The 57,671-nt window shown below is 44.2% G+C and carries 45 protein-coding genes and 3 pseudogenes; 30 read left to right on the top strand and 18 right to left on the bottom strand.

Annotated elements, in window-relative coordinates; genetic code table 11:
• Positions 1 to 108: 108 nt before the first annotated feature.
• The gene (locus tag AB5706_RS06800) at positions 109 to 720 is read right to left on the bottom strand and encodes an ATP-binding protein (RefSeq protein ID WP_368365953.1); all 612 of its coding nucleotides are present in this window, start codon (positions 718 to 720) and stop codon (positions 109 to 111) included.
• Between the two features lie 13 nt (positions 721 to 733).
• Complete coding sequence (gene hcp / locus AB5706_RS06795; RefSeq protein ID WP_243284048.1) at positions 734 to 2,329, bottom strand: hydroxylamine reductase; 1,596 nt, start codon at positions 2,327 to 2,329, stop codon at positions 734 to 736.
• 242 nt (positions 2,330 to 2,571) lie between these two features.
• Here hcp and AB5706_RS06790 point away from each other — a divergent pair, with 242 nt between their 5' ends.
• Together AB5706_RS06790 and AB5706_RS06785 are read left to right on the top strand one after the other, a co-directional pair.
• Positions 2,572 to 3,234, top strand: coding sequence for a Crp/Fnr family transcriptional regulator (locus AB5706_RS06790; RefSeq protein ID WP_226815677.1), 663 nt, complete (start codon positions 2,572 to 2,574; stop codon positions 3,232 to 3,234).
• Between the two features lie 33 nt (positions 3,235 to 3,267).
• Entirely contained in the window at positions 3,268 to 3,639 is a 372-nt protein-coding gene (locus AB5706_RS06785; RefSeq protein WP_368365952.1) for a PAS domain-containing protein, read from the top strand.
• 122 nt (positions 3,640 to 3,761) lie between these two features.
• On the opposite strand, the pseudogene AB5706_RS06780 reads toward AB5706_RS06785, so the two are convergent.
• Positions 3,762 to 3,884, bottom strand: a pseudogene (locus AB5706_RS06780) (DUF6783 domain-containing protein); the annotation flags it as partial.
• Here AB5706_RS06780 and AB5706_RS06775 point away from each other — a divergent pair.
• Complete coding sequence (locus AB5706_RS06775; RefSeq protein ID WP_313721213.1) at positions 3,834 to 3,986, top strand: DUF6783 domain-containing protein; 153 nt, start codon at positions 3,834 to 3,836, stop codon at positions 3,984 to 3,986. The pseudogene AB5706_RS06780 and the gene AB5706_RS06775 overlap by 51 nt on opposite strands.
• A gap of 78 nt (positions 3,987 to 4,064) precedes the next feature.
• Here the strand turns inward: AB5706_RS06775 and AB5706_RS06770 are convergent, their stop codons facing one another.
• Positions 4,065 to 4,541: a COG2426 family protein gene (locus tag AB5706_RS06770; RefSeq protein ID WP_118579636.1), complete on the bottom strand. Its 477-nt coding sequence runs from the start codon at positions 4,539 to 4,541 to the stop codon at positions 4,065 to 4,067.
• A 253-nt stretch (positions 4,542 to 4,794) separates the two neighbouring features.
• On the opposite strand from AB5706_RS06770, the gene AB5706_RS06765 reads away from it, so the two are divergent.
• Complete coding sequence (locus AB5706_RS06765; protein ID WP_118579549.1) at positions 4,795 to 5,013, top strand: cation transporter; 219 nt, start codon at positions 4,795 to 4,797, stop codon at positions 5,011 to 5,013.
• Here AB5706_RS06765 and AB5706_RS06760 read toward each other — a convergent pair.
• The gene (locus AB5706_RS06760) at positions 5,008 to 5,115 is read right to left on the bottom strand and encodes a DUF6783 domain-containing protein (RefSeq protein ID WP_368361847.1); all 108 of its coding nucleotides are present in this window, start codon (positions 5,113 to 5,115) and stop codon (positions 5,008 to 5,010) included. The genes AB5706_RS06765 and AB5706_RS06760 overlap by 6 nt on opposite strands.
• A gap of 141 nt (positions 5,116 to 5,256) precedes the next feature.
• Here AB5706_RS06760 and AB5706_RS06755 point away from each other — a divergent pair, with 141 nt between their 5' ends.
• Both AB5706_RS06755 and AB5706_RS06750 read left to right on the top strand, forming a co-directional pair.
• Complete coding sequence (locus AB5706_RS06755) at positions 5,257 to 7,125, top strand: heavy metal translocating P-type ATPase (RefSeq protein WP_173774159.1); 1,869 nt, start codon at positions 5,257 to 5,259, stop codon at positions 7,123 to 7,125.
• Positions 7,126 to 7,147: 22 nt separating this feature from the next.
• On the top strand, positions 7,148 to 7,519 hold the full coding sequence (locus tag AB5706_RS06750; RefSeq protein WP_148461875.1) for an ArsR/SmtB family transcription factor: 372 nt from the start codon (positions 7,148 to 7,150) through the stop codon (positions 7,517 to 7,519).
• A gap of 92 nt (positions 7,520 to 7,611) precedes the next feature.
• Here AB5706_RS06750 and AB5706_RS06745 read toward each other — a convergent pair whose 3' ends face one another.
• A complete protein-coding gene (locus tag AB5706_RS06745) occupies positions 7,612 to 9,000 on the bottom strand; it encodes an ISNCY family transposase (protein ID WP_368365951.1) in 1,389 nt (462 codons plus the stop codon).
• A 224-nt stretch (positions 9,001 to 9,224) separates the two neighbouring features.
• On the opposite strand from AB5706_RS06745, the gene AB5706_RS06740 reads away from it, so the two are divergent.
• The 3 genes from AB5706_RS06740 to AB5706_RS06730 all read left to right on the top strand — a co-directional run bounded on the left by AB5706_RS06740 (position 9,225) and on the right by AB5706_RS06730 (position 15,859).
• Positions 9,225 to 11,696, top strand: a complete 2,472-nt coding sequence (locus AB5706_RS06740; RefSeq protein ID WP_368365950.1) for a glycoside hydrolase family 2 protein — start codon at positions 9,225 to 9,227, stop codon at positions 11,694 to 11,696.
• Positions 11,697 to 11,971: 275 nt separating this feature from the next.
• Positions 11,972 to 13,336 (top strand): GH1 family beta-glucosidase, encoded by a 1,365-nt coding sequence (locus AB5706_RS06735; RefSeq protein WP_118581938.1) that lies wholly within the window; start codon positions 11,972 to 11,974, stop codon positions 13,334 to 13,336.
• A 132-nt stretch (positions 13,337 to 13,468) separates the two neighbouring features.
• The gene (locus AB5706_RS06730; protein ID WP_173772806.1) at positions 13,469 to 15,859 is read left to right on the top strand and encodes a glycoside hydrolase family 31 protein; all 2,391 of its coding nucleotides are present in this window, start codon (positions 13,469 to 13,471) and stop codon (positions 15,857 to 15,859) included.
• Between the two features lie 135 nt (positions 15,860 to 15,994).
• Here AB5706_RS06730 and AB5706_RS06725 read toward each other — a convergent pair whose 3' ends face one another.
• Together AB5706_RS06725 and fliB are read right to left on the bottom strand one after the other, a co-directional pair.
• Positions 15,995 to 16,630: a GNAT family N-acetyltransferase gene (locus AB5706_RS06725; protein WP_118581935.1), complete on the bottom strand. Its 636-nt coding sequence runs from the start codon at positions 16,628 to 16,630 to the stop codon at positions 15,995 to 15,997.
• A 43-nt stretch (positions 16,631 to 16,673) separates the two neighbouring features.
• Positions 16,674 to 17,840 carry a flagellin lysine-N-methylase gene (gene fliB / locus AB5706_RS06720; protein ID WP_256144135.1) on the bottom strand — a complete coding sequence of 389 codons (1,167 nt, stop codon included), beginning with the start codon at positions 17,838 to 17,840 and terminating at the stop codon, positions 16,674 to 16,676.
• Between the two features lie 407 nt (positions 17,841 to 18,247).
• Between fliB and AB5706_RS06715 the strand changes: the two genes are divergently transcribed.
• Positions 18,248 to 20,674, top strand: coding sequence for an HD domain-containing phosphohydrolase (locus AB5706_RS06715; RefSeq protein ID WP_173772804.1), 2,427 nt, complete (start codon positions 18,248 to 18,250; stop codon positions 20,672 to 20,674).
• Between the two features lie 89 nt (positions 20,675 to 20,763).
• On the opposite strand, the gene glgD is transcribed toward AB5706_RS06715, so the two are convergent.
• From glgD to AB5706_RS06695, 4 genes and pseudogenes are all read right to left on the bottom strand, one after another.
• Positions 20,764 to 21,879: a glucose-1-phosphate adenylyltransferase subunit GlgD gene (gene glgD / locus AB5706_RS06710; protein ID WP_173716097.1), complete on the bottom strand. Its 1,116-nt coding sequence runs from the start codon at positions 21,877 to 21,879 to the stop codon at positions 20,764 to 20,766.
• 1 nt (position 21,880) lies between these two features.
• Positions 21,881 to 23,023: a glucose-1-phosphate adenylyltransferase gene (locus tag AB5706_RS06705; RefSeq protein WP_173716098.1), complete on the bottom strand. Its 1,143-nt coding sequence runs from the start codon at positions 23,021 to 23,023 to the stop codon at positions 21,881 to 21,883.
• Between the two features lie 155 nt (positions 23,024 to 23,178).
• Positions 23,179 to 23,409 carry a hypothetical protein gene (locus AB5706_RS06700; RefSeq protein ID WP_179962529.1) on the bottom strand — a complete coding sequence of 77 codons (231 nt, stop codon included), beginning with the start codon at positions 23,407 to 23,409 and terminating at the stop codon, positions 23,179 to 23,181.
• Positions 23,410 to 23,425: 16 nt separating this feature from the next.
• Positions 23,426 to 23,485: pseudogene (locus AB5706_RS06695) on the bottom strand (DUF6783 domain-containing protein); the annotation flags it as partial.
• Between the two features lie 296 nt (positions 23,486 to 23,781).
• On the opposite strand from AB5706_RS06695, the gene AB5706_RS06690 reads away from it, so the two are divergent.
• Positions 23,782 to 25,812: a diguanylate cyclase domain-containing protein gene (locus AB5706_RS06690; protein ID WP_173716099.1), complete on the top strand. Its 2,031-nt coding sequence runs from the start codon at positions 23,782 to 23,784 to the stop codon at positions 25,810 to 25,812.
• Positions 25,813 to 25,898: 86 nt separating this feature from the next.
• Here the strand turns inward: AB5706_RS06690 and AB5706_RS06685 are convergent, their stop codons facing one another.
• Together AB5706_RS06685 and AB5706_RS23065 are read right to left on the bottom strand one after the other, a co-directional pair.
• A complete protein-coding gene (locus AB5706_RS06685) occupies positions 25,899 to 27,038 on the bottom strand; it encodes a glycosyltransferase family 2 protein (RefSeq protein ID WP_173773505.1) in 1,140 nt (379 codons plus the stop codon).
• Between the two features lie 90 nt (positions 27,039 to 27,128).
• Positions 27,129 to 30,233 carry a glycosyltransferase family 2 protein gene (locus AB5706_RS23065; protein ID WP_148463590.1) on the bottom strand — a complete coding sequence of 1,035 codons (3,105 nt, stop codon included), beginning with the start codon at positions 30,231 to 30,233 and terminating at the stop codon, positions 27,129 to 27,131.
• A 366-nt stretch (positions 30,234 to 30,599) separates the two neighbouring features.
• Here AB5706_RS23065 and AB5706_RS06665 point away from each other — a divergent pair, with 366 nt between their 5' ends.
• From AB5706_RS06665 to dprA, 3 genes are all read left to right on the top strand, one after another.
• A complete protein-coding gene (locus tag AB5706_RS06665) occupies positions 30,600 to 31,202 on the top strand; it encodes a GTP pyrophosphokinase (protein ID WP_148463591.1) in 603 nt (200 codons plus the stop codon).
• Positions 31,203 to 31,467: 265 nt separating this feature from the next.
• Positions 31,468 to 31,794, top strand: a complete 327-nt coding sequence (locus AB5706_RS06660; protein ID WP_173735418.1) for a phosphoribosyltransferase — start codon at positions 31,468 to 31,470, stop codon at positions 31,792 to 31,794.
• A 13-nt stretch (positions 31,795 to 31,807) separates the two neighbouring features.
• Complete coding sequence (gene dprA, locus AB5706_RS06655; protein WP_173735417.1) at positions 31,808 to 32,533, top strand: DNA-processing protein DprA; 726 nt, start codon at positions 31,808 to 31,810, stop codon at positions 32,531 to 32,533.
• Positions 32,534 to 32,823: 290 nt separating this feature from the next.
• Here dprA and AB5706_RS06645 read toward each other — a convergent pair.
• A pseudogene (locus AB5706_RS06645) lies at positions 32,824 to 34,538 on the bottom strand (IS1634 family transposase).
• A gap of 127 nt (positions 34,539 to 34,665) precedes the next feature.
• On the opposite strand from AB5706_RS06645, the gene AB5706_RS06640 reads away from it, so the two are divergent.
• From AB5706_RS06640 to AB5706_RS23060, 5 genes are all read left to right on the top strand, one after another.
• The gene (locus tag AB5706_RS06640) at positions 34,666 to 35,370 is read left to right on the top strand and encodes a recombinase family protein (protein WP_148463594.1); all 705 of its coding nucleotides are present in this window, start codon (positions 34,666 to 34,668) and stop codon (positions 35,368 to 35,370) included.
• 525 nt (positions 35,371 to 35,895) lie between these two features.
• A complete protein-coding gene (locus AB5706_RS06635; protein WP_148463595.1) occupies positions 35,896 to 36,156 on the top strand; it encodes a hypothetical protein in 261 nt (86 codons plus the stop codon).
• The gene (locus AB5706_RS06630; RefSeq protein WP_173735415.1) at positions 36,153 to 38,255 is read left to right on the top strand and encodes a hypothetical protein; all 2,103 of its coding nucleotides are present in this window, start codon (positions 36,153 to 36,155) and stop codon (positions 38,253 to 38,255) included. Before AB5706_RS06635 ends, AB5706_RS06630 begins: the two co-directional genes overlap by 4 nt.
• A 469-nt stretch (positions 38,256 to 38,724) precedes the next feature.
• On the top strand, positions 38,725 to 39,240 hold the full coding sequence (locus tag AB5706_RS06625) for a hypothetical protein (RefSeq protein ID WP_148463597.1): 516 nt from the start codon (positions 38,725 to 38,727) through the stop codon (positions 39,238 to 39,240).
• A 228-nt stretch (positions 39,241 to 39,468) separates the two neighbouring features.
• On the top strand, positions 39,469 to 40,284 hold the full coding sequence (locus tag AB5706_RS23060; protein ID WP_148463598.1) for a type II secretion system protein: 816 nt from the start codon (positions 39,469 to 39,471) through the stop codon (positions 40,282 to 40,284).
• Positions 40,285 to 40,466: 182 nt separating this feature from the next.
• Here the strand turns inward: AB5706_RS23060 and AB5706_RS06615 are convergent, their stop codons facing one another.
• Positions 40,467 to 41,459, bottom strand: coding sequence for a type IV pilin protein (locus tag AB5706_RS06615; protein WP_269156301.1), 993 nt, complete (start codon positions 41,457 to 41,459; stop codon positions 40,467 to 40,469).
• Positions 41,460 to 42,022: 563 nt separating this feature from the next.
• Here AB5706_RS06615 and AB5706_RS06610 point away from each other — a divergent pair.
• The 3 genes from AB5706_RS06610 (at position 42,023) to AB5706_RS06600 (ending at position 43,981) form a co-directional block, all read left to right on the top strand.
• Positions 42,023 to 42,241, top strand: coding sequence for a hypothetical protein (locus tag AB5706_RS06610; RefSeq protein WP_148463600.1), 219 nt, complete (start codon positions 42,023 to 42,025; stop codon positions 42,239 to 42,241).
• A 219-nt stretch (positions 42,242 to 42,460) separates the two neighbouring features.
• Entirely contained in the window at positions 42,461 to 43,093 is a 633-nt protein-coding gene (locus AB5706_RS06605; RefSeq protein WP_148463601.1) for a DUF5052 family protein, read from the top strand.
• 69 nt (positions 43,094 to 43,162) lie between these two features.
• The gene (locus AB5706_RS06600) at positions 43,163 to 43,981 is read left to right on the top strand and encodes a glycosyltransferase family 2 protein (RefSeq protein ID WP_330602720.1); all 819 of its coding nucleotides are present in this window, start codon (positions 43,163 to 43,165) and stop codon (positions 43,979 to 43,981) included.
• 4 nt (positions 43,982 to 43,985) lie between these two features.
• On the opposite strand, the gene AB5706_RS06595 is transcribed toward AB5706_RS06600, so the two are convergent.
• Positions 43,986 to 44,804 carry a helix-turn-helix transcriptional regulator gene (locus AB5706_RS06595; protein WP_368365949.1) on the bottom strand — a complete coding sequence of 273 codons (819 nt, stop codon included), beginning with the start codon at positions 44,802 to 44,804 and terminating at the stop codon, positions 43,986 to 43,988.
• Between the two features lie 166 nt (positions 44,805 to 44,970).
• On the opposite strand from AB5706_RS06595, the gene arfA reads away from it, so the two are divergent.
• Positions 44,971 to 46,470: an arabinosylfuranosidase ArfA gene (gene arfA / locus AB5706_RS06590; protein ID WP_148463604.1), complete on the top strand. Its 1,500-nt coding sequence runs from the start codon at positions 44,971 to 44,973 to the stop codon at positions 46,468 to 46,470.
• Positions 46,471 to 46,577: 107 nt separating this feature from the next.
• On the opposite strand, the gene tagD is transcribed toward arfA, so the two are convergent.
• On the bottom strand, positions 46,578 to 46,967 hold the full coding sequence (gene tagD, locus AB5706_RS06585; RefSeq protein ID WP_118584161.1) for a glycerol-3-phosphate cytidylyltransferase: 390 nt from the start codon (positions 46,965 to 46,967) through the stop codon (positions 46,578 to 46,580).
• Between the two features lie 331 nt (positions 46,968 to 47,298).
• Between tagD and sdaAB the strand changes: the two genes are divergently transcribed.
• From sdaAB to AB5706_RS06550, 7 genes are all read left to right on the top strand, one after another.
• On the top strand, positions 47,299 to 47,958 hold the full coding sequence (gene sdaAB, locus AB5706_RS06580; protein ID WP_195993112.1) for an L-serine ammonia-lyase, iron-sulfur-dependent subunit beta: 660 nt from the start codon (positions 47,299 to 47,301) through the stop codon (positions 47,956 to 47,958).
• A 273-nt stretch (positions 47,959 to 48,231) separates the two neighbouring features.
• The gene (sdaAA, locus tag AB5706_RS06575; RefSeq protein WP_187566496.1) at positions 48,232 to 49,119 is read left to right on the top strand and encodes an L-serine ammonia-lyase, iron-sulfur-dependent, subunit alpha; all 888 of its coding nucleotides are present in this window, start codon (positions 48,232 to 48,234) and stop codon (positions 49,117 to 49,119) included.
• 162 nt (positions 49,120 to 49,281) lie between these two features.
• Positions 49,282 to 50,451 carry an acyltransferase family protein gene (locus AB5706_RS06570; protein ID WP_204452418.1) on the top strand — a complete coding sequence of 390 codons (1,170 nt, stop codon included), beginning with the start codon at positions 49,282 to 49,284 and terminating at the stop codon, positions 50,449 to 50,451.
• Between the two features lie 284 nt (positions 50,452 to 50,735).
• Positions 50,736 to 52,067 (top strand): adenylyltransferase/cytidyltransferase family protein, encoded by a 1,332-nt coding sequence (locus tag AB5706_RS06565; protein ID WP_368365948.1) that lies wholly within the window; start codon positions 50,736 to 50,738, stop codon positions 52,065 to 52,067.
• A gap of 3 nt (positions 52,068 to 52,070) precedes the next feature.
• Entirely contained in the window at positions 52,071 to 54,350 is a 2,280-nt protein-coding gene (locus AB5706_RS06560; RefSeq protein WP_368365947.1) for a LicD family protein, read from the top strand.
• A gap of 84 nt (positions 54,351 to 54,434) precedes the next feature.
• Positions 54,435 to 55,592 carry a LicD family protein gene (locus tag AB5706_RS06555; RefSeq protein ID WP_195698936.1) on the top strand — a complete coding sequence of 386 codons (1,158 nt, stop codon included), beginning with the start codon at positions 54,435 to 54,437 and terminating at the stop codon, positions 55,590 to 55,592.
• A complete protein-coding gene (locus tag AB5706_RS06550) occupies positions 55,589 to 57,475 on the top strand; it encodes a thiamine pyrophosphate-binding protein (protein ID WP_368365946.1) in 1,887 nt (628 codons plus the stop codon). Before AB5706_RS06555 ends, AB5706_RS06550 begins: the two co-directional genes overlap by 4 nt.
• Positions 57,476 to 57,671 lie beyond the last annotated feature (196 nt).

The following is a 57,671-nucleotide window of genomic DNA, read 5'->3' as shown; positions in this document are numbered from 1 at the left end:
GGAGAAATCTTTGATATTGTAGTGGAAGATATGATTCATCAATCAAAGGGATTACAGGGATAAAAAATCCGGGCTGTGTGGAGCAGTCCGGATTTTTGTGGGGCAAAATCAGGCAAGAATCCTTCCATCTGTGGAGATGGTGTACACCTGCCATGGAAGAAATTTTCCGCTGGCTTTCATGGCATTTATGGCTGCATTCTGGATTCCGCCGCAGCATGGAACTTCCATACGCACGATGGTAACACTCTTGATATTGTTCTGACGGATGATTTCGGTGAGCTTTTCGCTGTAATCTACAGAGTCCAGTTTCGGACAGCCGATAAGAGCAATCTTACCTTTGATAAAATCCTGATGGAAGTTAGCGTAAGCATAGGCTGTGCAGTCTGCAGCAATAAGAAGGTCAGCATCGTCAAAATATGGAGCATTGATAGGAACTAACTTAATCTGTACCGGCCACTGTTGAAGCTGGGAGTGTGCTTCCAGCTTTTTCTTATTTTCCAGAACTGCGGCTTCGTCGTAAGCAGCTGCCTCCTTTTCTACAAAAGAAATGGCATTTGTTGGACAGGCAGGGAGGCAGTCGCCCAGACCGTCGCAGTAATCTTCACGAAGCAGTTTTGCTTTTCCATCTATAATTCCAATTGCACTTTCGTGGCAAGCGCGGGCACAGAGCCCGCAGCCGTTACATTTTTCTTCATCTATATGAATGATTTTTCTGATCATGAGAGTATCCTCCTTATCCCAACAACGTTTTCAAGTCTTCCTCTGGCGTAGTAATCGCAGCGATCCCAAAGTTTTCTACCAGATAATTCAGCACATTCTGTGATAAAAATGCCGGAAGGGTCGGGCCAAGACGGATGTTTTTGATTCCAAGGTGAAGCAAGGTAAGCAGAATGGAAACTGCTTTCTGCTCATACCAGGAGAGCACCATGGAAAGAGGAAGCTCATTTACCCCACATCCAAATGCTTCTGCAAGAGCGCCCGCAACCTTGATCGCGCCGTAAGCATCGTTGCACTGTCCCATATCCATCAGTCTTGGAAGCCCACCGATGGTTCCAAGGTCCAGATCGTTAAATCTGTATTTTCCACATGCAAGTGTAAGAATTACGGAATCAGAAGGAGACTGCTTTACAAAATCGGTATAGTAATTGCGTCCGCTTCTTGCGCCGTCGCAGCCTGCTACCAGGAAAAAGTGACGGATAGCACCTGCTTTTACAGCATCAATTACCTGATCTGCAACGCCAAGAATGGTTCCATGGGAGAAGCCGGTTGTAACGGAAGTTCCGCCGTTGATTCCGGTAAAATGCTGGTCTTCCTGATATCCGCCAAGCTCCAGGGCACGCTGGATAACTGGTGTGAAATCTTTTTCTTCATTAATGTGAACAGTTCCAGGGAAAGTGACAGTTCCTGTAGTAAATACCCGGTCCATGTAGCTTGGTTTCGGCGGCATCAGGCAGTTTGTGGTAAAAAGAACAGGAGCTGGGAGCTCTGCAAATTCTTTTTGCTGGTTCTGCCATGCAGTACCGAAGTTTCCTTTCAGGTGACTGTACTTTTTCAGTTCCGGATAAGCATGACAGGGAAGCATTTCACCGTGGGTGTAAATATTAATGCCTTTTCCTTCTGTTTGTTCCAGAAGAAGTTTCAGGTCATGCAGGTCGTGACCGGTAATGACGATGAATGGGCCTTTTTCCACAGTAAGAGGTACTGTAACAGGAGCTGGTGTGCCGTAAGTGGCAGTGTTAGCGCGGTCAAGAAGCTCCATGCAGGAAAGATTGTATTTACCTGTTTCCATTACAATAGGAAGAAGCAGGTCCATATCCCAGTCCTCGCCCAGTGCAAAAAGTGCTTTTGCGAAAAATTCGTTTACTTCTGTGTCAGTATATCCAAGTGTCATTGCATGGTAGGCATAAGCCGCCATTCCGCGGATTCCAAAGAGAATCAGAGATTTCAGGGAGCGGATGTCTTCCTGGGCGTTCCAGAGAAGCTTCATATCGTAGTCGTCGTTATGTCCGCAAGGGGAAGCGCAGCCGCCACAGTCTGGGCGAAGCCGGGCTTTTTCCTGGTGGATGCGGTCTGTGATTTCTGCGATGGCTTTGTCATCGAAGCTTACGTTGGTAAGGGTAGCAAATAGACCTTCCACCATCAGTTTCCATGTGGTTTCTGCAAGTGGTGTATTCTCATCTGCTGCATGGGCGAGTCCGATGAGAGCTCCGGTAAGTTCATCCTGAAGTCTGGCTGTATCCGCGGTCTTTCCACAGACTCCTTTGGCACCTGTACAGCCGGTACATCCGGCAGTTTGTTCACACTGAAAGCAAAACATGTTCTGTTCCATAAATAGTTTCCTCCTGAATTTGATCATATTGTTCTATAAGGTATAAGTATTTCGTAAAAATAAGTTGATTGGGTTCTGAATGTTTTGTAATTGCAAAAGGAAAAGTAACATGAAATTCTTTTCGTTTCGCATGAGAAAGTCAGAGATGGATAATTTATTTCTGCCTCCGCCCTTGACTTTGTACGCATACTATAATATAATCCAACCAACAAGTATGTTGTTATAACAACAAAAGGAGAAAAATGAATTATGAATTTCTTTCCAGGACTTTTCTCTTTCAGGGAACAAGTCCAGAAGAAACAAAGCACATGCTTTCCTGTCTGAAAGCCACTCCGCAAAGCTTTGCCAAGGGCAGCACGATCTGGCAGGTGGGAGACCAGGTGAAGACGATGGGACTTGTGCTTAACGGCAGTGTTCATATTGAGAACATTGACATGATGGGAAACAAGAGTATTTTGAACCGGATCGCGCCAGGTCAGGTTTTCGGAGAGACATATGCCTGTATTCCAGGGGAAAAGCTGCTCATAGGGGTGACAGCTGCAGAGGACTGCCAGATCCTTTTTCTGGAGGTGGGAAAGATTTTTCGCACCTGTCCGGATACCTGCCCCTGTCACGAGAAACTGATCCGTAACATGCTGATGGTCATGGCGAAGAAGAACCTGGAACTTTCCAGAAGAAGCCTTCATACGGCACCGAAATCCATCCGGGGAAGACTGCTTTCCTATTTTTCCCAGGAGATGGTGCAGCAGGGCAGCAGCCGGTTTACGATTCCCTTTAACCGGCAGGAACTGGCTGATTATCTTGGCGTAGACAGAAGTGCGCTTTCCAATGAGCTTGGAAAAATGCGAAAAGAGGGAATTATTGAAGTAAACAGAAACCAGATCCACTATCTGGAGTGTGTTTGAAAAAGGCTCTAAAGCAGGAGGGAGAAATTTAAAATGAATCTGACACCATATTTTAAGAGTATTATCGATCAGGATGTTGCATCCGTTGTCATCTGCAACCTGAAGCATGAAATTATCTACATGAATCCGAATGCTGTGGAGAGTTATCATAAATGGGGTGGTGAGGCACTGCTTGGAAAAAGTCTTATGAATTGTCACAATCCGAAGTCAAAGGAAATAATTGAAAAAGTGGTTGCCTGGTTTGAAGAAGATAAGGAGCACAACCGGATCCATACTTTTTATAATGAGAAACAGGCGAAGGACGTATATATGGTAGCCCTGCGTGATGAGGATGGAGCTTTGATCGGCTATTATGAGAAGCATGAGTATCGGGCACGGGATGAGGAACCGTATTACAATTTCTGAAGCTAAAAACATGTTGCTGTTTATGACCTGACCGGCAGCACGCTTCGTGATATACAGAAATTATGCATTCGCATGATTTTGCACCGCAATTTTCGGATTTTCTGTGAACAGGAACAAAAACATTAATTAAAAAATGAGTGGGAAAAGAAACTAGAGCGTGTTTGAAAAAGGCTTTCTGCAAGATGTGCGTCACAATTTGTGGGAGATTTTGCCCGGATGAGGGCGTCGTAGCGGGCTACGACAACCGAATTCGGGTGAAATATACCGCAAAGTGGGGCGTGCAGATTGCAGGAATGATTTTTCAAACAGGCTCTAAGACGAGCGAAAACGACAGAGGCTTGTTTTAGTTTCTTTTAAGGCATAAAAAAAGTATATGAGTTTATTCGTAATCAGATAAACTTCATATACTTTTTCTTGTAATCCTGTCAGCTGAATACTGCAAATAATGCCCCAAAAAGTCCTGCACTTGCAGCGCCCATAATAAGACCAGCCAGAATGACACCAAGCATTACAGCCAGAACACTGGACTTAAAGTCCATGTCCAGAAGGCTGGCAGCCAGGGTTCCGGTCCAGGCACCTGTGCCGGGAAGAGGAATTCCTACGAAGAGCAGAAGCGCTACGAATAATCCGCGGCCGGCCTTTGCCTGAAGGGCCTTTCCTCCTTTTTCCCCTTTTTCAAGACAGAAGGTAAAGAAGCGCCCGATCACCGGTTTATCCTTGCCCCACTCCAGAACCTTGCGGGCGAAGAAATAGATAAAAGGTACTGGAAGCATGTTTCCGATAATGGCGATAATGTACGCCGGAACCAGCGGAATTCCGAAGCCTACAGCATATGGGATCGCGCCTCGCAGCTCAATCAGCGGTACCATAGAAATAAGAAAAACGATTAGATAACTTTTCATGTTTAAAATCTCCTCTAATTTCAATCCAATAATATTCGACTTATTATACACGAAAAAAAACGAATTGAACAGGGCAAAAAAAGAAATTACTATATTAATACAGGAAAAAGAAAGCATTTATGCTACATCATAGAAAAAGAAAGATTTTATGCCAAACCTATTGACAGAAGTTATTTAAATGCTATAATAAAAACAAACATATGAATAATTGTTCATATGAAAAAGAGAACATTTTCTAAAGGAGACCACTACCATGAAAAAAACTTACAAGATTGATGTTGACTGCGCAAACTGTGCAAACAAGATGGAGGAAGCTGCTAAGAACACTGCTGGTGTTAAGGATGCGACTGTAAACTTCATGACTCTGAAAATGATCGTTGAGTTTGAAGATGGACAGGAGCCGAAGGCTGTTATGCAGGAAGTCCTGAAGAACTGTAAGAAAGTAGAAGACGACTGCGAGATCTTCTTATAAAAACAATGAGGAAAAGCAGTTACTAGAGCGTGTCTGAAAAATGCTTTCTGCAAGATGTACGTCACAATTTGTGGGAGATTGCGGGAATGATTTTTCAAACAGGCTCTAGGCACAGAGTGAACAGTAAGACAATAACCGGACTGGATGTACTCTGTTCAGTCACGCAAATGAATTAAGCGAATATGTCGCGTGCCAGCGACATCATTATAATGGAGGCCGTGCCCTCAGGGCATGTGAAAGAATATGAACAAGAAGCAGAAAAAAGTATTGACCAGAATTATTATTGCTTTTGTCCTTTTGGTTTTGCTGAACTTTCTTCCGGTAGATGGCTATCTTCGAATGGCACTTTACATGATCCCATATCTGGTGATCGGTTATGATATTCTGAAAAAAGCGTTTAAGGGAATTAGGAACCGTCAGGTATTTGATGAGAATTTTCTGATGGCAGTTGCCACAATTGGTGCCATTGCTCTCGGCGATTATCAGGAAGGCACTGCGGTTATGCTGTTTTACCAGATCGGAGAACTTTTCCAGAGTTATGCCGTTGGAAAGAGCAGAAGAAATATCAGCGAGCTGATGGATATCCGTCCGGATTATGCAAATATTGAGCAGGACGGTAAGCTGGAAAAGGTAGACCCGGACGAGGTAGAGGTTGGAACTATCATTGTGGTTCAGCCAGGAGAGAAGATTCCAATTGACGGAATGATTGAAGACGGAAATTCCACATTAAATACAAGCGCATTGACAGGAGAAAGCCTTCCGCGAGATGCGAAAGTGGGAGATGAGGTCATCAGCGGCTGCATTAACATGACAGGTGTATTGAAAATCCGCACCACGAAGGAATTTGGTGAATCTACGGTTTCCAAGATCCTGGACCTTGTTGAGAACTCAAGCTCCAAGAAATCCAGATCTGAAAACTTTATTTCAAAATTTGCGAAATATTATACCCCGGCAGTCTGCTACAGTGCTCTGGCACTTGCAGTCATTCCGCCTCTTTGTAGAATGCTGTTTATGGGACTTTCTCCGGAATGGGGAGACTGGATCTACCGTGCTCTGACGTTCCTTGTAATCAGCTGTCCATGTGCACTGGTGATCAGTATTCCTCTCAGTTTCTTTGCTGGAATCGGTGGTGCCAGCAATCAAGGCGTTCTGGTAAAAGGCTCTAACTATCTGGAGACACTTTCCCAGACGAAGATTGTTGTTTTTGATAAAACAGGTACTATGACAAAGGGCGTATTCGAGGTCAGCGGAATCCACCATAACGAGATGGAGGATGCAAAGCTTCTGGAATATGCAGCATATGCAGAGTGCTCTTCCTCACACCCCATCAGCAAGAGCCTTCAGAAAGCATATGGCAAGCCAATTGACCGCAGCCGTGTCACAGACATTGAGGAAATCGGTGGAAACGGTGTTATTGCAAAGGTGGACGGTGTGTCTGTAGCTGCCGGCAACGCGAAGCTGATGAACCGTCTTGGTATTGCGTACAAAGAGTGCCATCATGTAGGAACGGTTGTCCATATGGCTGTGGATGGAAAATATGCAGGTCATATCCTGATTTCTGACATTATCAAACCTCATGCCAAAGAGGCAATTGAGAACCTGAAAAAAGCAGGCATTACAAGAACGGTTATGCTCACCGGTGACGGAAAAAAAGTAGCAGAGTCTGTAGCAGCTGACCTTGGAATCGGAGAGGTTCACAGCGAGCTTCTTCCTGCGGATAAGGTTTCCAAGGTGGAAGAGCTTCTTTCAAACAAGTCTGAAAAAGAGAAGCTTGCCTTTGTTGGAGACGGAATCAATGATGCACCGGTTCTTTCAAGAGCGGATATTGGTATTGCAATGGGGGCGCTTGGTTCTGATGCTGCAATCGAGGCGGCTGACGTTGTCCTGATGGACGATGACCCGTTGAAGATTGGGAAAGCCATTCGCATTGCCAAGAAGTGTATGCGAATTGTATATGAAAATATTTATTTTGCAATTGGCGTGAAACTGATCTGCCTGGTACTTGGTGCCCTCGGCATTGCAAACATGTGGATAGCCATTTTTGCAGATGTAGGAGTTATGGTACTGGCAGTGCTCAATGCAATCCGTACTTTGTTTGTGAAAAATCTTTGATGATGATATCGAGGTATTCAGAATGAAAAAAGACATAGATAAAGAAGTGGAAATCTGTGATTGCTGTGAGGTTCATGAAAATCTTCTGCAAATTGTAAACGAGACCATCCCGGAGGAAAACGAGTTGTACGATCTGGCAGAGCTGTTCAAGGTGTTTGGCGATTCTACCAGAATCCGGATCCTGTTTGTACTTTTTGAAGCAGAGGTGTGCGTGTGTGATCTTGCAAAGGCATTGAACATGACTCAGTCAGCTATTTCCCACCAGCTTCGTATTCTGAAACAGAATAAACTGGTAAAAAGCCGCAGGGATGGAAAATCTATATTCTATTCTCTGGCAGATGAGCATGTTCGGACAATCATTGACCAGGGAAGAGAGCATATAGAGGAAGATTAAAGGTGTCAAGCGTTTTTGAAAATGTCCTAAAATAATTGAAGTATTAGCCCCGGCTTTTTGCTGGGGCTTGTTATATTGATGTGCTTCATTCCTCAGGCAATTTTTGTATCTTGATCATTCTGGTGGTGTTCTTGCTGTTTGACAAATTTTCCAAACTGTTGACGACGCCAGGGGTGGTTCATTGGCGGAATGCGGGGCTTCTTTGGTTTTGGCGGAGTATAGTCTATATCTAAGTCTTTTGATTTTGTTTCGTGCTCGGGTATTTCTTCCAGTGCATAGATGTCTTTGTCATTTACACAGCAGTATTGACTGCCATCAAAAGCCTGAATAAACATTACCTTTGTTCCTTTTCGGTAGTGGACCTGATTGCCTCTGCTGTCAATCATACGGTAGTATTTATTGGAATGCCTTAAACAGTGTCCGGTATCTACCGTTCTTTCGCATAAAACTGCAAGAATCAGGTTGATTTTTTCAATTTTGGGTTGCACTTCGAACACAGACTTGATACCATGAAGGGGAAGGGCAAACTTCTCATTGAATTCCTTTATGTAGGAGTTTAGGAATTCATTGGCAGCGTCTATGGTCGTTATGCCTGCAAGTCTCAACTCGACTTGCAGGCGCGACTGTAGCGTCTGGTTCAGGCGTTCTACACGTCCTTTTGCCTGAGGCACACTGCTTGATCCCAGTTCAACCCCAAGCTGTTTACAGGCATAGGCAAACTGTGTATAGGTATCCTCATCGATAGATGGGGAGTTTTTCTTTTTATAGGTGAAAACAGTACGGCGGTCTGTAAAGAACTTGTAGGGGATACCGTAAGTTGTGAGAATCTGATGGAAAACGTGGTAATAGCCATTCAGAGTTTCCTGGGTATCAAACCAACCGCAGGTAATCCTTCCTGTAGCATCATCTATAGCCAGATGCAGATGCCATATCTGAGCGGGGATCCATTCGTAGGGAGTTGCGTCCATTTGCTGCAGTTCACGGAAATAAGCGGCTCTGGGCCGGCGGGAATGGGCGTCCTCAAGAGCAACAAGATTAATCTGTATCTGATCCGCTTCTTTCTGAGATTTCGCCGCTTTTTTATCGGCTTTTAATTGTTCTTTGATTCTCTTTTTCTTAGCTTTTGTAGCCTTGGGAGAGAGAATGTATTCAGCTTCGAGAATAGACATAACCGCTGAAGGGGAGAGGTAGATATCTTCATGTTTTCCTAATAACTCAGTGAAATGTTCAAAATTGGCATCATAGTATTTGTTGCGGTATAAATCGACAACAAGATTACGAGTTTCATTGGGGATGGTATTGGCTGGTTTACGTCCTCTGTTGCCATGGATAAAATAGGCTTTGCCATGTTCTTTGTAGCCTTTAAGCATACGGTTAATGTGACGTACAGTACAACCGAGAGTAAGGGCAGCTCTCTGCTTGTTAGGGGCTGGATGATCTGCCAATGATTTGATCACCTCATATTTCTTTTGTTCATCCATTGATAATTCTACCTTTCTGATAATCGTTACCTCCATCTGTTGATGGAAGCATTATACTACATTGGGACATTTTCCTTTATGGTATATTAGGACATTATCATAAATGGTTCATAACAGTAACAATCTCCACTGGTATATGGTTGACATTGCTTCATAGGACTGTTAAATTATATTTACATATCTTAATATTTTTGAACGGCTTGCTGACAAGAAAGGATAACCATATGATAAAGCGAGACTTAAAAGACAATTTTCAGATATCCATCAGCGGCCAGGACACCTGGTATGACATGAATGTGCCCGGCTCCGCCATGGAGACTTTTTGCAAAGAAGGAATTCTTCCGGATCCATATTATGGAATGAATGAGTACAAATGGACAGAATTCTGGAAAAATGATTTTGATATCAGAAGCACTTTTTCTGTAAGCGCAGAAGAGATTGCCAGCGAAGAGATTCTTCTTACCTTCTACGGAATTGATACTGTAGCAGATGTCTTTTTAAATGGAAAGAAGCTTGGACATACTGAGAACATGCACCGCACCTGGGTCTACCAAGTGAAAGAGCTGGTAAAAGAAGGCGAGAACCTTCTGGAACTCCATATCGCTTCCCCGGTAAAATTTATTGAGGCTTACAAACCGGAGAAAGGAAGAGAGATTCATCTTACCAACACCGGAACTACCCCTGGAAGCCAGTACATCCGTAAAGCACACTCCATGTTTGGCTGGGATTGGGGCCCAAAGCTTCCAGATGCCGGACTTTTCCGCGGTGTGGAGCTTTGCTGCTTTGATACTGCAAGACTGGGCGAATCCCTGATCCGCCAGGAGCATGTGGATGGAGCCGTGACACTTCATATTGGAAGTGAAATTGAGAAAGCAGATGGACAGGTTGTAAAAGCTGGAAATACTGCTATGCAGTCAAATGGAAATTCAGCAGAAAATATTGCCGCAGAGTTGAAAGAAAGTACAGTAGAAAGTGTTGACAGACAGGTTCGGGAAAGCGCAGCTGAAATCTCTGCAGCACAGCCAGAATCTGGCGGAAGCGCACAGCCTTTATACACCCTGACGATCCAGCTGAAAGCCGGCGAGACTGTTCTTGATACCAGGGAATACCCCATCGGTCTCCGCACTGTCACGGTATCCCGTGAGGATGACCAGTGGGGCCAGGAATTTGCCATTATGGTAAATGGCGTAAAGATTTTTGCCCGAGGTGCAGATTATATTCCGGATGACTGCTTCTACCCAAGAATTACCAGGGAAATCCTGGAGCGCGATGTAAATGCCTGCGTATTTGCAAACTTTAACTGTCTTCGCGTATGGGGCGGCGGATATTATCCATCCGACGAATTCTACGCTCTCTGCGATGAATACGGAATTCTCCTTTGGGAAGATCTGATGTACGCCTGCAACATTTACGACGTAACACCGGAGTTTGCAGAGAATATTGCAATTGAAGCAAAAGACAATATCCTCCGTTTCCGCAATCATGCCTGCCTTGGCCTGATCTGTGGAAACAATGAGCTGGAATGCGCATGGACAGACTGGAAGGATGTCCAGGGACATGCACCGTCTCTTAAGAGAGACTACCTGTATCAGTTCGAATTCCTCCTTGCAGATGTGGCAAAAGAAAACGCACCAGATGCATTCTACTGGCCGTCTTCCCCGTCATCAGGAGGAAGCTTTGATAATCCATGTGATGAGAACCGCGGCGATTGCCATTACTGGGATGTATGGCATGGTCAGAAACCATTCAGTGAGTACATGAAACACTATTTCCGTTTCTGCTCCGAGTTCGGCTTCCAGTCTCTTCCATCTATCAAGACAGTAGAGACCTTTACCGGGGAGAAAGACCGCAACCTTTTCTCCAGAGTTATGGAGAGCCATCAGAAAAATCCGGCGGCAAACGGTAAGATTCTATATTATTTATCTGAGACCTTCCGTTATCCGAAAGACCTGGAAAGCCTGATCTTTCTAAGCCAGATTCTTCAGGGATACGCCATGAAGGAAGCAACGGAGCATTGGAGAAGAAACCGCGGCAGATGTATGGGAAGTATTTACTGGCAGTTCAATGATAACTGGCCGGTTGCGTCCTGGTCCAGTATGGACTATTACGGAAGATACAAGGCCCTCCATTATATGGCAAAAGGCTTCTGCGACAATGTGGCAGGAAGCATTGAGAAAAAAGAGACTCACATAGGCTTCTGGATTTCAAACGAGACACTTGACCCGGTAACGGTAAAAGCGAAAATCGCGGTGAAAACACTGGACTTCCAGGTGATCGAGGAGCAGGAAGCATTTAAAGAAGTACCTGCACTCAGTGCAGAATGCCTGTTTGAGAAAGAATACAAGGAATTGATCGCAGGTCGTGATGACAGCGTATTCTTTGTTGCCGAATATGAGTATGAACAAAACGGACAGAAGGTTTCCAAGAAAGAATTCGAGACATTTGTCCCAGTCAAATATCTGGAACTGAAAGATCCTGCGTTTAAGGTAACTGAGAATGCAGACGGAAGCGTTTCCATTCAGACAGATACTTTTGTTCCATATTGCATGCTGGAGGGAATCAGCGCGGATACCATCTGGAACGAGAATGTGGTTGCATTTACAGACAAGGAAGCAGTCACACTTGTGCCGGTAGAAAACCAGAAGATTTCCAGAGACGGCGTCCGGATTTACGATATTTATCATACATATCATTAATAAAATGATATGAGTGTCAAACGGTCTTTTGCCACTCATTTGATACCCGGATTGCTACGCAGCTACGCTGCTCCCGCAATCCTCCAAATATTCGAAATCCGCAACAAAACGTCAGATACGTAATTTTTGCTGGTAGACAGAGGTTTGTAGAATTAAGCAAAAGTAAAAATAGAGCGATCACATAAAATGTTACGAGACATAGATCAATCAATCAGGAGAATCGAAACACGCATTTGAAAAATTCTCCCCTACATAATAGAGAAAGGAATTACACCATGGGATTTAATAAAGATTTTATCTGGGGCGGTGCAACCGCTTCCTATCAGGTAGAAGGCGCAGCTTATGAAGACGGAAAAGGCCTGAATATCTGGGATATTTTCTGCAAAGACGGCGGACACATTTATGAGAACCAGACAGGTGATGCAGCCTGCGACCAGTATCACCGCTACAAAGAAGACGTTCAGATCATGAAAGAAATGGGCATGAAAGCATACCGCTTTTCTCTTTCCTGGGCGCGCATCATGCCGGAAGGCACAGGCACAGTCAATGAAAAAGGTCTGAAATACTACGACAACCTGATCAATGAACTTCTGGACAACGGAATTGAGCCATTTGTTACCTTATATCACTGGGATCTTCCATACGCACTTCATTTACAGGGCGGCTGGATGAATCCAAATTCTCCATCCTGGTTTTACGAGTATGCAAAAGTAGTGGCAGAGCATTTCTCAGACAGAGTAAAGAATTTCTTCACCATCAATGAGCCGCAGTGCATAGTTGGCCTTGGATATCAGACCGGTGAGCATGCACCAGGCCTGAAGGTTGGCCCATCCGATTATTTCCGTATCTGGCACAACGTACTGAAAGCCCATGGACGTGCAGTAGAAGCGCTTCGTGAGTTCAGCAAACAGCCTGTAAAGATCAGTATGGCACCATGTGGAGCCCTTTATGTTCCGGAAACAAACAAGCCGGAAGATATTGAAGCCGCAAGAAAAGCAAACTTCAGTCTCCCGGAGAACTCCATCGGAGCCTGCAGCTGGGACGTTGCTCTTTGCTGTGATCCGGTTTATCTGGGACAGTATCCAGAGGATATTCTGAAAGAATTTGGACAGTTTTTCCCGAAAGTAACAGATGCCGATATGAAGCTGATTTCACAGCCACTTGATTTTTTTGGACAGAACATTTACAATGCCGTAACTGTTCGTGCCGGTGAGGATGGAAAAGCAGTCCGCGCAGCACGTTACGATGGTTTCCCACAGACTGCAATTGGCTGGCCGGTAACTCCGGAGGTTCTGTACTGGGCGCCAAAATTTATGCAGGAGCGTTATAAGAAGCCGTTTATGATCACAGAGAATGGCATGGCTTCCCATGACTGGGTAGGTGTGGACGGAAAGGTTCACGACCAGGCCCGCGTAGATTTTATGGCTCGTTATCTTGGCGCTTACAAGCGTGCAGCTGAGGACGGTGTGGATCTGGCAGGATATTTCGCATGGTCCGTAATGGACAATTTCGAGTGGGCATACGGATATTCCCAGAGATTCGGACTTGTTTATACAGACTACAATACACAGAAGCGGATCTGGAAGGATTCCGCATATTTCTACAAAAATATTATCGAAACAAACGGAGAGAATCTGTAATTCCGGAGGTTGCCCATGACAAGTCAGAGGGGCAGAAAGAAAAGTGTAGCAGCAGTTTTTACTGGTTGAAAAAGCAGTAGAAAACGTATATAGAAACAACTAAAAACCTTAAGAGTTTGAGAGGATACATATATGTTTGAGAATAATCTGTGGACGATGGAACCAATTGGCAGACCGGAGAACACCATCCAGGGTGATAAATACCGCTTCACCCTGCTGACTCCCTGCCTGATCCGAATGGAATACAGGGAAGACGGCAAATTCGAAGACCGTCCTACCCAGGTCGTATGGAACCGTAAATTTGATCCGGTAGACTTCCGTGTGGAAAAGAAGGACGAGGGCTTTGAGCTTTTCACCGACAGAATGCACGTCACCTACACTGGCGGACCTTTTACCCAAAACAGTCTGAACTTAAACGCAGTAGGCGGTCAGAACGCCTATGGTGCAGTATGGTATTATGGGGAAAAAGGTGACAATCTTGGCGGAACTGCAAGAACTTTGGATGAGGTAGATGGGGAATGCCCACTCCAGGAGGGAATTATGTCCAGAAGCGGCTGCTCTCAGATTGATGACAGCCATTCTCTGGTGCTGGATGAAAACGGATGGACTCAGGTGCGCACAGGAGATGGGGTGGACATTTATGTTTTCGCTTATGGAAATGATTACAAAGAAGCTTTGAATGATTTTTACCGTCTCACCGGAAAAACGCCTATGCTCCCAAGATATGCCCTTGGAAACTGGTGGAGCCGTTATTACGCTTACACAGAAGACAGCTACAAGGCGCTTGTAACCCGCTTTGAGAAAGAGAAGATCCCATTTTCTGTTGGTGTTCTGGATATGGACTGGCACCTGGTAGAGGAAGTGGACCCAAAATATGGCAGCGGCTGGACCGGATATACCTGGAACAAAAAGTACTATCCGGATCCGGAGCGTTTTATGAACTGGCTTCATGACCATGGAATGAAAATCTCTGTAAACCTTCATCCGGCTGGTGGAATCCGCGCCTTCGAGGAAGCATATCCGGCTATGGCGAAGGAACTGGGAGATGTAGATACCGAACACGAAGCTCCCATCGATTTTGACATCACAAGCCGCAAATTCCTGGAAGCATATTTCAAATGTGTGCTTCATCCAGAGGAAAATAAAGGCGTTGATTTCTGGTGGATCGACTGGCAGCAGGGCAATATCACGAAGGTCCCTGGTCTGGATCCTCTGTGGATGCTGAACCACTATCATTACCTGGACAATGCCCGCGATGGAAAACGTCCTCTTACTTTTTCCAGATATGCAGGACCTGGTTCACACAGATATCCGGTAGGATTTTCCGGCGACAGTATCGTAACCTGGGAGTCCCTGAATTTCCAGCCTTATTTTACCAGCACAGCTTCCAACATTGGATATGGCTGGTGGAGCCACGATATCGGCGGGCATATGCTTGGCTATCGTGATAATGAGCTGGCACTTCGCTGGGTACAGCTTGGCGTATTTTCTCCAATTAACCGTCTGCACAGCAGCAAAAATGAGTTTATGGGAAAAGAACCGTGGCAGTTCCCTATGGAGATCGGTGAGGTTATGAAGGAGTTTTTAAGACTCCGTCACCAGATGCTTCCGTATCTGTATACCATGAACTACAGAGCATATAAAGAGAACACGCCTTTGATCCTGCCAATGTACTACACATATCCGGCAGAGCAGGTGGCTTACACAGTGAAGAATGAATATGAGTATGGAACCGCATTTATTGTAGCGCCTGTTACGGAGAAATCTGTCCAGGGCGTTGGAAGAGCCAGGACTCATGTATGGCTGCCAGAGGGTACTTACATTGATTTCTTCACAGGTCTGGTATACTCCGGCGACAGAGAGATGGATATGTACCGTGACCTTCATTCCATACCGGTTCTGGCGAAAGCAGGTGCCATTGTGCCGATGACTGAGGAAATCTTTGGACAGGAAGCGGCCAGAAATCCGGAAACTATGACCATCCGTGTATACGGCGGTGCAGACGGCAGCTTCCAGCTTTACGAAGACGACAACGAGTCCAACGCTTACCTGAAAGACGAGTGCGTTCTCACAGACATGGATCTGAAGTGGAGCATTGGCCACTTCGTCATCCACAAGGCAGCGGGCAGGCTGGAACTGATCCCGCAGAAGAGAACCTGGACTGTAGAGTTCTGGGGTGTGAAGGACACCGAGGTTACCGTAGAAGTGGAAGGTACAGGGGTAGAAGCTTCTAAAAAGTACGATGAAGCACTTGGCTGCCTGGCGGTAAGTGTTCCGGAAACCGCTGCAACCTCTGAAATCATCATTACTCTGGGAGCTCCGGAGCTTCGTGAGAATGATGTGAAAACCCAGGTATTCAACCTTCTCAACCAGGCTGAAATCCCATACATGGAGAAAGTAGCCATCATGGAAATTCTGGACAAGAAAATTTCCAATGCCGCCAAACTCACCCAGCTTACCGCAATGCATCCGGAAGAAGGAATTGTGGGAGCAGTGGGAGAGATTTTGACTGCGATAGAGTAAGATATAAACAGAATATGAAAGACAGTAAAAAGCCCGGGAGTATTTGCTCCCGGGTGTTTTAATAAGCTGTTATTTAAGGGGGAAACAGTCTGCATACAGCATTGAAGTATTTTTCAATTTGTTAAGCATTTGAAATCAGCAGTAAATCTCTGGAGGAATCTGTGCAAAGGGAATCACATCGGGCTGTCTGTCAGGGTGATCGGCGATGATCTTCTCCATCCAGACCATATTGTACCAACGCCCGAACTTGTAAGCGCATTTGTGAAATTCTCCTACCATGGAATACCCCAGATGCTGATGAAACTGAATGCTGTTATGGTTTAGATATTCGTCATCCACTACAGGACTGGCGATGCAGGCATTCAGGTTGGTCATATTCTGGGCGGCAAGCGCTTTTTCCAGAGAAGCGTAAAGCGCCTTGCCGATTCCGGATTTTCTTTCGGATTCTCTTACATAGATGGAAGTTTCCACAGACCAGGCATAGGCTGCCCGGGCGTGGAGCGGTCCTGCGTAGGCGTAGCCTGCAATTTCAGTACATGCACTGCAGTTCCCTTCATCCTTGATGCCTGGTGCGGAGCTGTTTATTTCCCGTTCGGCTACAAGATAAGGATAATGCTGTAGTGTGTGTGCAATCCGCTTCCGGAATTCTTCTGCAGAGGGAACTTCATATTCGAAGGTAATTGCAGTGTGCTTTACATAAGGTGCATAAATGGAAAGAAGCGCCTCTGCATCCTCTGGGGATGCCGGGCGGATGATAACTGGTAATGACATGGCAAGATTCCTCCTTTGTAGTTGCAAACGAAAATTTTAGCTGCTAACAGATTTTCAGCATGTTTTCCAGAGCAAACAGTTTATCAGCAGCAAGTAAATCTTCAAACGCATTCAGGTTCAGATCCGAATGCTCCAGCTCTCTGGAGAAACGGTAACAAATATCTATCTGGTCTTCCAGACAGAACACCCGTCCGTTTTTTAGGTAAGCTCCCATATCCAGCTCATGGATCAGCAGGGTGCAGACCACAGCCATTTTTACCTTGGCGAAAACTTCGCCGTCGTAAACAGCACCGCAGAAATATGTGTAAATCCAATACACAAGCAGCTGCTCTTCCTGAATATTCCAGTCCGGGTAAGCCTTTTCAAAGTCGGCACGGTTCTGAGAGTAAACGGAGGTGGGGGAAACGCCGGAAGCTTCTGCGCTGCCATAAAGCGCCTGCAAATTTTTTTTCAGAAATTCCTGCCAGCCCGGTCTGAGAACCTCCATTCTGGGAACAACCGCCTTCCACATGGTCTTCAGAAGTTCATCTGGCGCAGCCTTTTTATTCATATGCTTCTGCACCTTGGAGGTAAAGGCTTCGCCATATCCGGAGGCTTTATGGCGCTCCCGGATCTCTTCCCATTTGAAAAGCTGGTTCCGGTCTACGCAGCGCTGGAAATCACTGGCTGCAGCCAGTATCTTCCACATACGAAGCCGCATGGGAATCTGCCGGTTCTGCAGCACCTCAAGAAAGTATTCCCTGGTATCTTCAAGGGCTGTGAAAAGCATATAGTCAAAATCATCATAAGTTTCTTCCGGGGAGGGAACCTCCGCTGTCTGGAAGGTTACCTTTTCCCTTCTGCCAAGCAGAATCCTGGCTGCCTCCGGACAGGAAAGAGACAGGGAATATTCCCGCAGACCTTCAAATTCTTCGATGTGCCGGGGATATTTCCGACAGGTGTCGCAAAGCATTCGTTTTCCAACCTCGCTGTAGATGTCGCAAAGGCTGTCCTCATTTAAAAATGCACACCGCTTATCATACTGACGGAAAACCTTCTCCTTCCAGTCAATATCATTATGAAGGCGATTCCGGAAAGTACCCTTCACACGCTTATATTTTTTCAGGCTTTTGTCATCAATGACGATCTGCCAGCCGGCACAGCAGGTGTCGGGACAGGCACCTGCAATACAGGAAAACTCTTTATAATAATCAGGTCTTGTAATCTCCATAAAAAACCTCCTAGTAACAGTGATCAGTATATTTCAAATACAACTATTGTAACGGTATTTCAAAGCTGTGTAAATCCTCTGGACAAAAAAAGTTATAGATGGTTGACATTCATGCGGTGGACTGTTAAACTCATATAGGTAAAGTTAGGATCGGAAAGAACTTAGGCAGCTATTGACCAGTCCGCGAACGATAGCTTTCTGATACCTGCACTGCGATAATTAAATCTTGACAGTTCTGTTGAAATTTCCAAAACAAATTTTAAGAATTTCAGACCGAAGAAAAATTCACATGAAACGACAGAAATATCAGGACATGATAGCACCCATATTATAAAAGCTGTCAGCTTAACAGTAAAACGGAAACTGGCGTGGGGGGGGGTACCTGCACCAGCGAGGGAAATTATAAAATGAGTGAAGTTATAACTAAACAAAAGATTCTTATAGCGGATGATTCAGAAATGAACCGCGAACTTTTAGCTGCAATTCTGGAAGAGGAATATGATATCATACAGGCGAACGACGGTGTGCAGGCAGTTGACTGCCTTCAGAGGCATGCCGAGGAGATTTCCCTGCTTCTTTTGGATATTGTTATGCCCCACATGGATGGTTTCGAGGTTCTTTCTTATATGAATAAAGAACACTGGATTGATTCTATTCCAGTTGTGATTATTTCGTCAGAAAATTCACCTATTTACATAAAACGTGGGTATGATCTGGGCGCTACTGATTTTATCGAAAAGCCCTTTGATGCAAATATGGTATTACGCCGTTCGGCCAATGCCATACTTCTGGGAGCTAAGCAGCGCCGAATGACCAGTATTGTTTCTAATCAGATTTACGAGAGAGAAAAAAGCAGCAAGCTGATGATCAATATCCTCTCTCATATAGTGGAGTTCCGCAATGGGGAGAGCGGACTTCATGTGCTGCACATTCAGACAATTACAGAAATGCTGCTTCGCCAGCTGGTTCAGAAGGAAAATAACAGATATGCCCTGAGCAAGGAGCAGATCCGGATGATTACCACAGCCTCTGCGCTTCATGACATTGGCAAGATCAGTATTCCGGATGAAATCCTGAATAAGCCAGGCAGACTTACAGCCGAAGAATTTGCAGTAATAAAGGGACATTCCATGGCAGGAGCCAATATGCTGTCAGAACTGCCACTTGACCAGAAGGAGGAGCCTCTTGTCAAGACTGCATACGAGATCTGCCGCTGGCATCATGAGCGCTACGATGGGGGCGGATACCCGGATGGATTAAAAGGGGAAGAAATCCCTGTTTCAGCACAGGTTGTGGCGTTAGCTGACGTATATGACGCATTGACCAGTGAGAGATGCTATAAAGATGCTTATTCCCATGAAAAGGCCATCGAGATGATACTGGCAGGACAGTGTGGTGCATTTAATCCGTTGATGTTGGAGTGCCTTCTGGATATTTCTTCTTCCCTAAAGAAAAAAATGGGCTATAAATCTAAGGAAAGGTATGAACAGACAGATCTTTCTGATATTGCCAGCAGATTTCACGATTTTGAGATGGATTCCTCAGAGAAAATTGTGCAGCAGCTGGAATTTGAGAGAATGCGCTATAATTTTCTGGCAGAGGGCAGCAGAAATATTGTTTTTACTTATACCATTTCACCGCCGCTACTCACTTTTAACCAGGCTGGCTGTAAACGAAGCGGGATTACAGAACCTTCATTTTCCCCGTTGCAGAGCGGTGTGCTGAAAGACCTTGTGGAGGAGCAATCCCTGAAACGGCTTATCCGGAAGATTACCCAGGCCACCCGGGAAACGCCGGACGTGACAAGCAATCTTTTTCTCACAGATGGAAAAAATCCCTGCCACTACCGGTGCAAATGCAGGGTAATCTGGACTGATGGTGCTGAAAAAGGCTATACAGGCGTTGTTGGAAAGCTGACAGATATTACGGATGACTATATGGTTATGGAAAACGTCCGGGAGGAAGGTTTGAAAGTCCTGGAAAAAGACCGCAGCGCAGAATTTTCCAGTTTTTATGACCGATTTAAGAAATGCGGCTTCTCTACAGATGGAACGGAAGCATGGCTTTTGCTTCAGTACCTGCAGATCTCCTATGATCTGGTTCGATATGTAGATCCTATAACGAATAAGGTTATTCATATAGAAAAAGACGGAAAAATGTGGGAGAGTGAAACTGCCTGCTCAGACATATGGAATTGTCTGGAAAAATGCAGCAACTGTATTTCCAGACTCAGCATGCAGACCAAGAAGCGCATGACAAAGCTTGAGGTTGCAGGGGATGATCCATATCAGGTGGTATCCATGTATGTAGAGATTGACGGGAAACCCTGCTGTCTGGAGATGGCTTCCAGGATAGATGGTGATTTTATGCCTGATGGGTATTCCAAAGATGAGATCTTGTCATCTGTAAGGATTCATAAGGAGAAGGTTTATATAGACCCGGTAACCGGAGTTTATAATAAACGCTATTATGTGGAGAAGCTGAGCAAGATGGACAATGCAGCAGCTCTTATGTTTGCAGATATTAAGAACTTTAAAAGAATTAACGAGAATTTCGGACATCAGGCTGGAGATGATGTGCTTCGCCAGGTGGCTGGTGTGCTTCGGGATGCTGCGGCTGGCAAAGGCGATGTGCTCAGATATTCCGGCGATGATTTTGTGACAGTATTTTTTAAGGCTACGGAAGAGGAGCTTTCCGAAATCCAGAAGGAAATGTGCGGAAGAGTAGAGGCTCTGAGATTCCCGGAGCTGCCTGGAGTGCAGCTGAAGCTTGTTACTGCCGGTACCAGTATACCGGGCAGGGTAGAGGAAATGCTGGAGCAGGTAAGAATATAAAAAGAAAGTCCCGGCGGGCAAAACCGCTCGGGACTTTTGTTATTTCCTAAGTGCGTTTGATTTTCCAAACAGGTTCAGGAATGCAATATTTACAGAATATCTCTTCTCTTAATGTATCCAGGAAGTGCCGGATCTGAGACAACCTCCTTCACATGAAGGATTTTGACCATCTTGTCTACTACCTGATTCTCTACATGTACGCCCTCACCGATTTCAGCACCGGAAAGAATCACACTGTTTTTGATCACGGCATCCTTGTGAATAATGCAGCCACGACCGAGAATGGAATTCTCAATGGTTCCCTCCACCTGACAGCCGTTGGAAACGACAGAGTTGCGAATCTGGGCGGTTTTATAATAGTGAGTCGGACAGGAATCATTGGTACGGGTATAAATTGGCCATTCCGGATCGAAAAGTGTCTGTGCAGCCTTGATATCGATCAGATCCATATTGGCATTGTAATAGCTCTGGAAATCTGTGATGGAAGCGAAGAAGCCGCGGTGGGAAACTCCTCTTACATCCAGCTCATCATGCAGCTCATTGATAATGTCTGCAAGAGTAAAGGCTGAAGAAATTGCCTTTGCCTTGCGGATCAGCTCGATAAACAGATCCTTCTTCATAATGTAGGTGTCCATGAAAATATTGCGGTTTTTGGCATTTCCGTGGTTTGGCTCAATGGAGAGCACACCCTTTTGCTTATTCAGATTCAGGATATTACAGTTCAGATAAGCATCCTTCGCATTGTCTACTGCGTGATAAAGCAGGGTAATGTCAGCCTCAGACTGGATATGCTGTTCGATCAGCTTGGAAAAATCAGCAGTATAAACCATGTAATCTGGTGTGATTACCACATACGGATGATGCATTTCTTCGATGCATTCCATATTTTCGTAATAGGAAGCAATATCGGTGTTATAGATATTGTTTCTCTGGTCGCTGTCAGTGAAAAGAATCTGCAGCCGTCCGCTCTTTGAGTTAATGTTATAATGACGTCCGGTGCTGATATGGGAAACCAGAGTCCGTGGTTTCTCTTTCACGTAGATCTGGATGCGGTCAATGCCGCTGTTGCTCAGGTTGGAAATCGGGAAGTCGACCATACGGTATCTGCCCAGGAATGAGAAAGCTCCGATTGGACGGTAGTCCTCAAGTCCCTCTACACGGATGTTTCTGGATGATGAGTTTACAATTCCAAATGCTTTATACATATTATTCGGCCCCCTTTACTCGTTTCGCGATCAGCTCGATGTGCTCACTGTCAGCACTTCCTACAAGAGCACCCTTGCCGATGTTTACGCCATTGGCAACAAGGGCACGTATTACGGCAGCACCATCTTCCACAATAGCACCTGGCATAAGTACGCTGTCAATTACCTTTGCACCTGGTCTCACCTTAGCTCCGGTAAAGATTACGGAATTGGTAACCTCGCCTTCAATTACACAGCCCTGGGTTATGTAAGCATTCTGGATCCTGGCCTCTGTGCCAATATACTGCGGAAGTGCGGTTACATCTTCGGTGTAAATTTTCCAGGTAAGGTCGCTTAAATCCAGCTCATTATCCGGGCTGAGAAGATCCATATTTGCCTCCCAGAGAGAATCTATGGTTCCAACATCCTTCCAGTAGCCCTTGAAGCGGTAAGCGAAAAGACGTTTCTCATCGCCAAGAAGAGTAGGGATGATGTCCTTGCCAAAGTCATGGTTGGAATCCGGGTTCTTCATATCTGCAAGAAGCAGCTTACGAAGAAGCTTCCAGTTAAAAATATAGATACCCATAGAGGCAAGATTGCTCTCAGGTACCGGCGGCTTCTCAACAAACTCGGTGATACGGTCTGTCTCGCCGTCAGTGTTCATAATACCGAAACGGCTGGCTTCCTTAAGGGGAACCTCGATAACGGCGATAGTAGCATCTGCCTGTCTCTCTTTATGGAAGGCAAGCATCTTGTCATAATTCATTTTATAAATGTGGTCACCGGAAAGTACCAGAAGGTATTCCGGATCATACTGATCTATAAAATCAATGTTCTGGGAAATCGCGTCGGCTGTTCCGCGATATACGTCGAGTCCGGTGTCTGCTTTCTCACGAGGCGGAAGTACATATACACCGCTGTCCTTGGAATCCAGTCCCCAGCGTCCGCCAGCTGCAACATAACTGTTCAGCTCAACTGACTCATATTGTGTCAGTACGCCTACTACATCGATGCCACTGTTGGCACAGTTACTGAGGGGGAAATCAATGATACGGTATTTACCGCCGTAGGAAACTGCCGGTTTAGCCACTTTGTTGGTAAGATCGTGAAGACGGCTGCCACGGCCGCCTGCCAGAATCATTGCTAACATACTGTTCTGTTTCATGGTGAACCCTCACTTTCATTTCTTTAAGGTTACTATTCATAGCAATGAGTCTGTGAATAGTAATACTTTAAGGTATATTATACAATATTTTCGTTAAAAGTACAATTTTTTTGTGCAAAAATATTGTAAAATCCAGATGAAATTTAACTAAATATTCACTGGTAATTCTGTAGACTTTTCACAGCCTCGATGTCTTCCGGCTGTACCTTCAGGTTGGAAGTGAAAGTTCTGCCGTCCGGTGTGGTGATCTGAACCTCGATCACGGTTCCTTCGGAAATGCCGGCCCGCTGCACGGCGGAAACAAATTGTGGAAATTTCGGGTGACGCCTTGTAAAAGCGCTCCACAGGTTCTTAAGTTCAAGTAATTTCATGGGGTTAATAGCCATTTTTTTATCCTTCCTATCAGGCGCCAGAGTGTGTTTGGAAAATTGTTCCTGCAAGCTGCATGCCGCACTTTGCAGAAAGTCTTCTTTAATACGCTCCGGGACGATTGAAACGGTTCCCTCTATAACCGATAAAGTCCAATTCTTTACTGCTTTAATTTGCAGATGTGCGCTTGATGCCTAAAGTATACCAGAAAAAAATCTGCACTGCAATGAAGAGCTCAAATATTCACATATTTAGCGAAAATTCACAAAAGCGGCTTTACATGCTATAGGAAACATTGTTATAATAGACGAAAAGAACGTAGGAACAGATAAAGTGCGATATGAAGGAAAAAGAAAAAATATCAAATTTTTGCAGCAAGAGGTGTGAAGATGGAAGAAAAAAAGAGGTATAATCTTGGAGTCCTCATCGGAGGAGTGCATACCTATTTTCCAAAAGAGCATATCAAGGGGATTTCTGAGGCAGCGGCAGAGCTGGACGTAAATGTCTGTTTTTTTCTGGGAACCCGGACTAAGGACTTTTTCGAAGATGTCCTGGGCAGCAAACAGAAAAATTCCTATGACTATCAATTTAATACCATACATGACTACAGCCTGATCGGCGGACTGGATGGTCTGATTATTAATTATGGAACACTGGGAATCCAGCTGCGTGAGGATGATCCCAATGAATTTGCCCGGAAATATAACGGGATCACCACGGTTTTTCTTACGGAAATCGTGGATGTGCCCAATTGTCACTCCTTGATCTGTGACAACAAAGGCGGTATCGCGATGGTCATTTCCCATCTGGTGGAAGAGCATCATCTGTCCAGGATCCTGTTCGTGGCAGGACCGGAGCATAACACAGATGCCATTGAGCGTAAGGAAGCTTATCTGGAAACCATGAAGAAATACGGGCTTCCTGTCACTCCCGGAATGATTGCCCAGGGGGACTATTCCGAGTTTGTGGACAAACAGGTGGAACGTCTTCTGGATAGCAACCCGGATGCCCAGGCCATTGTGTTTGCCAATGATGAGATGGCTTTTGCCGGCTATCGTGTCTGCGAGAAGCGTGGGCTTGTGGTTGGCAAGGATATTATGATTACCGGATTTGATGACTGTGAGCGTGCATCCGGGATGGAACCGCCTCTTACCACAGTTCAGCAGGACGGAGAGCTTATGGGTAAAATGGCAGTCTACGATCTGGTGAACCGCTTGGATGGAAAAGATCCCGGAAAAGAAGCAGTATCCAGACGCGTGCCAGTTTCTTTTGTAAAAAGAGAATCCTGCGGCTGCGTGTCAGAGGATGCTTCGAGGAAAGAGACACCAGTGGGGCTTGGTGCCCAGGTGCACAGGCTGAATAAGACAATTGCAGGAATGAAGCTGGAGTTGATCAGTTTTCAGAGGAAATCCTGGTTTATTCCGGTTCTTGCCCGGGATTTAAACGACTGCATGGATGACGAGCAGGCTTTTCTGAAGGAAATTATGGAGAAAATGCGGGAGCTTCATACAAGATGCACGCATCTTTTTCTCCTGGATGAACCGATTGTTTACGATGGCAAACGGAAGTGGACCTGCCCTTATAACCTTCATCTTGCTGCCAGCTATGAGAATGGCAGGATCGTTACCAAGGCGGCTTACGAGAGACCTCTGGTCATGAAGGAAAACGGAATCTGTGATCTGATGGAGGATGAAGAGCGCCACCAGTTTATGGTCTTTCTTCTCTTTTCCGGGGAGAAGCAGTATGGACTTCTGGCCTGCGACATTGACCAGGAGGATTTTCCTTTCTTCTATGTGATCAGTCTGCAGATCGGTCTGTCCTTGCATTATCTGGAGATCAGCAAGGCAGAGGCGGCCAGACGGCTGGAGATGTCCAGGGATATGGAAGAGATTAAGGAGAAAAACCGCGTTCTTGGCATTATTTCCGAGTATGATGAGCTGACCGGACTTTTGAATCTGCGTGGGTTTATGGAGCACACCAAGCGGGTTTGCCAGGCTGGGAATGGCCAGAGAGCGTATATGATCTACGGTGATCTGGATCACTTAAAAGAGATTAACGACACCTGGGGGCATCCGGCAGGGAATTTTGCACTTAGGAGTGTTGCTGAAATATTAAAGGGATGTCTGCGCAGCAATGATATTCTGGGCCGTGTGGGCGGTGATGAATATATTATCATGCTGGAGTGCGAGGAAGCCGATTTCGGGGAGAAGTTCCGGGAGCGTGTGAAGATGGCATGTAAGCTGTTTAATGAAAAATCCGGCAAGCCGTTCCTGGTGGAGATTTCCCTTGGAATTGCCGAGTTTTGCCCCAATAGTTCAACAGATATCCAGCAGGTGATTTCCTTTGCAGACCAGCAGCTTTATGAGGCAAAGAAGCACAGGAAGAAGTCGGTGAGCAGGATGAATAACGAAGGTGCGTGAGGCAAAGGGGCTGGAGCGGTATCTCCAGCCCCTTTGCCCAATCAAAGAGAAACCACCAGTTGAACTAACTGGTGGTTTCTGACGAATCAATGCTTAAAATGAGAGAGCAGTTTTTTTAATACACCTGACCGTTTAGAGGTACTATCTGTGGCGGGGGCTTCCTGTATACGGTGGCGGAAGTCAGCCGGGGTGGTGCACTGGGGCATGATTAGTCTGGCTTGTTTTTTGAATTGGGTAATATTGTTATAATTTTTTGTAAGGCTCTCAAATTCTGGAAGAAAAGTGAGATAATCGTAGTACCACTTGAAAGAAGGCGGGAATGCTTCAAGAGGCGAAATATCAAGCTTCTGCGCAAACGCCTGGGTCTGCGCAGTAATCTCTTCTGAAATTTCCGGAATTTTCTTGTATTTGCGATACCAGATAAAAATGTCAATCAGCTCACGCTCCATTACGATGGCCAGCTCGCGGCCCTGAATATTGTATTTGGTACATTGGTTCATGATCAATTGCCAGGAATCAAATTCACAATGGAAGTTTCTGGCACGGTTTCCTACAAGGGATGCGCTGTTATTCACACGGTAACGGACAATCTGCTCGTGAGTGAGCCAGATCCTGTTGGCAGTGAATACGGCTTCGCTGTAGAAGGAGCGGTCGTTGACACAGATCAGATTGTTAAAGCGAAGCCCCTTTTCCAAAATGAATTTTCGTTTGTAAATGGCATTCCATGGAACTACACTGATGTGGCTGAAAATTTCGGGAGCCTGGTGGAAATTCAGAACCTTATCGAAGCACTCAGCGGGCACATCAGACAGTGCAAAAAGCGGGGTATCGGAAAGCTCGCCGGTCTCATTGTCAAAGCAGACGGCGCAGCCCTTTACCATGTCGGCACCCGCCTGTTCAGCAATGGACAGGTATTTCTGGTAGGCACCTTTTTCTACAAGGTCATCTGCATCAAGAAAGTGAAGGTAATCACCATGGGCTTCTTCGATTCCCTTATTTCGACAGGCTCCTGCAAACCGGGTCTTTTCGTTGAGGAAAAGGCGGATGCGGGAGTCTTTTTGCTGGTAATCTTTTATGAGGGCAACAGAAGCGTCGGTGGATGCGTCATCCACACAGATCACCTCCAGCTCCTCTGGATTTCCCAGATCCTGCTGCAATACACTGTCCAAAGTGGCTGTGATGTATTTCTCAGCATTGTGAACCGGGATGATAGTGGTTAATTTCATAGGTAAATCCTTTCGTAAGGAATGGGTTATAAAAAAGCATTCCCACAAATTGTGACGTACATCTTGCAGAAAGCCTTTTTCAAACACGCTCTAGAGCATTCCCTTATCTTTATTTTTGCCAGAGCTTTGCGTCAGCTTCAATCCGGTAAGCTCGGCAGGCAATTCCAGACTTCCTGTATCCTTTAACATTCTGCAAAGAAATGCAATCTGGTGCCTGTAAGGTCTTGAGGTACTGTAGCGCTCTGGGTTAAAGGTGTCAAAAGTATAGGACGCTTTTGGCGCAGCAGCCAGAAGCGTAGCAACCGTTTTTATACTATCTGTGGAAGTGATTACGACTTCATCGAATCTTGTCTCTCCCATGCACTTCTTATATTCTTCCTTCCCCAAGTCCAAAATATGGGATAAGGGATAAAATGAGAAAAGTCCCATCCGGCTGGTGAGCACACTTGCCAGCTTCCAGCGGTTACCTTTCTCGGGATCCGGCTTCAATGGCAGGCTGGAACAGTCAGGTGATAACTGTGCCAGATATTTGGCAGAGTCTGTATTGCGGAAATCATTGTATGCAAGCCAGAATTCTTTTTCCGGTGCCTGTGCTGCCAGGGCATTAAAATCCCGAACCAGATTCTGGGAAAGCTTCCGCCCTGTAAAGAACAGGACGCGTGTGCGCGGTGCCGGTACATCATCGGAAGAAGCTGGAGCATAATAGGGCAGCGGTCGTCCGTTTAAGAGAGAATCTGCAATATCTGTGAGAAGATATTGTGGGGATTCCTCGAAAGTAGTGGCTTCTCCGGAGGAATTCTTTGTGGTCTGTAAATCATGATTGTTTTCCATTTGCAGAGAGCTTTTTTTCGAAGAATTCCAATCGTATTCCTGGGAATCGAACCCATGACCTGTATTGGAAGTAAACTGGTCGACAGGTTCAAAATGCAAAGCTTCATTTGCGGGCATCTTCTCAGAAATCAGTTCTAACTGCCTGATATATCGTACTAACTCCGGCACATTATCAAATGCAGGATATTCCGGGTGAAATACATCGCAAAGTGTGGAGTGCAGATTGCAGGAATGATTTTTTAAACAGGCTCCAGAGCTCTCGGGCAGACAGGAAGTGGTTTCCTGCAGGACAGGAGCAGCTGGTACAGTCTGATGGTCACTGGTTGCATTTTCGTGTCGAAGAAATGTACCGCACAGAAATCGTAGAATCTGTGTGCCTGTGGTGAATCTGGCAGAAAGTGCATTGTGATAATCCGATATAAAAATATCACACGCCGCAGCGAAATCCGGTACATCGAAATCTTTTGGCATTTCTTTTATATGTCTAAATTCAGAAAAATCAATTTCCCTTTCATGGTCCAGATGCAGATACAAAACCTGATGATCGGAAAGTTCACAGTCAAATATGTAGAGGGCTGCCATGAAATTCCGGAATGCCTGCTCAGTGTCTGCAATATAGGACCCTGGAAGCAGCGGTGCATACAAAATAGTCTGCATGGAATCCATCTGCAAGCTGCGGCGGAGCTTTTCCCTGTGTGATTCATTGGGAATCACCGGAATGTGGGTGGAAGAACCGATAATGTAAGGCGTTTTGCAGATATTAGCTGTCATACATTCCTGCAGGTAAATATCCCGGTTCTGTACATTGTTAAAATACAGGCAGTCTGCCATAAACATAGTATGCTGCCAAAGCCCTGTATCAGCGGTGGAATCCGGTGTGTTCAGAACGGTTTCCGGATACAGATTGTGTCCGCAGTAAAGCAACACAAACTGCCCCTCTTCCTTCCGGAAATAGTAGGGCAAAGGTCCGTCTGTGATCACGTAGCCGGAGAGTGCAAGTGCCTTGCCGTATTCTTCGCTGTCCGGGCACACCAGAGTAATATTCTCAGACAGAGCTGTGCTGTCGGAAAGATAGCGGTTCAGAAGAGCCTGGAACAAGGCATGCTTCTCCTGAGTCAGGGAGACAATGATCTGGTGTTCTCCAAAATTCCTCAGAAGATGCACAAGCAATTTCAATATCCAGGTAGGAATTTCTTTTCCACGGCTGGCTTCCAGAAGAATCTGCTCCGGATCAGGAGCAAGGCTTCCGGTATAGGCAAAGCCATAAAACTGAGAGGAAGTTTTTTCCCGGTGGATCATCTCAGCAGGCTGATAGCTGGGAGATGTTTTGTGAGAAAGCTTGTAATCCTTTATCCAGGCTTTCTGCTGCTGTACGGTCATTCCGTTGCAGGCTTCTACGAAAGAGATCATTTCCTGTCTGGAACCATAAAGACAGAGCAGTCGCCCAATATGTGGCGGAAGTGAATATCGGACATAATGATTGTTCTCCCAGTCTGGAATATTGGATTCCATATAATCGAAAAGCTCATTGATCAATTGCAGCTTCAGTTCTTTCTGGTCAGTCTCATAGTTGGTGAGAAGCTTCCAGAAACGGTAGAAAAAATGGCGCACAGCAATGAAATCCAGCTCTGTCTGATATTGCTCAAACAGCCCCAGCTTCTCCATTTCTTCCTTCATAAAAATAATGGCATTCCGGATGTGAAGGGTGGAAGGCGTGAGACGGCTGAGGAATCCTACATTTTTTCTGTAATTATAGAAGCACTGATCCACGTATCCGATGGAACGGGCTTTCACAGCCAGAAGATAGGCCACCGGAAGATCTTCAAACCGGATTCCTTCCGGGAAACAAAGTCCGTTAAACAGATCTCTGTGAATGAACTTGATCCATGGGTATGGAGAAATCGCAGGTAATTCATAAGGCTTGTCTGCAACGCGGAAGTTCTGATTATGGCAGGATGCAATGTATTCCTTACGGACTCCGGTCTCAGAGTCTACATTATAGTAACGGAAAAGAACCAGGTCGTTTCCGTCAGCGGTAGCTTTTTCATAAAGAAGTCTGCAGGCGTCAGGCTCTACGAAGTCATCGCTGTCTACAAACCAGACATATTCTCCATGGGAATGGGCAAAACCGTAATTTCGTGCCCTGCTGACGCCGTGGTTCTCTGTGGAAAATATAAAAAGCTTCTCCGGATTTAACGACTGATAAGCCTGCAGAATCTGCAGGCTTCCATCTGTACTGCCATCATTGACAGCTACGATCTCTATTTCCTCAAGTGTCTGTGCCAATAAGCTGTCCAGGCACGCGCTCAGGTATTTTTCCACGTTATACACCGGTAAAATGATGCTGACTTTAAAAGACTTCATCAAAAACTCTCTACCCCATTCCTAATTCCGATATTTCAAGTCAAAATTGCAGTTATTTCGTCAATCTTTTACCTATAATAGTACCAGTTCGACAGGGGGATTTCAAGGGGAAAAGGAAGGGAGTGAACAGTAATTTATTTGTTACTGTTCACTCCGTTCACAGTAACGCGCTTCGCGATGCACAGAAATCATGCATTCGCATGATTTCGCGCCGCAATTCTCGGGTTTTCTGTGAACTTTGTTCACAAAAAACGCCTCGCGGAACGTTACCAGTGAACAGTAACATTTATTTTCTGTTTATTTCGTTCTCACCAAATGAACACATTTATATAGTACCATGGGAAACGAGAAGGAGGGTTTTTACTTATGACTGACAAGGAGTATTATGAGCTTATTCAGCCGTATGAGGATGCGATGAAGCTATTGCTGACACGTCTGGAAGTGCTGAACCACTCTATTTATAAAACAAAGACGGGGAAACCCGTTCATAACATACAGTACCGGATCAAAAAGAAGGACAGCATTGAGGAAAAACTGGTGCGTCATGGCTTCGAGCCAACCTTGGAAAATGCCAAGGATCAGTTGCAGGATATTGCGGGGGTGCGTATTATCTGCTATTTTGTTGGGGATGTGAATAATCTGGTAAACATGTTAAAGAAGCAGCCCGACCTTATTTTCATCCGTGAGAGAAACTATATTGAGAACCCCAAGCCCAACGGTTATCGCAGCCATCATGTCATTCTCGGCGTAAATGTCTGCTGTCTGGATGCAAACGAATACTATCCGGTAGAAATCCAGCTGCGAACCATCTCCATGGACTTCTGGGCCGCCATGGAACACCGCGTCTCCTACAAGAAACAATACGACAACAAAGAACAACGTGTGGCCGAACTCCTTCAATACTCCAATATACTGGAAAAGATGGAAAAGGAGTTTGAGAAATATAATGATCATCCGGTTGAAATGTGAGTAGCAATCTGATAAAATAAAGAAAACATTTGTTCGAAGGAGGCTATAAACATGGTGTTTGTAAATGAAGCATGGAACGGAACTGGTGAAATTGTAGTTTACAGTAACTATCATAAATATTGGCTGGACAGAGAACGAAAGATAAAGAATCCATTGTTTGATGTGTTTAGCGGGAAAATATTGGATTTGAAGGATAAGAAACCATCGGCGATTAAATATTTTTACAATTTACTGGATTGTGAGATATGCCCCGGAGTAACTATTTGTGTGGTACCTTCCAGTAATGCGGAAAAAAAGAGAATCCGGAATTGGAAAACTAGGAGAAATGCTTGCTGCCAATGGAAGGGATAATAAAGTATATTTTTTAAGAAGAAGCCATTCAATCAACAAGCTTGCAACAGGAGGAAGCAGGAATCTGTCAGTTCATATGCAGTCTATTGATACGGTAGAGGATATAGACATAAGCGCAGACATTGTATTATTGATGGATGACGTAACTACAACTGGAAACTCTCTGTATGTCTGCAAAGAAATTTTATTAAATCGTGGAGCCGCTAATGTAGAAATGTTTGCATTGGGTAAGGCAATATAAAATGGAAAAGCTTATGGAAGAAAAGAAAACAACACTATGGCAGGAAATAAAAATCTGTCGAGTTGATGAAACAAATTATCCACATGATTTGAAAAAAATAAAAGACCGGCCAGAGGTTTTGTACTATAGAGGAAATATTGATATTTTGAATGAGCATAAAAGTATTGCGGTTGTAGGATCACGTAAGATATCGGCTGTAGGTGCTAAGTTGGCTTATAATGCGGGCAGTATTATAGGCAAAAATGGTTTTAATCTTGTAAATGGTCTTGCACTTGGCTGTGATGCAGAAGCTCTAAAGGGGGCTCTGGCAGCAGGGGGGAAATGCGCAGTGGTTCTTCCTTGCGGAATAAATGAAATATATCCGAAATCTAATCAATGGATTGCAGAAGAAGTTTTAAAGCAGGGCGGATGTCTTATTAGCGAATATCCCGAAGGAACAAGACCTGAGAAATATCGTTTCGTGCAGCGCGACCGACTTCAAAGTGGCATGTCTCAGGGGGTTCTGGTAGTAGAAGCTATGGAAAAAAGTGGTACTATGCATACTGCAGAGTATGCAAAAAAACAGAATCGCCGCCTGGCTTGTTATTATCACGGTTTGTTGAAATATTCTACAGGAAATAATGTTTTGGAGAATTTATATCAGGCAGCAGTGATTAAAACCAATGAGGATTTAGAGAACTATTTATGTGAAATTGCAGATATAGAAGAATATACGCAATTGAGTTTTGATTTTGTATAACTATTTCCCCACGAGAAACAGAAAAGCAGCATTGTTTCTCGTGGGAATTTTTATGTTCTGTTTTAGTACAAATTTTATTGAAAAATATTCTACATCATTTCTACTTTTTTATCTTATTTTTTGTACGGAATAAATGGCAAAAATGCCGTAGTTCGCATACTCTTTTCATATTCTAACAGTTGCGAAAGACCCTGACTTTTGCAGCTAAATGGATATAAAACACCCGTCAAACCCAGTAAATACAGGGCTTGGCGGGCTTTCTGCTTTGTCAGATTTTCATGGTGTTTTTTCTATTTTTGGGTCTTTGCTAAAACTTTTTTTATTTCCCCTAGCGTACGGATACGTTTTCCAAAATCAATATCTGTAACTCTTTCGATATCTTTTAAAACTTCATCGTAATAATCAAACAGATAATAGTTTTGCTGGATTAGGCTGCATTTGGCTTTTGACAGAGATTCCAAAATAGTTCCGATGCTGTATTTTCGCTCCAGTTTATTTTCCAGTATTCTAGCGATTGTCAAAGCTACAAAACAGGTAAGGAAATGTGCTTCGATATGTTCTTTTGTCCAGACATACACGGGTCTGGCTTCCAGTTCACTTTTGGTTACTTTAAAAGATTCCTCAATTCTCCATAAACCTCGGTACATATCGATAATCTCGTCGTCAGATGTCTCCATTTCGCTGGTTAAGAGCATGTAGTAACCATCCAGTGATTCTTCCTCCCGGATTTTGTCCTCATCAATGTCCAGCCCAGAAGAGGCGGTAAGGATTTCTCCGGTTTCTTTGTCATAGTCTATTTTTTGACATATTTTGCAGCACCATAAGACGTGGCTCTTATATAATTCCCTGGATTTTTTGCCAGGTCTCTTGCTTTTGTCAGTGCAGCTTCACGCTCTGCTTTTGCTCGTTTGGCATATTTTTCACTCCAGAAGACAACCTGTTTCTCATTTACCTGCTTTTTTATTTTTTTGCCCGAAACAGAGGATACTTGGATTGTTCTTGGAGACTTGCGGGATTTCCGCTTGTATTCTGTACCAAGCCATTCATAACCTTCCTGTTCCAGAACATAGTCCTTGATGCTTTTTTCTGCGCCCCGGATGGACATACTGAAAACATATCCGTCATGAGTGGGCGTGTTGATCGTGTACCAGATGTTATCACCTGTTGTCATTCCTTTGTCAGCAACGGAAATGACTCTGCCAAGATCAAACTGCTTTTTGATGCGTCCAAAGTTAGGTCTGTAGGTCAGACAGTCATTGGTATTTCCGGGAAAAAGTTCATAAGTAATAGGAATTCCCTGATTATCCATGAAAAGTCCCATCTGCACAATTGGATTTGGACGATGTTCTTTTGAAACTCCTTTACGGAGAAAATCGGTTTGCTCATCTGTCTCAAAATAGTAGTTTGTAACATCATAATAGATGAGGCTGGTATCCCTGCCATAATTCTCTTTGATATGGTCATTTAGCCAGATCTGCAAGTTTTCTTTATGTTTGTCAAGGAAAGACAGACAGCGGTAAACATCGTCTAAAGAGTAGTCTGTTTTCTCAAAGAAATGTTCCCGATCATCATAGGAAGATTTCTTTGAAGCAGGGAAAAGAAGTCTGGAATAGACCAGCATCTTCATGATGGTATTGGCATCATACTGTTCTTTTGAGCGGCGCTGCCGGTTCGTTAGGAAAGTATGGAGACCGAGCTCATGGTAGATCTGGCTCAGTGCAGCATAGCCAAAGTTTTTTCTCAGCTTGTCACCTAAACAAAGGCGATCAGAATCGTAAAAAGTAAAGTGGATGGGAGCCTGTCTGGCTGCTTTTTCAGCTTTTAGCGGCTCGACTCTTTTTTGAAAGTGAGCAATAGGGTCATCATATTTTTTTTCTAATTCGTCTAGCCGGCCAATAGATTCTACTGTTTTCTGGCGGGAGCATTTCTTAGCTTTATCGTAATAGGTGTCAACAATGGAAAGGCGAATCCGACCATTCAGGTTTGGTGTTTTTTTGAGGTACATAGCAAGCACTCCGTTTCGTATAATATTTATTGCACCACAAAACGATACAAAACGCTAGTAAAATATGACGAAATTTAAAAATAAAAAAAGCCTGAAAGCAAGGAAACAAAAGGCTTTCAAGCGATAAGTGAGCATATGTTACTGCAAAACTGTGGTGCATGGCGAATCTCGTTGGGCTGCGGTTTCGGTCGTTCGCATCCTTCAAAATGAAAAGTACAAGGGAGATCTGCTTATGCAGAAGTATTATATCCGGGATTTTCTTACGAAAGAGCTGGAAAAGAACGATGGAAAACTGACACAGTATTATGTGGAAAATGATCATGAAGCAATCATAGAGCGGGAAATATGGGACGCGGCACAGCTGGAAATCAACAGAATCAAAGAGTTTAAACGGAATCATCAGATCCGGGAATTGGGAAGCAGCAGTCTGGAACCTTTTTATGGAAAAATTTTTTGTGGGTGCTGTGGCGGAAGGATGGTGAAGAAGAGTAGAAAAAGTGTGTGGCGTTGCATAAATTCCGGCAAAGAAAAGGGTGGATTTTGTAAAGCCAAGCCTGTTGAGGGGCATAAGATGGAAGAATACGTAAGCGCTGCCTGGGCACAGCTGGTATCCCAGAGAGAAAATCTTCTGTCAGGTTGGGAGAAAGATATTGCTCAGGGAAATGCCCTGGAGCGCTTACGCGCAGCACAGATGAAAGAGCTGACCGAAAAGTATCCTGACTGGTTCCAGGTGGCGAAGAATACGAGAATGGTGATCGGGGAAATTATAATTGGGGGTGATAAGGGGTGTGAGATTTTGTTTATGGATGGCGTAAGGCTGGTGACGGATTAGAGCGTGTTTGAAAAATCATTCCCGTTACCAGGGGAATAGGCTGTGAAGAAAGAAAGCAAAAGAATTTAGCAGACTTTCGAAAAATACTTGTAAATCAAGAACTTCAATGTTATTATGATAAAAAGCATATTTCTCATATAGTTCAAGGCATATCCGCCATCTGATTTATCTAATCACACATCAGAAATCCATGCTTTTTACCCATTAACGAAGAAGAGCAGGAGTTCTGAATGAAAGGTATGTATGCTTAGCTTGTCTTTTCTGACTCCTGCAAAGAAAAGGAGGACCAGCCTATGGTAAACAGAAACTACAAGGTCACGATATTCCGGATGCTATGAAGGCAGTAACAGGGAATTGATGGAACAGTGCCAGATACTAAGGGAATATGCAATATATGTAGCGCGGGTTCGTAAATATGCAAAATATATGCAACTGGAAACAGCTGTAAAAAAAGCTGTAGATGAATGTATTCAGGAGGAAATTCTGGAAGAATTTCTTCGGAAAAATAGAGCGGAGGTTATCGCAGTGAGTATATTTGAATATGACAAAGAAGAGGAAGAACGTAAACTGAGAAAAGCTGAGTTTGAGGCTGGTGAGCAAAGCGGAATACAAAAAGGAATACAAAAAGGAATACAAGAGGGAATACAGGAAGGAAAGGAATTGAAAACAAAAGAAATTGTCAATTCGTTACTTCAGGATGGAATGGGCATTGAAAAGATTGCGGCTTTACTGAAAATTAGCAAAGAACATGTTTTGGAATTAGCAGGAAGGAGCAAAAATTTATGAAAAAGAATTACCACCTCCACCGGCTGATTCGTTTTTGCCTGATGATTTCCCTGCTTCTGCTGTGCAGTGCAAGCCAGGTATTTGCTGCAGCAAAGGTAAATCTGAAAAACACCAAAATCAAATTATCAGCCACCAAACTCACCTACAATCAAAAAGTCCAGCGCCCGAAGGTAAGCGTCACCTATAAGGGCAACGTCCTGAAAGAGAAGAAAAACTATGTTCTGAAATATTCCAAGGGCTGCAAAAAGGTAGGCACCTATACGGTTCAGATTATTGGAAAAGGTGCTTATGCCGGAAACGTGAAAAAGCAGTTTACCATTTTGCCTCCAAAGACCCAGGTAATGGGTGGTTATGTTGGAAAAAAGACTGTCAGTGTGATAATAAAAAGGCAAACCGCTCAGACCAGCGGTTACCAGCTGCGCTATGCCACAAATTCCAAATTAAAAAATGCGAAAACCATAACAGTCAAAGGAAACAAAAACAACACCGTTTCCCTCAATGGACTGAAAGCCGGAACTACATATTATATGCAGGCCCGTACCTACATGGCCATTAAAGGAAAGAAATATTATTCCAAATGGTCTTCCACGGAACATTGTAAAACAAGCGGAAAGTCAAAAGGAAATACTTCAAATACAACGCCTACCCCTAAGCCGGTTCCGAAATTAACGCTCGAAGAGGGAAAAGCAAATATAACCCTGGAAAGCGGAAGATATTATGAGATTGAAACGTCAAATGGAATCAAAGACATTAATATTTCTGATCCGGCTGTTGTATATTCCACAGATGAAGCTGAAGGCGGAAATAGCCGCTTATTTGCGACACTTGAGCCTGGGAAATGCGTGATTACCATCACGGATATTTATGGACAAAAAATTACTTCCACGGTTTCAGTTACCCAGAAGCTATACAATCCGCATATTGAGACTTCTTATGTAGTGACATCTGAAACCGTTGACAGCACACTTCCTGTTCCCACCATCAAGTCAATAGATTATGGTGACGGATGGGTGGATGTGAACTGCCCGGGAACTTTTTCCCAGTCAGATCCCTATGTTGGTTACGAAGGTTATCTTTCTTACAATGATAAATTTGCATACAGTGTTCAGGATATGCGAACAATCGGTGAAGATGACGGGATAGGAAGTGTGAGTTTCTATTATTTAGACTCAGGCCGCAGTTACTATACAAAAGTACGTTCTTACACCATCCGCAATAATGTAAAAGTCGTTGGACCGTGGAGTGAAATCCGTAAAGTGGATTTGCCAATATATGATACGAAAGGCACAACACCTGCTAAATATACATATGAAATTTATGGTCTGGACAAGCAGAAAGCAGATATCTACACGCATTGTATCAAACCTCTTTTTATAAAAACAGACAATCCGGATTTAAATTCTTTTGGCTTGCTCTGTAATGGAAAAAGCCCTTTGATAAATGTGTATTCAGGTGGAACAACGCATATATATGATGATATTCCTTATGAAAACGGCGATTCCGAGACAACTTCCCTGAAAAAAGTAAAAGGCGGTTATATCGGATATGTAGATTTTGAAAAAGCAGGAACATACAATATTGAATTCCGAGAATACTCCATGTCTGGTTATACGGTTGCAAAAACAGTGGCATTAAATGTGGTGGACTATGACCAGGCTGAGAAAGCATGGATGACTGACATTATCAATAAAGTTACAACTTCCGGTATGACTCCATTTGAAAAAATGGATGCTGTAAGTGATTACCTCACAGAGCCAGGTCGCTTCAAATATGTAACGGTACATGGAAATTATCTGGTATCTCTGGCAGCAGAACCTAATACTCCATTTTTTGTATCTTATCGTTGGGATTCCTGCACATCACCGGCAGCTCTTTGCGATTTTGCAAAGTTAATCGGTGGTTTTGATGATATTCACAATTGTTATGGCGATTATCAGAGAGGCACTGAGGAATGGTCACGCTGGCATTATGTGGCTAAACTTACGATAGGAAGTGAAACACGAAATTACGCCGTATGCCCGATGAGCCCAACCGGTGAAGTCGGCGAAACACAGATGATCGACCTGACAGACCTTAGTAATATGAGGAAATTTGGGTGATTTCAATTTAAATAATCCTTTTTACCGGGCAGGCCAGAAGGCATTTCTGGCCTGCTTTTCTGCACAATTCTTACGAAAATCATATACATAATCCTCAATTTTTCTGATTGACATTGCCCTTCATTAAGTCGTATACTTAATTTACTTTTACAAAAGAAAAATCTAAATCTGACCATTCGGTCAGGTAATTCCATTTCGTTATGAATATTTTGCGTGGGTATGAAATAGTTGTTGTAAAGTTATAGTTTTGTATACTAATACTTGAAAAATACAAAATATATGTATATACTAATGATAGTACAAAATGTTCGTTCTTGTATTGTACACATGACTTTATATAACTTTTTCATACAAAGAAAGGAGTGTGCATGCGGGAAAAGAACGCCACATCAATTGAGTACTTTAAAGATCCACGGCGGATAGTTGATCTTCTGAATGGAATTGTTTTTCATGGCAGGCAGCCTTTAAAATGGATGATCTGACCGGAGCAAATGATTTTCCAGAAGAACTGCAGAAATTATTTTTCGAGACACCAATGCTGCTTTTTGAAGTGTATTATTTCAAAAATATACACTGGTTCCAGACCGATTTACAACAGGTTTGTGGATTTTTGCAAAGAACGAATGACAAAACGGCTTTACGGGAGTATGTAAAGGCAAATGAAGAGGTTTTCTCCAAACTAGAAGAAGACACATTTGACCTACTTACTGTAATGTCGGGAATTAGGGCCATGAAACTTATAAAGAGAGATGTTGAAACGGTGGGAGGTGAATTTGATATGTGCAAGGCGTTTGATGATATGATGAGAGACAGCAAACAGGAAGGTATTCGTGAGGGCAGACGTGAGGGCGAACGTAAGACAGAAGAACGAATGAATGAATTAATTCAAAAGTTAGTCTCTGCTGGGCGTATTAATGATTTATTGCAGGCAAGTAATAATAAAAAGTATCGAAAAAAACTGATGGCGGAGTTGGGAATTGCATAAGGGTAAAATTGGGTGGCAGCCTTTGATAGCAGCCACCCAATTTAATTCCAGAAGAATTACAATTCTTTGGGTAAATATAGTTCAACCTCAGTATTTTCATTTATTACATTGTACTTCACGAGCTTATATGTTACTCTATTCTAAGAATCGCAATTGTATTTGACTAATTCAGGCATATACAGTACTGTCGCCGATAGGAGACATGTTCGTTTATGGAGCAAAGGAACTATGAAGAAAAAAAGAAAAGGTTTTACACTGGCAGAGCTTCTCATTGTTGTTGCCATAATAGCAGTATTGGTGGCAATAGGTATTCCCATATTTACCAGTCAGCTTGAAAAAAGCCGAGAAGCAACCGATGCCGCAAATATAAGGGTACAGTATGCACAGGTTATGGCTGAAGCAATTACAGTCGATGGAAATGTAAATATAGATGGAAAAGATTTTGAAAAAATCAATCTTAGGCAAAAACAGCCAGACTGGCAAACTGAGACAATCCCCAATAGTCTGGGAAATTTTTCTGTTATTGAAGGAATTCCCGGGACACAGGCGTGGGTAGAATATCATGCTGATACAGAAACGGTTTACATTAAGTTTGAGGGGGAAAGCCAAAATGGTGATAGCGACTCAAATGGGGAAAATAATATCCTGATAGATAGCAGTTCCTGGGATAGCACATCCGGTTGGGAGGTAATAAATGTGAAGTTTGAGAATGGAAAGGCAATTCTAACGCCTTTTTCTCATAAGGATAGTGTGCTAAAACAGGGTGGCGATGGAACGATTATGTTACAGGCGAATAAAAAATACAAACTTGTTGTTAATATAGAAGAGTGTGGCGCGAATCTAAAGGTCAGACTGTCTAATAGAAATGGCAATAATACCTACCTCGAACAAAATATTCAAAAATTGGGGAAATATGAATTTGATTATACACACGAAGAAGGGCGCGATGATGATGTTCGGATTTCTTTTGAAATTCCGAAAGGTCAAGAGGGAAAAGATTCTGTATGCATTACGTCAGTCTCTTTTATACAGGTAAATAATTGAAAACACAGTTTGAGCAGATGTTTAAAATTTGCAAACATAACCGGAAAGAGGAAGAAGAGCTTGGCATAGGGAATATGATGTTGGAAATACGGAAAAGAAAGTGACAAAACTGATCTCCTGTCAAGTCCATTGCAGTTTAATATTACAATGGACTTGAACAGGATATTTTTTTACTTCCATTTTCAGTTTTTATTATCTAATACTTTTACCCATTGAGAATTACCAACTCCATTAGGGACGCTTTGATTTGTACTAGTAGCCTTATAAATATATGTGTAACCCTGTGGATCAATATAAATATCCCCTTTTGACAAGTTATATATAACTCCGTTTATTGCATTTTTCCACGTATGGGGTGGATTTTTTGTAATCGCTATTAAATCGCCGTTTGCTCCATCAGGCGTCCAATAGTAATGTCCCTGATCTTGAGATGATCCAAGTTCTCGCCCTTTATATCCGTTTTCATTGGCTACGACATAATATTTAACATTGTTATTACTATCATGATAGCTAATAAGTTGACCATAATCTAAATCTATTTTTATTGTTATTCCTGCTCCAGATGCAGGTTCGCTTGGCCAATTATAACTTCCCCATTTATTTACAACTGAATCAACGTCTGTAATGGTATTATCTGGTATAGTAGGAGTTGGAGTTTCTGTAGGAAATATCGGTTGTGTTGGTACAGGAGTTAAAGTTGGATTATTACCATTATCCGTTCCCCCAGTCCAATAAAATGAAACATATTCATTCCCTGTACTTGTCTGTGGATGATATGTAATTTCACAATATCCTTTTGGTCCAGGAATACCTTTCCAATATGTGTCTCCGGCATTCGAAGATACTCCACCGATGGTAATCGGCAACGGTGTTTGCCAGTCATCTTTCTGTTGCTTTAGAGGCGTTACCATAATAGAATAGGTACCATCCATTTCTTTGTATATTTTCTGTCCGCTGTCTTTCGTATACGTAGCACTGGTATCCCCCGTAATCGCCGCCATCATCACTTCCGCATAAGCCGACCTAACATCAGAAAGATCCACCGCTTCACGGCTTCTTTCAAGTTGGCTTGTAAAGATGGGAATGGCGATGGCAACCAATACACCAATTATTGCCACAACGATTAAAAGTTCTGCCAGCGTAAAACCTCTGTCAGACTTCAATTTTCTTTTCATAAACATCCCTTTTTCTTATATATTTGGTGATAAAAAGCATATTCTTTCTTTTTAATGATAGCATATAGCCTTTTAGAAATCCATTTGCATTTTCGACAAAATAAGTTGTAATTTTCGTAACATTTGCGAATCAAACAAAAAGACAATAATTATCCAAAACAAGATATCAACTAATATAAAATTTTTTGCACAAGCTGTGCTTGAAAGCCAGTAATTCATATTTTTTGATGCTTTTGAGTGAAACAAAATAAAGCACTTGAAAACTTTAGAATACAATGCCATTATAATAAAAAATATATATTTAATATAATCTATAACATATCTTATATCCGATTTATCTAATCGCATTTCAGAAATTTATGCTTTTAAATCCGTTGAAAATGAAAAAAGCAGGAGTTCTGAATGCGATTGCTGAATGTTAAATGAGGTATGTATTTTCAGACGCCTGTCAGAAGAAAAAACACCGGGCAACCTATATGCCGAACATACCGTTGCGAGATTTTTTTATATATCAGCTGAAATTGAGCAAACAGGAAGTACGATCCAAAGGAGGCGGATTTGACATGTGTAAAGCGATTAAAGAGATGCTGCGAGTTAGTAGACAGGAAGGAGAACAGGAAGGGCGCCAGGAAGGGCGTCAGAAAGGACGATTGGAAGGGCAAGATGGAATGGCGACCTTGAGTGAGAAACTTATTTTGGCAGACCGTGTCAGCAAGCTGTTAAAAGCAAGCACCGATCGGGAGTATCGAAATAAGTTACTGGTGGAGTTTGGTTTGGCGTGAGAATGGCGCTAAATCATGTGAATACATGATTTCTGTGCGTCGCGAAGCGGCTGTTGGTCTCGGCGTGAACAGATAACCTGAACTAAAATAATTTAAAACGTGGGACAGTGATTCATCTTGTGTTCTGTGATTTGTCATGCTACTATAAATCTGTAAGTATCTTTTGATTCAAGTTATAGCAGAAGCATATCAAACATAAAATACATGGAGAGAAGAAAAATGCAAAAGAAAAAGAAGAGGACATTTGCAGCCCTTTTGACCGCAATTCTGGTAGTTGCGCTCACTGGCTGCAGTAAACTGGGGTCCATTATTAATGAAATTCATGGCTCATTGATCGGAAACAATTATACCGTATATACCTATGATAATTATGGGAATCAGACCTTGAAAACCTCTGGAAAGAAAATCAGCATTACCGGAAATAAAATCGAAACCGTCAGCTATGACAGCGATGGAAGAGCAGTAACCGGCTATGATCTGTCTTCAGTAATCACCATTACCATTGATGGAAAAGAAATCGAAAGCTGCGGAGATACCTGTGTATTTGTGCAGAATGGGCTGGAACCGGAGGTGGATTTCTCATTGGACGAGGTCAACAGTAACGGTGGGAACGGAATCACGGATAATGCAGCTCTGGCAAGGGTTTTGAACCGGTACAAAAATGATTTCGGCAAATCCAGGGTTGTGGTCATCAAATCCCAGCTTGGACAGCCTATCGCCGCATTTTCCGGGGATAATGTCTATTGGGAAATTCCGGACGATCTGCCGAAAATGACAAAGCTTATGGTCGATGGGAAGGCACTGTACATACACCGGGCGAACTACCAGATTATTGATAAAGACCTTCTTTAAAGATAAGTGCATATTTAAGAAATCGGATGTTTTATAATGATAGAAAGTGAAAGATAAGAGGAGTTACAAATGGAATTTACAGAACCAGGGCTACGAGTGAAAAATGCAGAAAAAATGCAGCAATCCAAGAGGGCATCAGGGGAAGAAATGCGACCAGCGGTATCAGTGATCATGCCCGTATATAATGGTGAGAAATACATCGCCCAGGCAGTGCAGTCTGTTTATGCGCAGAATATTCCCCTGGAGCTGATTGTCATTGATGACGGCTCTGTTGATGGAACCTGGGAAGCTCTCATTCCCTGGGAAAACAGACCGGATTTTGTTTATATAAAAAATGAGCGCAATCTCGGTGCTGCCGGTTCCCGTAACCGTGGTGTGTCTGTTGCGAAAGGCAGATATGTGGCATTTCTGGATGCGGATGACTGGTGGGAAGAGGGAAAGCTAGCGGCACAGCTGGCTGCTCTTGAAATGACCGGTGATGTAATCTGCTCCACAGGACGTGATCTCATGAATCCGGACGGAACCTTCACAGGCAAGTATATCTCGGTTAAATCCAGGCTGGACTATCATGAACTTCTGAAACACAACAGCATTAACTGTTCTTCCGTCCTGATTCTCCGTGAGGTGGCGCTGGAATTTCCCATGGAGCATGATGACAGCCATGAGGATTATATCACCTGGCTGCAAGTGGTGCGAAAATACGGACATGCCACAGGAATTAATAGGCCCTATCTGAAATATCGTCTGTCCCAGGGCGGAAAGTCAAGAAACAAAGCCAAATCTGCCATCATGACCTATCAGGTGTACCGTTACGTTGGCTATGGACCGCTGAGAAGTGCCTGTTTCTTTTTGTCCTATGCACTTCACGGAATCTGGAAATATCGTTAAAGTATCAATGGGGCTCTCCCATTTTCCTGCGCCATTGTAGGGGAGAGCATCCTGCCTGTTTCCTGAAATATCTGCTGAAATGGGAAAAATCTGAAAATCCGCACATCTGCGCAATCTGCTGGACAGTCAGTGCTTCATTTGTCAGCAGGTTCTTTGCCTTATCCATACGGATCTGAAGCAAATCTGCATGAGGGGTACTCTGGAAAAATTTCTGATAGCAGGAATAGAACTGGCTTTTTTCCAGGCTGACCGTTTTACAAAGCTTTGTGGTGTCCCATGGCTTAGCGTAGTTCGTGAGCATTTCCAGCCGAAGCTTTCGAAATGCAGAATAAAGATTGTCTCCTTCTGTTCCACTTCCATGTATCTGATGGCTTTTAAGTCCCCTTGCAATCGTAATCATAAGCTGCTGAAAGAGAGTATACTCGTATTCATCGGAAAATAAATCATTTGCTATATGTTCTTTGTGAAGGAGCCGGATGCAGGCATCGATCTCTTCACAGTTTCCCGGATAAAAAACAGTGTTAAGTGGGATTCTATACTGTTTTTTCAGATCTGCCTTACAGGAAAAATGAAGGTAGCTGTTCCGGAATCTGTGAACAGCCTTATAATGCTGCTCATATCCGGGGACATAGAGAATACAGGCATTTTCCTTGGAAATACTGAGTCTTTTATCCAGATACACCTTCATGGGTGTCTTAAAAAGCAAAAACAGATAGTCTCCGCTTCCGTTGGGGCGGTAGATCTGATCATAATCAGGGTTTGAATAGTTGTATTCGCAGAACTGAATGGAAAAATCCCTGTCTCCAGCTTCGTAAAAATTCATGACCCGGACTCCTTTCACCATTTTTTTTACTGTAATCATTATCGGAAAAAAAGTCAACTATATCGGAAGAAAAAAACTGGTAAAAAATTCGTATGCCATTAAAATAATAGATACATAAAGAGCAGAAAAAATGCCATACAACTGGCACCATATAAGGAGGATACCTATGAAAAAAGCGCAGATCATTATTGACAAATATTTCCTCACTGGAAAGGTGGATAAACGAATTTTCGGATCTTTTATTGAACAGCTTGGTCGAGCTGTTTACCAGGGAATTTATCAGGAGGGCAGTCCGTTGTCTGACGAGCAGGGATTCCGTAGGGATACTCTGGAGCTGGTAAGAGAGCTGCAGGTTCCTATTGTCCGCTATCCGGGAGGTAACTTTGTTTCCGGGTTTAAGTGGGAGGACAGCGTAGGACCAAAGGAATTAAGACCAGCCAGACCGGAACTTGCCTGGGGCGTGATCGAGAACAATCACTTTGGCCTGGACGAGTTTGTGGACTGGGCGAAGAAAGCAGACACAGATATTATGATGGCAGTGAATCTTGGAACAAGAGGACCGGAGGAAGCCAGAAATCTTCTGGAATACTGTAATTTTAAGGGCGGTACCTATTACAGTGACATGCGTAAGGCCAACGGCCATGCAGAGCCGCACAACATTAAAACCTGGTGTTTGGGAAATGAAATGGATGGTCCATGGCAGATGGGACATAAGACAGCGTATGAATATGGAAGAACAGCAGCAGAGACTTCCCGTATTATGAAAATGCTGGATCCGGAGATTGAGACTGTTGCCTGCGGAAGCTCCAATCTGATGATGCCGACATTTGGAGATTGGGAGTACACGGTTCTGGACGAGTGCTATGATCTGGTGGATTATATGTCCCTTCACCAGTATTACGGCAATGCTGCTGATGACACCCCTGATTTTCTTGCAAATTCCAAAGGGATGGATGACTTTATTTCCGGCGTAGTCAGCATCTGCGACGCTGTCCGTGCGAAAAAGCATGGCAAAAAGCGCATTAATCTTTCCTTTGATGAGTGGAATGTGTGGTATCACAGCAATGCGGCCGACGAGAAACTGGAAAAATGGGGACAGGCTCCACATCAGCTTGAGGATATTTATAATTTCGAAGATGCCCTTCTGGTTGGAAGCATGCTGATCACATTGCTCCGCCATGCGGACCGTGTGAAAATGGCATGCCTGGCACAGCTGGTAAATGTAATCGCGCCGATCATGACCTCCGATACAGGTGCATGGCGCCAGACTATTTTTTATCCATATATGTACACAAGCATTTTCGGAAGAGGAACTGTGTTGAATACACAGGTACTGGCTCCGGTATACGACAGCAGGAATTACTGTGACGTTTCGTATCTGGATTCTGTGTGCGTATGGAATGAGGAGAAAGATACTCTTACAATTTTTGCAGTGAATAAAAGTCTTGAGGAAGATCTGGAGGTAAGCTGCGATTTGCGCCAGTTTGAAGGCTATCAGGTGCAAGAACACATTGTACTTACTAATGACGATATGAAAGCTGTAAATACAGAAGCGGATCCCGAAAAGGTTGTGCCTGTGAAATCCGCTGCAAGCCGGATTGACGGCGGTAAATTAAGTACTGTGCTTGGAAAACACAGCTGGAATATGATCCGTCTTGCTAAGTAGTCCGGGAAAAATCGCGCGCACATTGCTGTCATGAAATAAAAAAGTCAGAGATTTCGTAACCTGTATGAATCATACGAAATCTCTGATCATATAATTACCAATGCTTCCTACTTCTGCAGATCCGCCTTAATCTGCGTAGTAGAAATCTCAGGTGTCCTCGGCAGGTACACCACGTCGCAATAAGGCTTCAGAAAGTCAAACTTCCCTTCCCAATCGTCACCCATAACAAAGGTATCTACGTGGTATTCTTTAATATCACTTACCTTCTGCTCCCAGTTCTCCTCCGGAATTACCAGATCTACGTAGCGGATGGCTTCCAGCAGGGATTTCCTTTTTTCATAAGAGAAATAGCATTTTTTATGCTTCTCGTTCCAGTTAAATTCATCTGTAGATAAAGCTACGATCAGGTAGTCGCCATAAGCTTTCGCCCTGCGCAGCAGATTAATGTGCCCATAGTGAAGTAAATCAAAGGTACCGTAAGTAATCACTCGTTTCATGAATTGTGTGCCTTTCATAAAGAAATCTGAAAATAGTCTTGCCGGAATGGTTCCAGGCGATTTACATAGAACTATTTTACCACAGTCCAGGTAGAAAGGAAACATAAGATTATTTATCGGGAGTATTGTGCATTGCGAAGCGCGTTACTGTGAATGGAGTGAACAGTAAACAAGAAGTAAACAGTTACCCTTTATCCATGTTGTAAAAGGTATGTTTTAATGTTAAGATGGAACAATAACAGTGCAGATGTGAGCGGTAACGTGAAAACATCTGCAGGCTGCCGAAAACGAAAAATGGCAGTGGATGAATAAAAGGAAGAGGAAAATAAGTATGAATGTATTTGACATTCTGGGGCCGGTTATGATCGGACCGTCCAGCTCACATACTGCGGGAGCAGCCCGGATCGGTCTGATGACAAGGGCTCTTCTTGGAAAAACTCCGGTGAAAGCGCACATATTTTTGCATGGTTCTTTTGCGAAAACCTATAAGGGACACGGCACGGATAAGGCTCTTGTAGCGGGAATACTAGGAATGCAGACAGATGATGAGCGTATCCGTTTTTCCCTTGATGTGGCGAAAAAGGTGGGGCTGGAAATCCAGATCGAGACTGGTGAACTGGAGGATACGCACCCGAATACTGCGGAGATCACTTTGACTGCAGCAGACGGGGAAAAAGTGTCTCTTCGGGGCAGCAGTATTGGCGGGGGGAATATCCTGATCACCCGGGTGAATGGAATGGAGGTTGCCCTTACCGGGCAGAATCCAGCTTTGATCGTGCTTCACAAGGATGCACCAGGGACGATTGCTGCAGTTACAGAGCTGATGGCAGAGTATGGGGTGAATATCTGCAATTTCCACCTGGCGCGGGAGACCAAGGGCGGCGTAGCAGTAATGACAATCGAGAGCGACAGCCACTTTGTCCCGGAACTCAATGAGAAGATTAACCGGCTGGAGAATATATATTCTAGTACGATGTTAGAGCGTGTATAAATTGCTAGTTAGTGGGTCGAAGTTCCAGCCGACATACAGCATATGGGCAATGTGTATTACTCCAGCGAGCCATTTCAGGCGCGTTCTTAGCGCAGATGAAATCCAGCGCTTACGGAGACTTATGCGTGAGGGCTCTCCCGAACGCATTAGTCGCAGTTAGCGATTAGTTCATCGGAGCGTTGCGCCGGCGAGTGAGTAATACACATTGTCCAAATGCGTCCCTTTTTGAAAAACATCTCACCCCACTAAAAATACGGTAAAGGAGAATTCACTGTGGATCTAAACTACCACTCAATAGAATCCCTGCTGAAAGCAGCGAAGGAGAACAACTGTCGCCTGTCCGCTTTGGTTCTGGAGCAGCAGGCGGAGCAGATGGAACTGCCGAAGCAGGAAATATATGAAAAAATGAGGGAAAACTATCGGGTTATGGCATCCTGTATCCAGCCTGGCAGCGCCCCGGATCTGAAAAGCACAAGCGGCCTCACTGGTGGAGATGCCTATCGCATGCGCACTGCTGTAGAGCAGGGGAAAAATCTTACAGGCCCTCTTCTTGGAGGAGCCCTCTATCGTGCCCTTGCAGTATCAGAACTGAACGCTTCCATGGGAAGAATCGTAGCAGCACCTACAGCAGGAAGCTGCGGCATTGTACCGGCAGCTGTACTCACCATGCAGGAGCAGTACCAGCTTACAGAAGAGGAATGCGTCATGTCCCTTTTCACAGCATCTGCAGTGGGAATGGTAATTGCCAATAATGCGTCACTTGCAGGAGCGCAGGGAGGTTGTCAGGCTGAGTGCGGTTCTGCATCTGCCATGGCAGCGGCGGCAATTGTGGAACTTGCCGGCGGCACACCTGATATGATCCAGTCGGCAGTAGCCACTGCCCTAAAAAATATTCTGGGTCTTGTATGTGACCCTGTTGCAGGGCTGGTTGAAATTCCATGCATTAAGAGAAATGCATCAGGCGTAGCTGGGGCATTTGTGGCAGCAGAACTGGCTCTGGCCGGAATCCGAAGTGCAATTCCGGCTGACGAGGTGATCTGGACTATGAAAAAGGTAGGAGATGTGATGCCCACTGCCCTTAAAGAAACAGCAGAGGGTGGCCTGGCGGCAACACCTACAGGGCGCAAACTGCACCAGCAGGTTTTTGGAGAAATGAAATAATACATTATTGCGGTTCATCAGTAACACAAAACCACAGGAAAATATTTCAAAACACGTTAAAATATTAAAAAGTTATTCCAAAAACCACAAAAATATGTTATCCTTTATTCATAAAACTGACATGTCTGAAAATAATTATGTCAAAGTATAAAGGTGGCTAAAATGAGCAAGAATACGAAGGAACAGGAAATTCCATATTCCTACCTTGTGGATAATATAAAAATATTTTTGATTTTTCTGGTGGTTTTTAATCATATCATTGCATTCCAGCTGGTTAAAGCAGATCAGGTTGTGCGTTTTGTGTGGTATGGAATTACCATATTTCATATGCCGGCGTTCATATTTATTTCCGGTTATCTGTCCAAGAAGCCTCAGGATGTGATGAAGAATGTTAAGAATTTATTGATTCCATATATTCTGGGCTATACACTTACCTGGGCAGCGCAGATCTGGCTGGGAAATAAAATGGATTATGAACTGCTCCGTCCTTCCGGAACCGTTATGTGGTATGTGCTTGCGTTGTTTGCATACCGTCTGACCATAGAAGCATTTGGAAAAATAAGGTTTATTGTACCTCTCAGCATTATTTTTGCGCTGTGGGCAGGAACCAGAATGGAATTCAGTACATTTTTATCAGCTTCAAGAATTGTGGTATTTTTTCCGTTTTTTGTGGCAGGATATTTATGGAAGAGTGAATACACCAAGGTGATCCGCAAATTTAAAGGCAAGATCGTGGTTGCACTTTTCGTGATCATTCTGCTGTTTGTGGCGACCAATTATATGATCGGAAATAATATTCCGGTAGACCTTTTCCGAGGCAATCATTCCTATCTTGCAAGTGGAATGGACAATGTGCAGGGAATGGTAGTCAGAGGAATGATGTATCTGATTTCCTTTACGGTTATTTTCGCATTGCTGATGCTGATGCCAGATAAACGCCATCCATTTATTTTCCTGGGAAGAAACACAATGGGAATTTACTTTTTCCATTATCCCATCATGATTCTGATGAACGGACTTATGATCCTGAATATTCCGCAGCTGATGAATGTATGGGCGTTATTTGGAGTGTCAGTTCTGTTTGTACTGATACTCGGAAGTCTTCCGGTGGACTGGGTCTATACCAATGTTATGGGACTGATCACCTTCATTCTTTTCAAACGTGAGAAGAAGGTTGAGGATGAAGGCCTGGAAGACGAATATGATAGTGAAGAGGAAGACCGGTTTGCAGTACTGGCTCAGCGAAGAATGGCTATTGAAGAGCTGGCTGCCACATGGGATACCTCCTTTGATGCAGAAGAGAAAGAAGATCATGAAGAAGGGCAGTCCTGACGGATTGTCTTTCTTTTCTTATTAAGAAAGAGGCAGCAGTTCAGTGGTTTCACAGTAAAAAAGAGTTGTATTTTTGTTAAACCCGGGAATATTTTTTGTAAAGCAGATATTCTTTCATAATGACTTACTATGCAAACTGTGTTATACTAAATGTATTTATTAGTCCCGGACGGCAGCTGGTTCTGATTTGTTGCTGCTCAAGCTATGAACAGTAACCGGGGGAATGAAAGGGAGTATTTTACTGCAGAGTGAAGCTGACAGCAGGGGTTTTAAGGGGAAATACGATGAAAAAAGTAATCACTTACGGAACTTTTGACCTGTTCCACGAGGGACATTATAATATTTTAAAAAGAGCGAAAGCATTGGGCGATTATCTGATCGTGGGCGTGACCAGCGAGAGCTACGATATTGAGCGTGGCAAGCTGAACGTGCGGGACAGTCTTCTGAAAAGGATTGAGAACGTACGCCGTACCGGCTTTGCAGATGAGATCATCATCGAGGAGTACCAGGGACAGAAGCTCAGCGATATCATCAAGTATAAGGTAGATCTTCTGGTGCTTGGTTCTGACTGGCGTGGCAAATTTGACTACCTTAAGAATTACTGTGATGTGGTGTACCTGGAGCGTACCAAGAATATTTCCAGCACCAAGCTGCGCGGTGAGGGAACCACTTACACCGTGGGTGTAGTTACAGATAATGATCAGGACAATGGTATTGTGTGGGAGACAAAATATGTCAGCGGTCTTCATGTGGAGTGCGTTTTTTCTGAGAATGCAGAGGCAGCGGAGTCGTTTTGTGACAAATATGAATTGGATTCCTACTACAGTGTGGAGGCAGATAATGGGGAATGGCAGCAGGGATTTGACTGCTTTTTGTCCCAGGTAGACATAGTTTATATCAAGACCGAGCAGCCTAAGAGGGAGAAATACATCCGCAGATCCCTGGAGCTTGGAAAATATGTGATAAGTGACGCTCCTATGACGAATAATAAGGAGAAGCTGAAGGACCTGTTTGCACTTGCAGCAGCTCATCATGTACTCCTTGTGGAGAAAATAAATCTGGTGTATCTGCGGGCCTTTAACCAGCTTGTCTGGCAGACCCACAGTGCCTTGGTGGGCGATATTGTATGTGTGAAATGCTCTATTTCCCAGGACCATTTCGAAGGGGGAAGGAGTTTTTCCGAAACAGCAGTTCTGCCGCTGTGTGCCATTATCAAGATACTGGGCAGAAATTACCAGGAAGTGAATTCAAATGTGGTGAAGGACAGATCTGGAAACTGCATTTACGACATGATCACCATGAAATATCAGGATGCTCTTGCCACAGTCGAGATTGGCACCACAGTAGATGTGGAGGATGAGTTTGTTGTGATTGGTACGAAAGGCCGTGTGACCATCCCGGGAGACTGGTGGAACACAGGATATTTTGAGGCAAAGATAGACGACAGCAAGGGACTGAAGCGGTACTGCTTTAACTTCGAAGGCAATGGCCTCCGTTACCTTTTGCAGGAGCTGCTTATTATGATCAGTGATGAGAGAACGGAATGTACCAGACTTTTTAATGAGGAATCAGAGACTCTGGCAGACATTCTGGAAATCATAAACCAGAGAGGATAACCAATGACAGAGAAACAGGAACATCTGTTGCAGCTTTTTCGTGAGCTGGATGAGATCTGTAAAAAGAATAATCTGAGATATGTAATGGCGGGAGGAACGGCCATCGGTGTTGTGCGAAACGAGGGATTTATTCCCTGGGATGATGATGTGGACATCTATATGCCCAGAGATGACTGGAACAAACTGGTGGAAATTTCCGGCTCCGTGCTTCCGGAGCACCGCGCCCTTCAGTGTGTGGATGTAGACCGCAGCTATACCAATACTTTTCCAAGGTATGTTGCTACGGACAGTTGCGCCCTTCACAAGCATCAGATTATTGGCAGGGACAGCGCCGGTGAGATTATCGACGTGCTCACCCTGGATCCCATTCCCGCAGATGATAAGGAATATGAGAAATACAGAACTCATATGATGATCTACTCTGAGCTGGTAAATATGGTAGTTGTATATGGTGCCCGCTGGGAAATTCCGGTGACTGCCTATCTGCGCTGGCTTTTTTCCTATACATTTCTGGGGAAAGACCGCACATTGAAGAAACTGGAGAAGATCATGTATTCCTATAAGGAAGAGGATTGTCCGCGCTATGCAATGCGCTGGGGCGGCTGTCCGTTCCTTTTTGACAAGGACATGATGTTTCCTGTGAAATATATGAACTTTGAGAATACAAAGGTAATGGTGCCGCACAGAATGAGTGACTATCTGATCTGGCATTACGGAGATGAATGGTCCTACATTCCGCCCCATGGGGAAAGAGAATCCCACGATGCGGTTACGGTAGAGGGAATTACCTATAAAGAGCTTCGGGATGATTATCTGCCGGGAATCCGCAAGGGCAGGCTTCGCAGAGATTCCATCTGGCGTAAGATCTATTCTCTTGCAGGTGCGAAGCGGAACCACCGCCTTCAGTATAAGCGCAATCTTCTGCTGGCAAAAAGTACGGTGATGGATCTGGAGGCGCGCATTTCAGAAAGCAGACACAGCCTGAAGGAATTGGTGGAAAAGCGTGACTTTTCCCAATTAAATGAAATCTTTACAAAATATTATCAGGTCCAGCTGAGCTCTGCGTTTATCGGCAGGGAGGATTTTGGCGGGATCTATGCTTTTTATCATCCTGTTTTGCTGGAAGTCAGCGATGTGACTTTTTATGCAGCAATGCTGACGCTGGTTTATACAGAACGGATCGGGAAAGCATGGAGAATGCTGGTAGTGAAGGAGCAGACCGGTACGTTCCCTTCTGAACTGGCCCAGCTGAAATCTGATATTGAACTGTTTCGAAGAGCAGTCTGCGATTATGAATTTAAGCGTTATCAGGAAGCAGAGGATACGATGGCGCCGCTGATGGAGCGGTATCCGGAAGTGCCGGGATTTGTGAAATTTAAGAGCCGTTTTCTTATGGAACGCGCCCGCAATGGAATTGATATGGTGGAAGCGGAGCTTTATATTGATGAGGCACTGCGGCTTTTCCCGGAGGACGGGTATTTCCTGAAATACCAGGGAGAACTGCTCTGGATGAAGGGCAAATGCGCGGATGCTCTGGAAGTTTTTGCAGATGCCCGTGAGAAAACAAATAATGGAATTACCCAACTGGAGTTGGATAAGTTCCTGAATCCTTATGGCAGGGAGACGGTGAAGACCTGTCAGCAGCTTCTGGATGTTGGACAGAAGGATGGGGCGATGAAGCTTATGGCTTTGTGGTACAGACTTTTACCTGAGAATCCTTCTGTGCGGGAATATTATTATCTGACCCGTGCAAGTGTTGCGAAAAAGCGTTCTGAGATGGAAGAACTGATCGGGGAAATCCTGAAGCGCATTGATGCAGAGCGTGCAGAAAGCCTGGGTGAGAACAATGACATCCAGATTTATAAGCGTGCACTGACAAAGGCATGGGAGCGCCTGGGCTATCCAGGTGAGCTGGCAAGGGTTCGCACAGATCTGGTTTACACCAGTGAGGCGGATGATCTGGAATGGCTGGCAGAACGTGCCAAGGACGGACAGATCCGCAAGGAAAAACGAGCCCAGGTGTACAAGGTAATTGGAGATGTGAGAAGAAAACAGGGACAGACGGAGGCTGCGTTCCAGAACTATCTGGAGGCACTGCGGCAGAATGGAAGCGGCTTTGTGCGAACAGAGCTTTCCCGGATATTTCTCACAGATATGTATGAAGGAAGCAAGAGAGCAGCTGTATATGCAAAAGCCGGAGATGCTTCTGAGTTTTTGAATCAGTGGCTTGGAAAGTATGGAAGTATAGAAGAGATACAGCAGCTTGTGAAAGAATGCTTGTGACACACATCTCGCAGAAAGCCTTTTTCAAACAGGCGTTGGTAACAGTGTGATCACTATGAACAGACAGATGGGAGCAGACATAGCTTGAACAGAGAAATAAAAGAAGTTGTAAAGCTTCTGGCCGAAATAGATAAAATATGTAAAAGAGAAGGAATTCCTTATTATCTGGGACCACAGCTTACTTTGTGCTGTGTTACCGGGCAGGAGATCACCAGCCCTCATGCAGGTGTGGTCTATATGCGGACTGCGGATATGGAGCGCTTTCGTCTGGCTGTGGAGAAGGAGACTCCGGATGGCAGAATTGTAGAATCCATGAATAACAATAAGCGTTTTTATGGATTTTTCCTTCGCTATACAGATCTGGATACGTTGTGCTTCCGTCTGAATGAAGGCAGGAACTACAAATATCCGGGTATGGGAGTGGATATTCTGCCCCTGCGTGGAAAACAGCGTTCCAGACTCGCTCATTTGTGGACAAGAGCCCAGGAAGTGGGATGGAATGAGCTGGCTGATTATTATGGAGACCGAAAAGGCAGGAAAAAGGCAATCTGCCGTTTTGTCATGAGGCTTCGCCTGGTCACAGGACGTGCCCGTCTGGGAAAAAGCCTTTACCGCATGCTCTGTAAAAGGATGAATGTGGAGGATACCCAGGAATATGTAGTTCGCCTGAAGAAAAAGGCAGTGTATTTTCCAAGGGAAATTTTTGATGAGACAGAAACTGTGGTGATCGATGGCAGGAAGTTTCCGGTGCCGGGAGATACTTATACGTATCTTCAGAAGTATTATGGGGAAGACTACCAGGAGAAGGTTCTGGATAATTATACAGTGAAGCTGTCGGAAATGGTCAGTGCCAGGATCCGATTCGAGGATTATTTTCAGGAAGTGGGAAGTCAGAAGAGCCTGATCCGGAAGCGAAGCCATGCCCGACGAAAGCAGGGACATGCCAACCAGAAAAAGGAATATCTGAACTGGAGCTGGAATTATGTGAAATTCTGTGCATCCAAGATTGAACTGGAGAAATATTATCTGGATAACAAAGAGTATATTATAAATCTTTATAAGAATAAAGATTATCCGGCTTTGGAAAAAGTTTTTGTCCCATATACAAAGGCTATGGTGAAGAGCCTTAAGAATGACGAGGTGTTTATTCCGGATGAGGAGCTTCAGCATATTTATCTGGATATGTTGGGGGTAGCAGGAAGGACAAATCTGAAAAAAAAGGTGGAGAAATTCTGGAAATGAAAGTAACGGATTATATTGTTGAGTTTTTACAGAGAAAAGGGATTCATGATTTCTTTGGATACCAGGGAACCATGATCGCCCATCTGGTTGATTCTATAGAGAAAAATCCTCATACCAGAAGCCATTCCAGCTATCATGAGCAGGGAGCGGCTTTTGCAGCATGTGGATATGCCCAGGCGGGGGAACGGTGTGCATGTGCTTATGCGACCAGCGGCCCGGGTGCTGCGAATCTGATTTCAGGAATCGCAGACGCTTATTTCGATTCCCTTCCGGTTGTTTTTCTTACTGGTCAGTTGAATACTTATGAGTATTCCGGCATCCCGGGACTTCGGCAGCAGGGCTTTCAGGAGATTGATATTGTTGCCATGGCGAAGCCTGTGACCAAGTATGCAGTACAGATCCGGGAAGACGAGGATATTGTAAAAGAACTGAATAAAGCTTATCATATTGCGAATTCTGGTCGGAAGGGGCCGGTATTGATTGATCTTCCTATGAATATACAGCGGGGGGATGTAAAAAATCCGGTTTATGACATAAGTCTGGATGAGATGGGATTTGGTGCAGCTTGCGAGAGCAGCATGGAAGCAACTGCAAACAGCTGCGGAGCAGCAGGCGTGGACATGGCAATGAAGCCGGACGACAGTGGAGTATTAGAGTCTGCAAAAATGGCAGACTGTGAAATATCAGCTTGTGCTGTTTCTGCAGCAGATGCAATCCGTGAAGCTCTGGATAAAGCACAGCGTCCAGTAATCATGTTAGGACATGGAGTCAGCGACAAAGCAGTTCGCGACCAGTTATTTACTCTGGCACGCCAGTGGAAAATACCAGTGATCACAAGCGTGTTGGAAATGTCAGCACTACCGTGGGACGATCCGCTGAATTTTGGATGCATCGGAGGCGCTTACGGACATCGCTATGCCAATATGATCGCCAATGCGAAAAGTGACTTGCTGATTTGTCTTGGCATTTCCCTTTGCACCCGTCAGATTGGTACGAAAGTTCATGAGTTCGCGAAAAATGCGAAAATCATCCGAGTAGATATTGATAACTATAATTTGCAGCGAAATATTCACGAAAATGGAATTGATGAAATGAAATTCTGTGCAGATGCTGCCGAGGTGATTCGGGCAATGGCAGAAAATGCGGAAAGTGCAGAATCTGATGGCTCGACGATTTATGATTTCAGTGAATGGCTGGCTGTGTGCGCCGATATAAAGAAATCTTTGCGCGCAGTAGATGATTCCATCCCAGAACGCTATCCGAATCGTATGATCGCAGATTTAAGCGACGCTCTTGCAGACACTTCCGCAGTAGCAGTTGACGTAGGACAGCATATGGTATGGAGCTACCAGTCCTTCCATAATCAGAAAGACCAGAAGCTTCTTTTCTCCGGCGGACACGGAGCAATGGGCTATGCTCTTCCAGCAGCAATCGGAGCTTATTACGCCACCGGAAAGCCAGTAGCCTGCATTTGCGGTGACGGCGCATTCCAGATGAACATTCAGGAACTGGAGTGGGTCAAGCGTGAGAATCTTCCTATTACCATGATGGTAATGAACAACCACGCCCTGGGAATGATCCGCCACCTCCAGCGCGACTACTTTGAGCAGGTCTATGCTGATACCTCAGAAGGCAGCGGCTTCTCGTCCTGCAACTTCGCAGAGGTAGCCAAAGCTTATGGAATCAGCAGTGCCTGTATGGATGCTAATGAGGTTGCTGAAAAAGCGGCAGACTTTTTACATGGCACCGAAGCGCCGAAACTCCTTGAAATTCGCCTGGAGCCCGGCACCTTCGCTTATCCCAAGACCTGTCTGGGCGAACCCATCCACAACCAGCAGCCGTATATCCCGAAGGACGTCTACGACAGACTGATGGATTTATAAAAAATAAATTTATAAGAACCGGGCTATTTTCAATAACACATTGAAAGTATGACCTGGTTCTTGTTATCATAGAGAATAACGAAATTGCTATTTAATGTGTTGAAAGTTGTTAAAGGCGTACGCATTCGGACAATGGTGATTGCTCACTCGCCGGCGCAACGCTCCAGCGAACTAACTGCTAACTGCGACTAAATCG

Origin of the sequence: Ruminococcus sp. RTP21484sp1_RTP21277st1_D2_RTP21277_210401 (assembly GCF_040924225.1) — a bacterium.
Taxonomy (GTDB): Bacteria; Bacillota; Clostridia; order Lachnospirales; family Lachnospiraceae; genus Blautia_A; species Blautia_A faecis.
Note: the sequence above shows the minus strand (reverse complement) of the source record. Positions and strands in the feature narration are given on the sequence as shown.

Excerpts from the sequence above, each read along its gene's own strand:
- AB5706_RS06685 (WP_173773505.1), bottom strand. The coding sequence starts at position 27,038 with ATGAAATTAACCACTATCATCCCGGTTCACAATGCTGAGAAATACATC.
- tagD (WP_118584161.1), bottom strand. The coding sequence starts at position 46,967 with ATGAAACGAGTGATTACTTACGGTACCTTTGATTTACTTCACTATGGG.
- AB5706_RS06550 (WP_368365946.1), top strand. The coding sequence starts at position 55,589 with ATGAAAGTAACGGATTATATTGTTGAGTTTTTACAGAGAAAAGGGATT.
- AB5706_RS06690 (WP_173716099.1), top strand. The coding sequence starts at position 23,782 with ATGGAAGAAAAAAAGAGGTATAATCTTGGAGTCCTCATCGGAGGAGTG.
- AB5706_RS06735 (WP_118581938.1), top strand. The coding sequence starts at position 11,972 with ATGGGATTTAATAAAGATTTTATCTGGGGCGGTGCAACCGCTTCCTAT.
- AB5706_RS23060 (WP_148463598.1), top strand. The coding sequence starts at position 39,469 with ATGAAGAAAAAAAGAAAAGGTTTTACACTGGCAGAGCTTCTCATTGTT.
- AB5706_RS06730 (WP_173772806.1), top strand. The coding sequence starts at position 13,469 with ATGTTTGAGAATAATCTGTGGACGATGGAACCAATTGGCAGACCGGAG.
- AB5706_RS06700 (WP_179962529.1), bottom strand. The coding sequence starts at position 23,409 with ATGGCTATTAACCCCATGAAATTACTTGAACTTAAGAACCTGTGGAGC.
- AB5706_RS06610 (WP_148463600.1), top strand. The coding sequence starts at position 42,023 with ATGTGTAAAGCGATTAAAGAGATGCTGCGAGTTAGTAGACAGGAAGGA.
- AB5706_RS06740 (WP_368365950.1), top strand. The coding sequence starts at position 9,225 with ATGATAAAGCGAGACTTAAAAGACAATTTTCAGATATCCATCAGCGGC.
- AB5706_RS06705 (WP_173716098.1), bottom strand. The coding sequence starts at position 23,023 with ATGAAACAGAACAGTATGTTAGCAATGATTCTGGCAGGCGGCCGTGGC.
- hcp (WP_243284048.1), bottom strand. The coding sequence starts at position 2,329 with ATGGAACAGAACATGTTTTGCTTTCAGTGTGAACAAACTGCCGGATGT.
- fliB (WP_256144135.1), bottom strand. The coding sequence starts at position 17,840 with ATGGAGATTACAAGACCTGATTATTATAAAGAGTTTTCCTGTATTGCA.
- dprA (WP_173735417.1), top strand. The coding sequence starts at position 31,808 with ATGGAAGAAAAGAAAACAACACTATGGCAGGAAATAAAAATCTGTCGA.
- AB5706_RS06595 (WP_368365949.1), bottom strand. The coding sequence starts at position 44,804 with ATGAATTTTTACGAAGCTGGAGACAGGGATTTTTCCATTCAGTTCTGC.
- glgD (WP_173716097.1), bottom strand. The coding sequence starts at position 21,879 with ATGTATAAAGCATTTGGAATTGTAAACTCATCATCCAGAAACATCCGT.
- AB5706_RS06790 (WP_226815677.1), top strand. The coding sequence starts at position 2,572 with ATGAATTATGAATTTCTTTCCAGGACTTTTCTCTTTCAGGGAACAAGT.
- AB5706_RS06755 (WP_173774159.1), top strand. The coding sequence starts at position 5,257 with ATGAACAAGAAGCAGAAAAAAGTATTGACCAGAATTATTATTGCTTTT.
- AB5706_RS06715 (WP_173772804.1), top strand. The coding sequence starts at position 18,248 with ATGAGTGAAGTTATAACTAAACAAAAGATTCTTATAGCGGATGATTCA.
- AB5706_RS06600 (WP_330602720.1), top strand. The coding sequence starts at position 43,163 with ATGGAATTTACAGAACCAGGGCTACGAGTGAAAAATGCAGAAAAAATG.
- AB5706_RS06765 (WP_118579549.1), top strand. The coding sequence starts at position 4,795 with ATGAAAAAAACTTACAAGATTGATGTTGACTGCGCAAACTGTGCAAAC.
- AB5706_RS06605 (WP_148463601.1), top strand. The coding sequence starts at position 42,461 with ATGCAAAAGAAAAAGAAGAGGACATTTGCAGCCCTTTTGACCGCAATT.
- AB5706_RS06785 (WP_368365952.1), top strand. The coding sequence starts at position 3,268 with ATGAATCTGACACCATATTTTAAGAGTATTATCGATCAGGATGTTGCA.
- arfA (WP_148463604.1), top strand. The coding sequence starts at position 44,971 with ATGAAAAAAGCGCAGATCATTATTGACAAATATTTCCTCACTGGAAAG.
- AB5706_RS06630 (WP_173735415.1), top strand. The coding sequence starts at position 36,153 with ATGAAAAAGAATTACCACCTCCACCGGCTGATTCGTTTTTGCCTGATG.
- AB5706_RS06560 (WP_368365947.1), top strand. The coding sequence starts at position 52,071 with ATGACAGAGAAACAGGAACATCTGTTGCAGCTTTTTCGTGAGCTGGAT.
- AB5706_RS06565 (WP_368365948.1), top strand. The coding sequence starts at position 50,736 with ATGAAAAAAGTAATCACTTACGGAACTTTTGACCTGTTCCACGAGGGA.
- AB5706_RS06770 (WP_118579636.1), bottom strand. The coding sequence starts at position 4,541 with ATGAAAAGTTATCTAATCGTTTTTCTTATTTCTATGGTACCGCTGATT.
- AB5706_RS06745 (WP_368365951.1), bottom strand. The coding sequence starts at position 9,000 with ATGGATGAACAAAAGAAATATGAGGTGATCAAATCATTGGCAGATCAT.
- AB5706_RS06665 (WP_148463591.1), top strand. The coding sequence starts at position 30,600 with ATGACTGACAAGGAGTATTATGAGCTTATTCAGCCGTATGAGGATGCG.
- AB5706_RS06615 (WP_269156301.1), bottom strand. The coding sequence starts at position 41,459 with ATGAAAAGAAAATTGAAGTCTGACAGAGGTTTTACGCTGGCAGAACTT.
- AB5706_RS06570 (WP_204452418.1), top strand. The coding sequence starts at position 49,282 with ATGAGCAAGAATACGAAGGAACAGGAAATTCCATATTCCTACCTTGTG.
- AB5706_RS06725 (WP_118581935.1), bottom strand. The coding sequence starts at position 16,630 with ATGTCATTACCAGTTATCATCCGCCCGGCATCCCCAGAGGATGCAGAG.
- sdaAB (WP_195993112.1), top strand. The coding sequence starts at position 47,299 with ATGAATGTATTTGACATTCTGGGGCCGGTTATGATCGGACCGTCCAGC.
- AB5706_RS06800 (WP_368365953.1), bottom strand. The coding sequence starts at position 720 with ATGATCAGAAAAATCATTCATATAGATGAAGAAAAATGTAACGGCTGC.
- AB5706_RS23065 (WP_148463590.1), bottom strand. The coding sequence starts at position 30,233 with ATGAAGTCTTTTAAAGTCAGCATCATTTTACCGGTGTATAACGTGGAA.
- AB5706_RS06750 (WP_148461875.1), top strand. The coding sequence starts at position 7,148 with ATGAAAAAAGACATAGATAAAGAAGTGGAAATCTGTGATTGCTGTGAG.
- AB5706_RS06625 (WP_148463597.1), top strand. The coding sequence starts at position 38,725 with ATGGATGATCTGACCGGAGCAAATGATTTTCCAGAAGAACTGCAGAAA.